The sequence below is a fragment of the Novosphingobium album (ex Hu et al. 2023) genome, assembly GCF_022832385.1.
Classification (GTDB): domain Bacteria; phylum Pseudomonadota; class Alphaproteobacteria; order Sphingomonadales; family Sphingomonadaceae; genus Novosphingobium; species Novosphingobium album.
Genome location: NZ_JALHLE010000042.1, coordinates 1 through 57,671, shown reverse-complemented (window position 1 = coordinate 57,671; position 57,671 = coordinate 1). Strand labels below are relative to the sequence as shown.

General features: G+C 62.4%; 45 protein-coding genes (1 of these 45 running past the window's edge). 33 read left to right on the top strand and 12 right to left on the bottom strand.

The genetic code is table 11. The features are described 5' to 3' along the window. The 3 genes in view from MTR64_RS19490 to MTR64_RS19480 are tightly spaced (at most 25 nt apart) and all read right to left on the bottom strand, a layout consistent with a single transcriptional unit that may run on beyond the window. Window positions 1–473: the 5' portion of a 3-keto-5-aminohexanoate cleavage protein gene (locus MTR64_RS19490; protein WP_243996209.1), read on the bottom strand. It extends 457 nt beyond the left edge of the window; 473 of the gene's 930 nt are visible here — the first part of the coding sequence; its start codon is at window positions 471–473; its stop codon lies beyond the left edge, outside the window. Between the two features lie 25 nt (window positions 474–498). Next, a complete protein-coding gene (locus tag MTR64_RS19485) occupies window positions 499–1,344 on the bottom strand; it encodes a 4Fe-4S dicluster domain-containing protein (RefSeq protein ID WP_243996208.1) in 846 nt (281 codons plus the stop codon). After that, on the bottom strand, window positions 1,341–4,325 hold the full coding sequence (locus MTR64_RS19480; protein ID WP_243996207.1) for a molybdopterin-dependent oxidoreductase: 2,985 nt from the start codon (window positions 4,323–4,325) through the stop codon (window positions 1,341–1,343). The genes MTR64_RS19485 and MTR64_RS19480 overlap by 4 nt, the downstream gene beginning before the upstream one ends. Before the next feature lie 262 nt (window positions 4,326–4,587). Between MTR64_RS19480 and MTR64_RS19475 the strand changes: the two genes are divergently transcribed. The 7 genes from MTR64_RS19475 to MTR64_RS19445 all read left to right on the top strand — a co-directional run bounded on the left by MTR64_RS19475 (window position 4,588) and on the right by MTR64_RS19445 (window position 15,062). Next, window positions 4,588–5,589, top strand: a complete 1,002-nt coding sequence (locus tag MTR64_RS19475) for an NADP-dependent oxidoreductase (protein ID WP_243996206.1) — start codon at window positions 4,588–4,590, stop codon at window positions 5,587–5,589. A 418-nt stretch (window positions 5,590–6,007) separates the two neighbouring features. Next, complete coding sequence (locus MTR64_RS19470; protein WP_243996205.1) at window positions 6,008–8,224, top strand: TonB-dependent receptor; 2,217 nt, start codon at window positions 6,008–6,010, stop codon at window positions 8,222–8,224. 169 nt (window positions 8,225–8,393) lie between these two features. Further along, a complete protein-coding gene (locus MTR64_RS19465; protein ID WP_243996204.1) occupies window positions 8,394–9,170 on the top strand; it encodes an SDR family oxidoreductase in 777 nt (258 codons plus the stop codon). Next, window positions 9,167–9,964, top strand: coding sequence for an SDR family NAD(P)-dependent oxidoreductase (locus tag MTR64_RS19460; RefSeq protein ID WP_243996203.1), 798 nt, complete (start codon window positions 9,167–9,169; stop codon window positions 9,962–9,964). Before MTR64_RS19465 ends, MTR64_RS19460 begins: the two co-directional genes overlap by 4 nt. Before the next feature lie 26 nt (window positions 9,965–9,990). Continuing rightward, entirely contained in the window at window positions 9,991–12,039 is a 2,049-nt protein-coding gene (locus MTR64_RS19455) for a 3-hydroxyacyl-CoA dehydrogenase NAD-binding domain-containing protein (protein WP_243996202.1), read from the top strand. 12 nt (window positions 12,040–12,051) lie between these two features. Next, entirely contained in the window at window positions 12,052–13,785 is a 1,734-nt protein-coding gene (locus MTR64_RS19450; RefSeq protein ID WP_243996201.1) for an acyl-CoA dehydrogenase, read from the top strand. Between the two features lie 104 nt (window positions 13,786–13,889). Further along, window positions 13,890–15,062 (top strand): acetyl-CoA C-acyltransferase, encoded by a 1,173-nt coding sequence (locus MTR64_RS19445; RefSeq protein ID WP_243996200.1) that lies wholly within the window; start codon window positions 13,890–13,892, stop codon window positions 15,060–15,062. 105 nt (window positions 15,063–15,167) lie between these two features. On the opposite strand, the gene MTR64_RS19440 is transcribed toward MTR64_RS19445, so the two are convergent. Further along, complete coding sequence (locus MTR64_RS19440; RefSeq protein WP_243996199.1) at window positions 15,168–15,386, bottom strand: hypothetical protein; 219 nt, start codon at window positions 15,384–15,386, stop codon at window positions 15,168–15,170. 192 nt (window positions 15,387–15,578) lie between these two features. Between MTR64_RS19440 and MTR64_RS19435 the strand changes: the two genes are divergently transcribed. After that, window positions 15,579–16,427, top strand: a complete 849-nt coding sequence (locus MTR64_RS19435; protein ID WP_243996198.1) for a fumarylacetoacetate hydrolase family protein — start codon at window positions 15,579–15,581, stop codon at window positions 16,425–16,427. Between the two features lie 219 nt (window positions 16,428–16,646). On the opposite strand, the gene MTR64_RS19430 is transcribed toward MTR64_RS19435, so the two are convergent. Both MTR64_RS19430 and MTR64_RS19425 read right to left on the bottom strand, forming a co-directional pair. Beyond that, a complete protein-coding gene (locus MTR64_RS19430) occupies window positions 16,647–17,843 on the bottom strand; it encodes a cytochrome P450 (RefSeq protein WP_243996197.1) in 1,197 nt (398 codons plus the stop codon). 40 nt (window positions 17,844–17,883) lie between these two features. Further along, entirely contained in the window at window positions 17,884–18,900 is a 1,017-nt protein-coding gene (locus tag MTR64_RS19425) for an aromatic ring-hydroxylating dioxygenase subunit alpha (protein WP_243996196.1), read from the bottom strand. A gap of 695 nt (window positions 18,901–19,595) precedes the next feature. Between MTR64_RS19425 and MTR64_RS19420 the strand changes: the two genes are divergently transcribed. Further along, the gene (locus MTR64_RS19420; RefSeq protein ID WP_243996195.1) at window positions 19,596–20,378 is read left to right on the top strand and encodes an SDR family oxidoreductase; all 783 of its coding nucleotides are present in this window, start codon (window positions 19,596–19,598) and stop codon (window positions 20,376–20,378) included. A 119-nt stretch (window positions 20,379–20,497) separates the two neighbouring features. Here the strand turns inward: MTR64_RS19420 and MTR64_RS19415 are convergent, their stop codons facing one another. After that, entirely contained in the window at window positions 20,498–21,196 is a 699-nt protein-coding gene (locus tag MTR64_RS19415; RefSeq protein WP_243996216.1) for a GntR family transcriptional regulator, read from the bottom strand. Window positions 21,197–21,471: 275 nt separating this feature from the next. Here MTR64_RS19415 and MTR64_RS19410 point away from each other — a divergent pair, with 275 nt between their 5' ends. The 6 genes from MTR64_RS19410 to MTR64_RS19385 all read left to right on the top strand — a co-directional run bounded on the left by MTR64_RS19410 (window position 21,472) and on the right by MTR64_RS19385 (window position 27,804). Beyond that, window positions 21,472–22,116 (top strand): VOC family protein, encoded by a 645-nt coding sequence (locus MTR64_RS19410; RefSeq protein WP_243996194.1) that lies wholly within the window; start codon window positions 21,472–21,474, stop codon window positions 22,114–22,116. 1 nt (window position 22,117) lies between these two features. Beyond that, window positions 22,118–22,795: a glutathione S-transferase family protein gene (locus MTR64_RS19405; RefSeq protein WP_243996193.1), complete on the top strand. Its 678-nt coding sequence runs from the start codon at window positions 22,118–22,120 to the stop codon at window positions 22,793–22,795. Window positions 22,796–22,836: 41 nt separating this feature from the next. Further along, a complete protein-coding gene (locus tag MTR64_RS19400) occupies window positions 22,837–23,862 on the top strand; it encodes an aromatic ring-hydroxylating dioxygenase subunit alpha (protein WP_243996192.1) in 1,026 nt (341 codons plus the stop codon). Between the two features lie 71 nt (window positions 23,863–23,933). Next, window positions 23,934–25,526 (top strand): bifunctional 3-(3-hydroxy-phenyl)propionate/3-hydroxycinnamic acid hydroxylase, encoded by a 1,593-nt coding sequence (locus MTR64_RS19395; protein ID WP_243996191.1) that lies wholly within the window; start codon window positions 23,934–23,936, stop codon window positions 25,524–25,526. Window positions 25,527–25,648: 122 nt separating this feature from the next. Next, window positions 25,649–26,506, top strand: coding sequence for a fumarylacetoacetate hydrolase family protein (locus MTR64_RS19390; RefSeq protein ID WP_243996190.1), 858 nt, complete (start codon window positions 25,649–25,651; stop codon window positions 26,504–26,506). Window positions 26,507–26,577: 71 nt separating this feature from the next. Next, complete coding sequence (locus tag MTR64_RS19385) at window positions 26,578–27,804, top strand: MFS transporter (protein ID WP_243996189.1); 1,227 nt, start codon at window positions 26,578–26,580, stop codon at window positions 27,802–27,804. 36 nt (window positions 27,805–27,840) lie between these two features. Here MTR64_RS19385 and MTR64_RS19380 read toward each other — a convergent pair whose 3' ends face one another. Next, complete coding sequence (locus tag MTR64_RS19380; RefSeq protein WP_243996188.1) at window positions 27,841–29,247, bottom strand: FAD-binding oxidoreductase; 1,407 nt, start codon at window positions 29,245–29,247, stop codon at window positions 27,841–27,843. 27 nt (window positions 29,248–29,274) lie between these two features. Further along, window positions 29,275–32,766 (bottom strand): indolepyruvate ferredoxin oxidoreductase family protein, encoded by a 3,492-nt coding sequence (locus MTR64_RS19375; protein WP_243996187.1) that lies wholly within the window; start codon window positions 32,764–32,766, stop codon window positions 29,275–29,277. 111 nt (window positions 32,767–32,877) lie between these two features. Between MTR64_RS19375 and MTR64_RS19370 the strand changes: the two genes are divergently transcribed. The 16 genes from MTR64_RS19370 (at window position 32,878) to pobA (ending at window position 52,742) form a co-directional block, all read left to right on the top strand. Next, the gene (locus tag MTR64_RS19370) at window positions 32,878–34,035 is read left to right on the top strand and encodes an alpha-hydroxy acid oxidase (RefSeq protein WP_243996186.1); all 1,158 of its coding nucleotides are present in this window, start codon (window positions 32,878–32,880) and stop codon (window positions 34,033–34,035) included. A gap of 31 nt (window positions 34,036–34,066) precedes the next feature. Further along, complete coding sequence (locus MTR64_RS19365; protein WP_243996185.1) at window positions 34,067–34,771, top strand: Crp/Fnr family transcriptional regulator; 705 nt, start codon at window positions 34,067–34,069, stop codon at window positions 34,769–34,771. Between the two features lie 347 nt (window positions 34,772–35,118). Next, a complete protein-coding gene (locus MTR64_RS19360; protein ID WP_243996184.1) occupies window positions 35,119–36,672 on the top strand; it encodes an ISL3 family transposase in 1,554 nt (517 codons plus the stop codon). Window positions 36,673–36,742: 70 nt separating this feature from the next. Continuing rightward, the gene (locus tag MTR64_RS19355) at window positions 36,743–36,913 is read left to right on the top strand and encodes a hypothetical protein (RefSeq protein ID WP_268741033.1); all 171 of its coding nucleotides are present in this window, start codon (window positions 36,743–36,745) and stop codon (window positions 36,911–36,913) included. 149 nt (window positions 36,914–37,062) lie between these two features. Then, window positions 37,063–37,947, top strand: a complete 885-nt coding sequence (locus tag MTR64_RS19350) for a LysR family transcriptional regulator (RefSeq protein ID WP_243996183.1) — start codon at window positions 37,063–37,065, stop codon at window positions 37,945–37,947. A gap of 94 nt (window positions 37,948–38,041) precedes the next feature. Then, window positions 38,042–39,274, top strand: coding sequence for an amidohydrolase family protein (locus MTR64_RS19345; RefSeq protein ID WP_243996182.1), 1,233 nt, complete (start codon window positions 38,042–38,044; stop codon window positions 39,272–39,274). Window positions 39,275–39,277: 3 nt separating this feature from the next. Next, window positions 39,278–40,801, top strand: coding sequence for a bifunctional 3-(3-hydroxy-phenyl)propionate/3-hydroxycinnamic acid hydroxylase (locus MTR64_RS19340; protein ID WP_243996181.1), 1,524 nt, complete (start codon window positions 39,278–39,280; stop codon window positions 40,799–40,801). Further along, window positions 40,798–41,229, top strand: coding sequence for a GlcG/HbpS family heme-binding protein (locus MTR64_RS19335; RefSeq protein ID WP_243996180.1), 432 nt, complete (start codon window positions 40,798–40,800; stop codon window positions 41,227–41,229). The genes MTR64_RS19340 and MTR64_RS19335 overlap by 4 nt, the downstream gene beginning before the upstream one ends. Continuing rightward, on the top strand, window positions 41,226–42,116 hold the full coding sequence (locus tag MTR64_RS19330; RefSeq protein WP_243996179.1) for a VOC family protein: 891 nt from the start codon (window positions 41,226–41,228) through the stop codon (window positions 42,114–42,116). The genes MTR64_RS19335 and MTR64_RS19330 overlap by 4 nt, the downstream gene beginning before the upstream one ends. A gap of 93 nt (window positions 42,117–42,209) precedes the next feature. Next, window positions 42,210–43,043, top strand: coding sequence for a fumarylacetoacetate hydrolase family protein (locus MTR64_RS19325; protein ID WP_243996178.1), 834 nt, complete (start codon window positions 42,210–42,212; stop codon window positions 43,041–43,043). Window positions 43,044–43,099: 56 nt separating this feature from the next. Continuing rightward, window positions 43,100–45,448: a TonB-dependent receptor gene (locus MTR64_RS19320; RefSeq protein ID WP_243996177.1), complete on the top strand. Its 2,349-nt coding sequence runs from the start codon at window positions 43,100–43,102 to the stop codon at window positions 45,446–45,448. Between the two features lie 77 nt (window positions 45,449–45,525). Beyond that, entirely contained in the window at window positions 45,526–45,666 is a 141-nt protein-coding gene (locus MTR64_RS19315) for a hypothetical protein (RefSeq protein WP_243996176.1), read from the top strand. Beyond that, window positions 45,663–46,529 (top strand): alpha/beta hydrolase, encoded by an 867-nt coding sequence (locus MTR64_RS19310; RefSeq protein ID WP_327194296.1) that lies wholly within the window; start codon window positions 45,663–45,665, stop codon window positions 46,527–46,529. Before MTR64_RS19315 ends, MTR64_RS19310 begins: the two co-directional genes overlap by 4 nt. Before the next feature lie 8 nt (window positions 46,530–46,537). Continuing rightward, a complete protein-coding gene (locus MTR64_RS19305) occupies window positions 46,538–47,860 on the top strand; it encodes a family 1 glycosylhydrolase (protein WP_243996175.1) in 1,323 nt (440 codons plus the stop codon). A gap of 142 nt (window positions 47,861–48,002) precedes the next feature. Then, entirely contained in the window at window positions 48,003–51,374 is a 3,372-nt protein-coding gene (locus MTR64_RS19300; RefSeq protein ID WP_419144970.1) for a glycosyl hydrolase, read from the top strand. 198 nt (window positions 51,375–51,572) lie between these two features. Beyond that, entirely contained in the window at window positions 51,573–52,742 is a 1,170-nt protein-coding gene (gene pobA / locus MTR64_RS19295) for a 4-hydroxybenzoate 3-monooxygenase (RefSeq protein WP_243996173.1), read from the top strand. Window positions 52,743–52,833: 91 nt separating this feature from the next. Here the strand turns inward: pobA and MTR64_RS19290 are convergent, their stop codons facing one another. Genes MTR64_RS19290 through ligK form a run of 3 tightly spaced genes read right to left on the bottom strand, consistent with a single transcriptional unit; the run spans window position 52,834 to window position 55,460 of the window. Further along, on the bottom strand, window positions 52,834–53,739 hold the full coding sequence (locus MTR64_RS19290) for an amidohydrolase family protein (protein ID WP_243996172.1): 906 nt from the start codon (window positions 53,737–53,739) through the stop codon (window positions 52,834–52,836). Further along, window positions 53,732–54,796, bottom strand: coding sequence for a 4-oxalomesaconate tautomerase (locus MTR64_RS19285; RefSeq protein ID WP_243996171.1), 1,065 nt, complete (start codon window positions 54,794–54,796; stop codon window positions 53,732–53,734). The genes MTR64_RS19290 and MTR64_RS19285 overlap by 8 nt, the downstream gene beginning before the upstream one ends. Next, complete coding sequence (gene ligK, locus MTR64_RS19280) at window positions 54,789–55,460, bottom strand: 4-carboxy-4-hydroxy-2-oxoadipate aldolase/oxaloacetate decarboxylase (RefSeq protein ID WP_243996170.1); 672 nt, start codon at window positions 55,458–55,460, stop codon at window positions 54,789–54,791. Before ligK ends, MTR64_RS19285 begins: the two co-directional genes overlap by 8 nt. A gap of 100 nt (window positions 55,461–55,560) precedes the next feature. Here ligK and MTR64_RS19275 point away from each other — a divergent pair, with 100 nt between their 5' ends. Further along, entirely contained in the window at window positions 55,561–56,754 is a 1,194-nt protein-coding gene (locus tag MTR64_RS19275) for a LysR family transcriptional regulator (protein ID WP_243996169.1), read from the top strand. 306 nt (window positions 56,755–57,060) lie between these two features. Then, a complete protein-coding gene (locus MTR64_RS19270; RefSeq protein WP_327194295.1) occupies window positions 57,061–57,660 on the top strand; it encodes an NAD(P)-dependent oxidoreductase in 600 nt (199 codons plus the stop codon). Window positions 57,661–57,671 lie beyond the last annotated feature (11 nt).

Sequence of the window (57,671 nt, the reverse complement as noted above, 5' to 3'; positions counted from 1 at the left end):
CGTTCGATGATTTGCTCTATGTCCTTGAAGGTGTTCTTGAAGACAGCGTCACGGCTGCCTTCGAGAAAGGCTGCTTCCCACGGGTGCTTGAATTCCTTCAGGCGATCGAGAACGGGAAACAGCGCAAAGTTGAGCGACCCCATGTTGAGCGAGGTCATCTCCGGGCTGGCCCATTCCGCAGCGGCAAGGCGTTCGTCCATCGTCATGCCCGGTGCACCGCCGGTGGTGATGTTGACCACCGCATCGGTCGATTGTTTGATGCGCGGCAGAAACTGGCGATAGACCTCTGTGTCGGGTGTCGGTTTGCCCGTTTCGGGATCCCGCGCGTGCATGTGCAGGATGGCCGCCCCGGCTTCGGCTGCCGCAATCGATTCCGCCGCGATCTGGTCCGGCGTGATCGGCAAATAGGGCGACATCGAGGGGGTGTGCAGCGAACCGGTGATCGCGCACGTGATGATCACAGACTTTGACATAGTATTTCCTTGTATGTCGAGCGGGTTACGCGTCGATTTCGATGATGCCGAGGTAGCGGCTTTCCGTGATTTGGAAGTCAAGGGCGGCAAGGAGCCTGCCGTCGTCCGCCAGCACTTGCAGCGAGCCTTCGATGGGGGCGGGAAGCTGGTCGAACCTGAAGTCGCCATAGATGTCGGTGCGGCATGACGCGTGGACTTCGCCGTTCACGGCGAGCCGCACCTCCACACCCTCGACGTTGTCCTCGATCCCGTCCCGGACCCTGACGACCGTGCCGCCGAGGAAGTTTGCAGTAACGCGATCGAAATTGCGGTACCAGATGCGCGGTTTTGTCCCGAGTTCCGGGTTGAGTTGCTGCAGGTCCTGATCGCTGGCCAGCGCTGCCATTTTCGCATCATCCAGCTTGACTGCTTCGATGGCGCGGGTCGGACAGGCGGTTACGCAGCGCGGCTCCTTGCGGCCGGCGTCGATCAGGTGCGCGTCGAAGGACCACTTCTGCGGAACCTGCAGTTCCTCGTTCCAGAAGATCTGGCCGTAGGGGCAGGTCTCCACCAGATCCTTGCGTCCATTGGCTGCCGCCGGATCGATCGTAACAATGCCATCGGCGCGCTTGGTGATAACGCCTTTGCTCCTTTCCGATATGCACGGCGCGTTGTCGCATTGCTGGCATGTCGTGATGTAGTGCGAAACGTCCATCATCGGCGCCTTGCCGCGTTCCTTGCGCTGCAAGGTCAGCCACAGGTCGCCGAGGCGCGGGGCCGGTTCACTGTATCCGTCGAAGCGGTTGAACAGGTATTCGTCCTTGGTCGCCAGCACGCAGTTGTTACAGCTGTTGCAGCGCGCCACGTCGAAAATGAGGTTCCACTTGGTCATTCCGCGGCCTCCTGAATGGCGCCGTCTCCGGACCAGGGTTCAATCTCGACCATGCACAGCGATCCTGCCGAAGCGACGGTTCCGTCCGCCTGCATCCGGTTGGGCGTGAGGATGTTCATGCAACCGCCGATGTCGGGCGATGCGCCGGGCTCGCCGATGGGTTTGTAGCTGGCCGAGGATTCGTAGGAATGGGCGACGCCCTCCACCAGCCGCGGCGTCACTTCTGCAGCACAGATCACTGCGCCCTGGTCATTCCATACCTTGACCAGCTGGCGGTGCCCGATGCCCCGGCTGGCAGCATCGGACGGAGAGATGCGGACGATTTGATAATAGTGCCCGCCGATCGGCATCCGGTGGTCAGCCAGATCGCTGATCGCGCTGCCTTTGCCATCCTGGGAGGTGTGGAAGCTGAACCGCTGGTGCGGCGTCAGCAACTGGATCGGGAAGCGCTTGTAGCGCTCGCCGTCACGCGCGCCCTCGAACGGACGGGTATAGCGCATCAGCGCGGGCCGGTCCGCCTGTTCGGGGTCAAGCCGTTTGAGCGAACTAGGAATGAACTCGAACTTGCTCGATTGCGTCTGCAGGCCGTGCAGCCATTTGTCGCTGTAGCCGCCGGGAAGCGGGAACGGCTCCGGCACGTCTTTGGGCCGCCCCTCGTAAAACCAGCGCATGTCCACCGGCGCGCGGAGGGCCGGCGGTTCCGGGGGCACGATGTAATAGCCCTTCCGGCACAGGTCCTTCCAGCTGATATGCTTGGCCACGTCGGACGATTCATAGACGCGCTTCGCCCAGTCGAGTTCGCTGCAGCCTTCCGAGAAATAATTGCCGAGCCCGATCCTTTTGCAGACGTCCCAGAGTATCTGGTAGTCGGAGCGGGATTCTCCCAGCGGCTCGATGCACTTGTGCTGGAGCGCGATAACCCGGTGGTTGACCGCCGATTGCCAATGGAATCCGAAGCCGCCGGTGTTGTTCCATTCGCCGATGTCGAAGCGCTCGAACTGGGTGCAGGCGGGCAGGATGATGTCGGCAAAGCCGGTTTCGCCCTCCATCCAGATGCTTTGCGAAACGACGCATTCCAGTTCGGGCGAACGGTACATTTTCGCAAAGCGCGAGGAGTCGGCGATCGTCCCCATGGCGGACCCGCCATAGCGGTAGAGCATGTGGATCTTTGAATAGCCCGGTGCGGGGTATTCAAACGGCATGAACTGCGCTTCGATGCTGGTGGGATCGAGCAGGTAGCCTGTGGCTTTCCCGTCGAGAATGGCTTCGGGCAAGCGCTGGCGCGGTACAATCTGGCGCACCGGGTTCATCGAGAGGAGGTGCGGCATCCGCACGTAATTGTTGGTGGCCGAAGCGGTGTTCTGCAGTTCGCCAGACATGCCGCCATCGGCATAACCGGGGAAATAGAACTCAAGATCGACCGGCGTTCCCATGGCAAGATTGCCGAGGTTCACGCCCGGCCGGCCCCAGCCTTGCATGGCCATGAGCATCACCATCGCGCGCGCCCACTGGATGCCGCTGGCATTGCGGCAGGCGCCGCCGAACCCCAGACCGGCCATGCCGACGCCGAGATAGGTCTTCTTGCTGGCCCAGCTTCGCGCGAGTGACCGGCAATCGCGCGCGGCAATTCCGGTTTCGCCCTCCTGCCATTCGGGCGTCTTGGGCACCCCGTCCGTCTTGCCGAGGATATAATCCTTCCACTCCTCGAAGCCCGTGGAGCGATTTTCGACGAAATGATGATCGTACGTGTCTTCGGTGATCCACACGTACATCAGCGCGAGTGCGAGCGCGGTGTCGGTGCCCGGGACGATCGGGAACCACTTGCCGCCCGTGAACGCCGCCGTCGGGCTGTAATGCGGATTGATGTGGATCGCCTCGATGCCCAGTTCCTTCGCCCACAGGCGGCGCTGGCTGGCTTCGGTGCCGGAATAGCCGCCGAACTGCGATTCCGGGTCGGCGGACCAATAGACGATCTGGTCGGCCTCTTTCAGGGCATCCTCAAGCGTGCCGTAACCCGATCCGGTTCCCAGCCGCATGGAGCCGCCGTGGTGGTGCATTGCCCCCCAGTACCAGCCTTCCCAGCTGTCGGGATTGAGCACGACACGGGTGACGCCGACCGTATTGCCGAAGCGCATCATCGCCGACAGATAGTAGCCGACATTGCCCCACTGGTGGTGCGAGGGATGCGCCAGCGCGATCGCGCCGGGGCCATGGACCCTTTTCTGCCGGAGAATTTCCGATCCAACGATGTCGAGCGCTTCGTCCCAGCTGATCCTTTCGTAGCCAGAGATGCCCCTGTTCTGAGGGTTGCGCTCTCCTGACGGATCGAAATCGACGCGCTTCATCGGATAGAGAATGCGGTCTTCCGAATAGACCGTGGACTTGAGAGTCAGCGAATGCGGCGCGACGCAGCCCTTGCGCTGCGGCGAGAAGCGGCGGCCGCGCGCCTCGATCGTCCAGGGCTCCGGATCGTCCGCTCCGAATTCGATCACATCGGTGCGCAGGATGCGGCCGTCGCGCACATAGACGTGGAGCGGGCCGCCGTTCGTCATCTGGGTGTAGCGTGTAGACCCGTCGGGCATCGCTTCGCCAAACTTCCACCCGTCGGACTGCAGCCGGGACGCCAGCTGCGCGAACCAGGCGATGACCTCCTCGTCGCCCATCAGGGCGATGCGGAAATTCTTGCCGGCATGGATCAGCTCGCCATAGTCGATCGGCGGCGTCAGCATCGCGACGGCCGTGGCGCTATCCTTGAACTGCATCACCATGTCTGGTGCGGGGTGCAGCCCCGAAGCAGAGCGGACGCGGCCGCCATCAAATTCAAGATAGCGCCCGATGCTGCCGTCCTTCAGCCGAAGCTGCACAACGCAGTTCCGCTGGCCCAGGAACGCCTTGAAGGCGGCGCTCTGGCGTGCCTTGAAGGTAAACAGCTTTGGCAGAGCCATCAGCGTCGCCTTCAGACGCATCGCATTCAAGTCCAAGATGCTCTCCCAACCAATTCACGCCGGTCGTTTGCGGCCCGGCTTGCGCGGGCGGACTCGGCATCTGATTGGGTGTCATAATATATATTTTATTTCAACCGTCCATTGCTAAAGCGGCATCGCAATGTATGAAGTTGTCCATCATCTGGCATTTTGGTGGAGGGGCAGGTGGCTTGAATATATTTTATGGCCGTAGTGGTCCCGCTCTTGAACATAGCGCACCGGCTCGATTTGCGCCGGGCGAGACATCTGTGGATCCCCAATGACATCAAACAAAGTTGTCCGCGTAACCAGCCGGGCAGACGGTATTCCGTCCGCTGCCAATTTCGCGGTTGCCGATGAAGTCCTGCCGCGCTGTCCCGAAGGCGGCTGCCTTGTTGAAGTGATTTTCGCGGCGGTTGATCCCGGTATGCGCGGCTGGCTAAGCCGCGAGCGCAATTACATGACGGTGGGCGATGGCGAGATCATGCGCGCCAATGGCGTTGGCCGGGTGGTCGAAAGCCGGTCAGCGCAATACAGCGCCGGAGACCTTGTTTACGGCTGGCTTGGCTGGCAACAGTTTGCTGCCGCCAGTGCAGACGACCTTCTGTGGAAGATCGACCTGGCCGATGCCCCGGCCGAATACTGGCTCAGTGCTCTTGGTCTGAACGGGCTGACGGCCTGGGTGGGAATCCGGCATCTGGGGCGCGTGCAGGCGGGCGATACCGTCATGGTCACGACATGCGCTGGCGGGGTCGGCAGCATCGCCGGGCAACTGGCCAAGGCTTCCGGTGCACGCGTGGTGGGCATCACCGGCGGTGACGACAAGGTAAGCATCGCCACCAGCGAATTCGGATATGATGCGGCCTTGAACTACAAGGGCGAAGGCAGTCTGGCGGAGGCTGTCGGGAGGGCATGTCCCCAGGGGATCGATCTGTTCTTTGACAATACAGCAGGATCGATAGCCGATGCCGTGTTTCCGGCGCTCAATACGCGCGCGCGCATAATCCAGTGCGGGACGGCAGCCGTATCGAGCTGGAATCCGGTGCCTCAGGGGCCGCGGCGCGAGCGGGACGTGTTGACGCGCCGTCTTTCCTGGCAAGGGTTCATCGTTTTCGACCACTTTCGCGTCTTTGATCAGGCCTTCGCCGAAATTAAGGGGTTGATCGCCGGGGGTGACCTGCATGTCCGGCATGAAATCCTCGAAGGGCTGGAGCACGCGCTCGGTGCGATCGGCCATCTTTACAGCGGCAAGAATGCCGGGCGGTTGATCATCCGGCCGTGATTGCACACGTCCCGAGTGCCAGTGGAGAAAGGCCGGTGGCAGGCGTTTGGTCATGCCTATGCGACGGCCTTGACAAAAAATATTTTCTAATCCGACCGTTCTGTGGCTTTTTTGCTGCATCAAGGGCTTTGAGCACGCTTGCCGTGCTGCAGGATTTGGTCGCGCGCGTTCCGGCCATGTCTTCCGAGGTCGCGATTATTTAGCGTTTGCGTGCTTGTTAAAAGCGGCCTGAATTGGCGTATTTGCCAAGATTCCGGCCGGGGGCGCCCCGCATTGCCGGTTGCCATCAAGCGCTGCCAGACCTCCGCCTCTTTGCCAATCTCGAAAGAAAGTATATTTTTTTTGCCTATGGCGTCACGTTGTTGTAGAAGCGCCGACAAGTCGAAAACGGCTGATTCAATTTGGGAGACATACCGACATGAGAAAGTTCTTCGCGCCTGGGGCTTCTTTGGTGGTGGTCGCGACACTGCTCGCGTCGCCAGCGTTCGGGCAAGAAGCGAGCGCAGTCCAGCCTTCTTCCGGTGACGAAGCTGCGGCCCGGCAGCGTCCCGAAAATCAGGGCGTTCAAGAGATCGTCGTGACGGCCCAGCGCCGGTCGGAAAGTCTCCAGCGCGTGCCGATCGCCATCAGCGCGGTTACGGCGGACAATCTGGCTGTAAGCGGTGTGACCAGTCTGGCGAATATGCAGGTCGCCGTGCCCAGCCTGTCCGTCCAGAACGTCGCCGGCTATCTTGCCACGCACCTTCGCGGTATCGGCTCGATTGCCAACGGCCCCGGCTTTGAAAACCCCATCGCGCTCTATGTGGACGGCGTCTATTACGCCAACCAGTCCTTCGGTCTGGCCGGGTTCAACAACATCCAGCGGATCGAGGTGCTCAAGGGGCCGCAGGGCACTCTTTTTGGGCGCAATGCGACAGGCGGTCTGATTCAGATCATTACCAAAGACCCCGGTCCAGTCTTTGAGGCGAACGGGTCGGTGGACTATGGCAACTATGACCGGCTTGAGGCCAAGCTGTACGCGGGCGGGCCGGTCAGCGACACGGTGAGTGCCGATTTCGCCGTGCGTTACGCGCGGCAGGGCAAGGGCTGGGGCGTCAACGAATATGACGGCAAGGACGTGTTCACCGTCGCCGATGATATCGGTGTGCGGTCCAAAGTGGTCTGGGAGCCGGGGCAGTTCAAGTTCACCGCTATCGGTGACTATGGCTATCGCAACGGCACCATGAACGCCCTTCGCGGCACGACCGGCAGTTTTACCATTCCGGGCGTGCCGGCGCCCACGTATTCCGATAAATGGAACGTCAATACCAACGCCGATCAGTTCGTGAAGAGCAGGGGCGGCGGCGTGAGCCTGAAGGGCGAGGCCGATCTGGGGTTCGCGACCGTGTCGGACCTCGTCGCCTGGCGGGAAACCCACTTTGACAGTCAGTTCGATTACGACGGTTCGCCGCTCCCGCTGATCCAGGTCTATATCCAGCAGAAGGACGTCCAGTTCAGCAACGAGCTCCAGCTGACATCGAATTCGGGCGGCCCGCTGTCGTGGGTGGCGGGCATCTACTATTTCAACGCGCGCGGCTCGGCTGTGCCGATCACGGTGACGAATGCATCGGATCCTCTGCTCAATCCCAACTATCCGCTGACGTCGGCGATCATCAGCGGCTATCAGGACACGGAATCCCTGTCCGGCTTCGCGCAGGCCACGTACAAGCTTACCGACCGGCTAAGCGTGACCGGCGGTGTGCGCTACTCTCGGGAAAAGCGGAATATCTCCAGTCAGATCAATGGAGTGCTGGATCTGCCGGGCAACCCCGTGATCCCGCTGGTGCCGACGGTGGAAGCAAGCCGCACGTTCAAGCGGCCGAGCTTTCGTGCTGCGGTCAACTATGATGTGACCGACGATATCATGGTCTACGCCTCGTTCAACACGGGCTTCAAGAGCGGCGGCTTCAACGTCACCATTCCGACCGACGGTGCCTATTTGCCCGAGAAGCTCGCTGCCTATGAAATCGGCGAGAAGGCCGACCTGTTCGGTCGCCGGGTGCGCTTGAACACGGCGCTGTTCTATTACGACTACAAGGACTTCCAGGTGCAGATTCCGAGGCCCGTCGGCACCGGCTTCGCAAATGCCGCGAAGTCGGAGATCTATGGTGCCGACATCGACCTGACCGTGGTTCCGGTCGATGCGCTGGAAATCAAGGCTTCGGGAACCTTCCTGAAAAGCAAGTTCAAGGATTTCCCGAACGCGCCGATCAGCTCCGCGACAGCCGGCACCACCGTGGTGCTGGGTGACGTGGCAGGAAACAGGCTGCCCTATACGCCGGATGTCACTTTCAATGTGGCCGCCACCTATACCGTGCCGGTTGGCGACAATGAATTGGTGCTCAATGGCGGCTGGCTGCATAGTTCCAGCTTCTTCTTCGAGCCGGACAATGTCATTCGGGAAGGCGCCTACGATCAGTTCAACGCGTCAGCCACATTCCGGATCGACGATGGACGGTACTACATCACCGTTTATGGCAACAACCTGAGCAACGAACTGGTCCGTTCGCTGGTCCAGAGTACGCCGCTCGGTCCGCGCATGGACGTCCTGCAATCGCCGCGGACATATGGTGTGCGGCTCGGCTTTGATTTCTGATGCGACTGTTGAGCTGGCGCGGCTGAACGGGGCCGTGCCGGCTCACCGGCGTCATTCCGGGCATCAAGTGGCGTGCGGCCGGAGGCAGCGCGTCGAGCGACCGGGCCGATATCACGATTGCCCGGATCAGTCTGGCTGACCAGTTCTTCCAGCTTAACAGGAGAACGAAATGGAATTGTTCGATCTTGCCGGAAAAACGGCGATCATAACCGGTTCCTCGCGCGGGATCGGAAGGGCGATCGCCGAGGCCTATGCCGCCGCCGGGGCCAATGTCGTCATTTCCAGCCGCAAGCAGGCGGCGTGTGACGAGGTTGCGGCGGGGATCAACCAGCGTCATGGACAGGGACGGGCCATCGCCATTGCGGCCAGCATTTCCGACAAGTCTGCGCTCGAAGCCATGGTTGCTCAGACGCGCGACCATTTCGGCCGGATCGACATCCTCGTCTGCAACGCGGCGTCAAATCCCTATTACGGACCGATGGCGGGGATCTCGGACGAACAGTTCCGCAAGATCTTCGATAACAACGTTCTTGCGAACCATTGGCTGATCACGATGGTTTCGCCGGAAATGCGCGCGCGGGGCGACGGCGCCATCATCATCGTTTCCTCCATCGGCGGCATGGTCGGCTCGGATGTGATCGGGGCTTACAACGTGTCCAAGGCGGCGGACTTGCAGCTGGTCCGCAATCTGGCCATCGAATTCGGCCCCGACAATGTACGGGTGAATGCGATCGCGCCCGGCGTTATCCGCACCGATTTCGCACGCGCCTTGTGGGAAGACCCCAAGGCTGAGGCGCGGCTCAAGGAGATCGTTCCGCTAGGCCGCATCGGCGAGCCGGAAAACATTGCAGGGACTGCCGTATTCCTGGCGTCGAAGGCGGGGGAATATGTGACCGGCCAGTCCATCGTCGTCGATGGCGGAACGACGATCACGGGCGGGCTATGACCGGACGCTTCTCCGGAAAGGCCGTGCTCGTCACCGGCGCCGGATCAGGCATCGGTCGGGTGGCGGCGCATCTGTTCGCGCGCGATGGGGCGCGGGTGCTGGCCACCGATGTCACGGACGGCGCCGGTGAAACGGCGGCGGGGCACGATGCCATCGCCGCCATGCGCTGCGATGCCGGAAGCGAGGACGATGTTGCCCATGCCGTGAGCGAGGCGGTTTCCCGCTTTGGCCGGCTGGACATCGTCTTTGCCAATGCCGGCACCATCGGCAGCTTTGACGGACTGTTCGAGCTTGATGCCGCGGTCTGGGCGGATGTCCTGCGCGTGAACCTGATCGGTCCGTTTCTTGCCATCAAATATGGTGCGCGGGCGATGCTCGATCTGGAGATTGCCGGGTCGATCGTTTGCACCGCGTCGGTTGCAGGCCTGCGTTCGGGGGCTGGCGGCAGCCATTATTCGGCATCGAAGGCGGGTGTGATCAACCTTGTCCAGACCAGCGCCCAGCAGCTTGCCGGTTCGGGCATCCGGGTGAACGCCGTGTGTCCCGGTCTGATCGAGACGGGGATGACGCGCACGATCTATGAAAGCGCGCGCGAAAAGGGTGTGGCGGATCAGATCGGCCGGCTCAATCCCATGCAGCGCGGCGGCGAGCCTGCCGAAATCGCATCGGTCGTGGCTTTTCTGGCGTCGGATGCCGCCAGCTACATCAACGGCCAGGCCATCGCCGCCGATGGCGGATTGTCCTCGTCCCTCCCGGTTTCCCGGCCGCCGCGCCTTGGGCGCACCGCGATCTAGTTCCCGCTTCAGACGAGAGACTTTCAATGATTGAAACCGTGCTTCACGACGATGTCCTCGAAATCATCATGGTCAATCCGCCTGTGAATGCACTGGGCGCAGCGGTGCGCCAGGGCCTCTGCAAGGCGATTGAAGAGGGCGAGGCGAACGAGGCTGTAAAGGCCATCGTCATTCGCGGCGGCGGCAAGATGTTTTCGGGCGGCGCCGATATCACGGAGTTCGGCAAGCCGCATGTCGATCCCTGGTTGCCCGAAGTGGTGGACCGGATCGAGGCGTGCACCAAGCCGGTGGTGGCGGCCCTCCACGGCATGGCGCTGGGCGGCGGTCTCGAAGTGGCGCTGGGCTGTCATTACCGCGTGGCGGCGCCCTCGGCAAAGCTGGGCCTGCCCGAAGTGACGCTGGGCCTGATCCCCGGGGCGGGTGGGACGCAGCGCCTGCCGCGCATCGTTGGCGCAGGTGCGGCGCTGGGCATGATCGTCAAGGGAGACCCGATCCCGGCGTACAAGGCCGAATCGCTCGGTCTGGCCGACCTTCTGGCCGAAGAAGGCACGCTGGCGGAAGCGGCCATCGCGTTTGCACGCAGCAAGACGGACGTGCGCCGCACAGGGGACCTGAGCGTTACGGCGGACGCCGATGTGTTCGAGGCTTTCGCGTCGGAAAACAAGCGGGCGATCGGTCGGCTGGATGCACCCAGGGCCTGCATCGAGGCGGTGAAGGCCGCAGCGCAATTGTCGCTGGCGGAAGGCCAGCAGCGCGAGCAGGCGCTTTTTGCCGGGCTGATGGAGGGCAGTCAGTCAAGGGCGCTACGCCATGCCTTCTTCGCCGAGCGCGCTGCCGCCAAGATCGATGGTTTGCCGAGGGATATCCAACCGCGCGCTATCACGCGCATCGGCGTCATCGGGGCCGGAACGATGGGCGGCGGCATCTCGATGAACTTCCTCTCCGCCGGTATTCCGGTAACGATCGTCGAGATGGCGCAGGACGCGCTCGACCGCGGCACCGGCGTGATGCGCAAGAACTATGAAGCTACCGCTGCCAAGGGCCGCATGACGGCGGAGCAGGTGGAAAAGGCAATGGGCCTGCTCACACCCACGCTCGACTTCAAGGCACTGGGCGAATGCGACCTTGTCATCGAGGCGGTGTACGAGAACATGGATGTGAAGAAGGATATCTTCGCCCGGCTCGATGCCATCGCCAAACCGGGCGCGATCCTCGCCTCCAACACCTCCTATCTCGACATCGACGAGATCGCCTTGGTGACCTCTCGCCCGCAGGACGTGGTGGGTATGCACTTCTTCTCGCCCGCCAACGTCATGAAGCTGCTGGAAGTGGTGCGCGGAGCTAGGACCGCGCCCGACGTGCTGGTGACGGCGATGACGCTGGGCCGCAGGGCCGGCAAGGTGCCGGTCGTGGCGGGCGTGTGCCATGGCTTCATTGGCAACCGTATGCTGACCCCGCGACTTGACGGCGCGATCGCGATGCTGGTCGAGGGCGCAACGCCCGAGCAGGTGGACCGGGTATCGACCGAACTGGGTATGCCGATGGGGCCGCTGCAGATGATCGATCTGGCCGGCGTCGATATCGGCTGGCATCGCGATCCGGAACGCATCGAATCCGTGCGCGATGCGCTCAATGCGGCGGGACGCTGGGGCCAGAAAACCGGGGCGGGGTTTTACGGCTATGACGACAGGCGCAAGCCTTCGCCTTCGGCGGCAACACAGAAGATCATAGAGGAATTCCGCGTACAGGCGGGGATCGCACCGCGCGAGATCAGCGACGATGAAATTACCGTCCGCACTCTCTACGCGCTGGTGAACGAGGGCGCGTTGATCCTGGAAGAGGGCATCGCCCAGCGCGCTTCGGACATCGATGTGGTCTGGCTCTACGGCTATGGCTGGCCGCGCTGGACCGGCGGGCCGATGTTCTGGGCAAACGAGATCGGCCTGGCGGCCATCGTCGCTGGCCTCAACACATATGCCGGCAGGATGGGGCCGGATTTCAGGCTCTCGCCGCTGCTTGAAAAATGCGCGGCTGCGGGCAAGCCGCTCGATCGCGCAGACAGCGTGGACGTGTGAAGAAGTCCGCCCATGTCTGATCTTCTGGTCTCGCCCGCCTGTCTCGAATTTCTCCTGTTCGACTGGCTCAGGATCGACGGGAAATCAGGTTTCGACCGCGAAACGGCGGGCGCGATACTGGACATGAGTTCCAGGCTCGCCTCCGGCAGCTTTCTCTCCTGCTACAAGCGCGCCGATGTCCAGGAACCCTATCTGGACGACAGCGGAACGCATATCCTGCCGGAGATTGCCGAAGCTCTGTCGCAGTTCAGGGAATTGGGGCTCTTCGGGGCGAGCTTCCCCGAAGAGTTGGGCGGTATGGGCCTGCCGCAATCGCTCTCGCTGGCGATCTACGGCCTGTTCGCCTCGGCCAATATCAGCGCGGCGGCCTATGCCATGCTGACGGCGGGGAATGCGCGCCTGATCTCGGCCTTCGGCACGCCTGCGCAGATCGACATGTTCGCGCGGCCGGAAATCGAAGGGCGCTGGTTCGGCACCATGTGCCTTTCCGAAGCCCAGGCCGGCTCCAGCCTTGGAGACCTGCGCACGCGCGCGGTCCGGGAAGGCAAGGACGATCTCGGCGAACGCTATCGTCTGACCGGCAACAAGATGTGGATCTCGGGCGCCGACCACGATGCGAGCGAGAACATCATCCACCTGGTGCTGGCGAAAGTGGCGAACGGCGACGGCAGCCTGCCTGAAGGGACGCAGGGCATCTCCTTGTTCATCGTGCCCAAAAAGCTGCCCGATGGCACGGACAACGACGTGAGAGTGGCCGGGCTCAATCACAAGATGGGCAATCGGGGCACCACCAACTGCCTGTTCAACCTGGGCGAAGAGGATGGCGCGATCGGCTGGCTCGTCGGTGCGCCGGGGCAGGGGTTGCCCCAGATGTTCCAGATGATGAACGAGGCGCGGATCTCGGTCGGCATGGGGGGCGCGGCTCTTGCCTGTCGCGGCTATCGGCACGCCGTGCGGTATGCGCGCGAGCGGACGCAGGGACGGCCGGCGGGCCAGCGCGGCGGCGAACCCGTGCCGATCATCGCGCACCCGGATGTGCGGCGCATGTTGCTGCAGCAAAAGGCTTATGCTGAAGCAGCCTTGGCCCTGTGCCTCTATTGCGCGGACCTTGTCGACGACGGAAGCGAGGAAGCGGAGGAGTTGCTGGCGCTGCTCACGCCGGTCGCCAAGTCGTGGCCTTCGGAATTCGGGCTCGTGGCCAACGACTTGGCGATCCAGGTGCATGGCGGATACGGCTACACACGCGATTTCGATGTGGAGCAGATCTGGCGCGATAACCGCCTCAATCCGATCCATGAGGGCACGGCGGGCATTCAGGCCATCGATCTGCTGGGCCGCAAGATCCTGCGCTCGGACGGTCAGGCCATGGCACTATTGCGCAGGCGGATCGCCGCAACTGCCGAGGCGGCAAGGGCGAGCGCGCATTGGCCGGTTCAGGCCGGGGTGCTGGATGCCTATTGGGACCGGGTCGAGGCGGTCGTCGCCGGGCTGCGGACTTGCGACAGCGCCGAAGCGCTCGACGATGCGACGATGTTCCTGCGGGCTTTCGGCCATGGCATCGCTGCTTGGCTGTGGCTGGACATGGCGTTGACGGCGGATGCCGGGGGCACCGGGTTCGCGGTCGGGTTCGCCAGTGCCTGCCGCTACTTTTTCGAGGCTGAATTGCCGCAGGCCCATGCCTGGCTGGCCGTTGTCGATGGCCATGGCCGCAGCGTGCGGACGTGTCCCGATGAGGCGTTCATCTGAGCAGGCGGTGTGACGGTGCGACCGGCAGGGAAGTGCGGCGCGCTGCCGCGGCCTGCCTCCGCCACCAGTTCCTTTTGTAGACAAATGGTGAGGGAAGATATCCGATGCGTGATGCAGTGATAGTTTCGACGGCGCGCACGCCGATCGGGCGGGCCTACAAGGGCGCGTTCAACATGACGCCGGCGCCGACATTGGCGGCCCATTCGATCCGTGAGGCTGTGGCGCGTGCAGGCGTTGATCCGGAAGAGATTGACGATTGCCTGATCGGCGCCGCGATGCAGCAGGGCCATCAGGCACTGATCGGACGCACGGCGGCGATGCGGGCCGGGCTGCCTCATGGCGTTTCCGGCATGTCGATAGACCGGCAGTGCTCGTCCGGCCTGATGACGATCGCAACGGCGGCCAAGCAGGTGATCGTTGACCGGATGGATGTGGTGGTCGCTGGCGGCGTGGAGTCGATCTCGCTCGTGCAGACCGAGGACATGCGCGTCACGCCCGATCCGGAACTGCTGGCCATGGTGCCGGACATGTACATGCCGATGCTGCAGACGGCGGAAACGGTGGCGAAACGCTACAATATCAGCCGCGAGGCCCAGGACGAATATGCCCTTCGTTCCCAGCAGCGCACCGCCGCTGCGCAGGCTGCAGGGGCTTTTGATCTGGAAATGTTCGCCGTCGATGCGACGATGGGCGTGGTGGACAAGGCGACGGGCGAATTGTCGCACAAGCAGGTGCACCTTGCGAAGGACGAGGGCAACCGGCCCGAGACGACGCTGGACGGCCTGCGCTCGCTCAAGCCCGTCGTGGAAGGCGGCGTGATCACTGCCGGCAACGCCAGCCAGCTTTCCGACGGGGCCTCTGCCTGCGTGGTCATGGAGGCCAGGCTCGCCGAGCAGCGCGGCCTCGCGCCGCTCGGCCGCTATGTGGGTATGGCGGTGGCGGGCACCAAGCCCGATGAAATGGGCATTGGACCGGTCTTCGCCGTGCCGAAGCTGCTGAAACGGTTCGGTCTCACGATGGATGACATCGGCCTTTGGGAGCTGAACGAAGCCTTTGCGGTGCAAGTGCTCTATTGCCGGGACAGGCTGGGCATTCCCGACGAACTGCTCAACGTCAACGGCGGCTCCATCTCGATCGGGCACCCCTATGGCATGACCGGCGCCCGCTGCACCGGCCATGCGCTGATCGAAGGCAAGAGGCGGGGCGCAAAATATGTCGTCGTCACCATGTGCGTAGGCGGCGGCATGGGCGCAGCAGGTCTTTTCGAGGTGCTGTGATGGGGCGGATGGCGCCCGCGCTTGCGGCGTGTTCATTGATTAAAAATCTATTTTAGATAGAGAGAACGGCGGGCGGAAGCGGGCCTGTTGTGCTGGCATAAAGCGTCATGAGCCGCATGTCCGGCGGGCGTCAGTCGTCAGGCTGCGCTCGCCGTCCTTGCCTAAAAAATCGCCATTTTGTTGCGTATTTTTGGCGCTGAGCGGCGTTTTGTCTACGTGCATCCGTGATGGCGATTTGAACGCCGGGGCGATGCCCGGATGCCGGGCTTCGATCGCCGCGATTTTCCTGCATTCACCGGTTGTCGGGAGGATGTGGACACACAATTTCTTGCCACCCTCCTTCCATAAAATATATTTACTGCTGTGGGAGCGATGCTATAGCGCCTGGCTGAGATGCAGGCCGCAGATCATGCGCTTTTGCGATCGCAGCGCACCAGCAGGCACAGGGCACCGTACTGGTGGCTGCGCCTGCGCGGGCGGCCATTCAGAATTTGATGTGATGGAAAGGATCAACCCTTGCGACTAATCCGCTTTTCCCATTCAGGCACAACGCGCGTCGGCCGGTTGGACGGCGATGTGGTGGTGGATCTTTCCGTGTTTGCCGATGCGGGCGATTCAATGCGGGCACTGCTTGATGCCGCGGCCGGGGATCTCTCGGTGCTGGCGAGCGTCGATGGCGAACATTTTGCTCTCAGCGACGTGCATCTGGAAGCACCGATCACCGATCCCCAGAAGTTTCTCGCCATCGGTATGAACTATGAGGCGCACGCCGATGAAGCCCGCGCTGCGGGCGTTCCGGTTCCGGACAGTCAGCTGTGGTTCAACAAGCAGGTGAGCTGTATTAGCGGTCCGACCGACCCGATCGTCATGCCGGCGGTCTCCGACATGCTCGATTACGAGGCCGAGTTGGGCTATGTCATTGGCAAGACCTGCCGCCATGTCGCGCGTGCCGACGCGTTTTCGGTTATCGCGGGCTATCTGGTCGTGAATGATGTGTCCGTTCGTGACTGGCAGATGCGTTCGCAGACGATGACGCTTGGCAAGTCGTTCGACACGCATGGGCCGATCGGTCCTTGGATCACCACGCCCGATGAGATCGATGATCCCGAAAAGCTTGAAATTAAGCTGTGGGTCGATGGCGAAATTCGTCAGAATGCCAGGACCGATGACCTGATTTACAAGATTGCCGATCAGATCGCATATCTGAGTACGGTGATGACGCTTTATCCCGGCGATGTCATCGCCACCGGAACGCCCTCCGGCGTGGGGGCGGCGACGCGGACCTGGCTCAAGAAGGGGCAGACCGTGAAGGTGGCGATCGAGGGGCTCGGCGAAATCGAGAACGTGATCGTCGGCGAAGAATAATCCGGGAGTCCGGCACTTGCCGTACCCTCGGGGGCGGCAAGTGCTTTCGCCGTGACAGGCGCTGGATCATGCCCATTCGCGTTGCCTTCGGCATCGCGCGAAACAAAGACGGCGAGGCAATTCCGAGCCTCTGTGAAGCTCCGCGGAATTGCCCCGCCGTTCAGGCTCGTGACGGCGACGGGAGAGAGGGAGTCCCCGCCAGCGAGCCTTCAGTCCGTCTTACTGGTGTACCCGGATCATCAGCTTGGACAGGCCGCGCAGCGTGTTGTGCGGGATCCGGTCTTCTTCGAGGATTTCAAAGCGCCTGATGCGCGACAGCAGGTGGTTGAACATCGTGGTGATTTCCAGCTTCGCCAGGTTCCGTCCGGCACAAAGATGGGTGCCGAATCCGAAGGCCACATGGTCGCGCGCATCACGCTGGATGTCGAACCGTTCTGGGTCCGGATAGCGCCGCTCGTCCCTGTTGGCGCTTGCGTAGAGCATCAACGCGCGATCGCCCTTGCGCATGGCGACGCCTTCCAGTTCGCAGTCACGCATCACGACCCGGGCAAAGCCGCGGATCGGCGATTCCAGGCGCACGGCTTCATCGATGGCATAGGGAAGGCGCTCCGGCGTTTCGCGCAGCATGTCCCATTGGTCCGGATTCCTGCCGAGCAGATAGAGCAGGCTGCTGAAGCCATTGATCGTCGTGTCCAGCGCAGGGCCGAGATAGTCCATCAGCATGATCTGCGCTTCGGCATAGCTCAGGTCGCCGTTGTCGGCGGCCGTGAACAGTTGTGCGCCCCATCCATCGGGATCGAGATCTTCGCGCTTGACCTCCAGCACGTACTTGAGCGCCTCCTGGGTGATTGCCAGGCCGTCCATCGTGCGCCGATAGCCGATGGGGCCCATCCCGTCGAACACGGCGGCGGCCCAGCGCAGCATGTTCTTCTTGCCTTCCTCGCTGAAGCCGACCAGTTCGGTCACGACCGTCAGCGGCAGGAAATAGGCCAATTCGGTCACCGCATCGAATTCGCCCTTGGCCAGGACGGCATCGACCTGCTGCTTGGCAAGACTATTGAGACGCTCACTCAACTGCTTGAGCGCATGGGGCTGCAGCGGTTTCATGAAGGTGCGCCGCAGCCGCTTGTGCTTGGGATCGTCCGATATCAGCATGACCCCTTCGGCGGCCTGGTTCGCCAGGTCGTTGACGGCAACGCCGCCGCTGGAGCTGAAGATTTCGGCGTGCAGCAGGGCCTCACGGATGCTGCTGAAGCGCGGGACCACCCATAGGCCATGTTTGCGCATCCAGACGACGGGGCCCAGATCGCGCAATTCGCGGTAATACGGATAGGGATCCGTCAGAACTTCATCGGACCACAAGTCGATGTCTGTCTGCGGGGCGGACGTGGTGATTGTGCTGTCTGCCGTTGCCATTGTTTATCCTCTTCCCTCAATTTTCCGGTTGTGTTTCAGGTCACGCCATTTCCTTCTTCAGAAGGCGGCGCGCCTGTATCGCGGCGGCATCGGTCTGGAGGATGGCGGGCTTCATGGACATCAAGTCGCTTGTTCCCATCAGCGACTGGCAGGCCTTGATCATGGGCTCGTCCTCCTCGGCGAAGGCCTTGTGAACCTGCGCGGCGAGCATTTCGGTCAGCGTTTCGTTGGTGATGTCGACATTGCGGGCAAGCGCGAAGAAATAATGCGTGGCATTGTCCGATTCAGGCGCAAGGTAATGGACGCTGGGAATATGCGCGTCCGCGCCGCCGCCCGCCGGAGAATACCGCAAGTCGAGATCGAGGATCGAGGCAGGCCGCCACCGCATCCGTGCCTGCAAGCGCCCTGGGATATCGCCGACCAGCGCCATGATCTGCGGCGAGGGTGAGGGCATGTTCTCGACGAAATAGTTTGAATGGAGCACTGGCCCGGGCTGCGTGTCCCATTCGTGCCGCATCCCCACTCCGACCGTGTTCGCCGGATCGCCGCCCAAGGTGTCGGCGTGAAGGTAGGGACCGTGCGTGAGGTCGAGCAGGTTGTCCATGACCAGCTGGTAGTGCGCTTCGACCCGCAGATACCCGGTCGATACCGCGTAGTCACTGGAACCCCACCACTCCAGCATGGGAAGCTTTGATCTGTCGGCGTGTTCGGCGGTTCCCAGCCAGACCCAGATCGCGCCAAGATGCTCGACCGCCGGATATGCCTTCAGGGTTGCGTTCGGGGGGATTGCGCCGCCACCGTGCGGGTTGAGAATGCACGTGCCGTCGCGGTCGAATACCAGTCCATGATAAGGACAGGCGATCGTATCGCCGTTCACCGAACCGAGATTCATCGGGGCAAAGCGGTGAGGGCAGCGGCCATCCATCGCGATGATCGATCCGTCCGCGCCGCGGTACGCAACGATGTACGTGCCGCAAACGGTGATGCCGATTGGCTTTTCTTCGAGCTGGCTGCTCCATCCGATGCAATACCAGCTATCGCGCAAATATTCAGTCATCTCCGCTCCCATTCTATGCCATGCACTTTCTCGGTGTGGCTATCCAAGAAATATATATTTGATTCGGGCGGACCATGCAACACCCGGTAATTCCGGCTGCAGTCCATCTCTTCTCGCCCTATTCTGAAAATCTGTCGAGGCAGGCTGCGGAGCAGAGGTGGCTGCAGCAAGAGTCGAATCAGTCCGGTTTCAGCGCCGCGTCCATCCTGAATCTACAATATATAATATATATCAAGTAGTTAAATTTGACTCCCAACGCGCAGGGGCACATCTTTGATGCGCGTTCCCTGTGTCGCTTTCGCCCCCGGACAGCCAGAAACAGCCGATCCCGGGCAGCGCTTCACACGTTGCCGCGAAGTGCTGGGCAAATTTGCCGGGCAGCATGGCAAAAAGCGATTGCGAGGTTAGGAAAATATATATTATAAGGCGCGAAAGCAAAATCGAGGAGAGGCAGTCCGGGCCAGCCGAAAAGTGAGCGGCGCAGCTGAGCGTCCGGGGCAGTCAGAACCTGTCCAGAGAAAATTCTCTCACTGCGTCAAGGCGGCCGTGCCGGGCAGGGCGTGTCTGCGGTTCAGAGGCGATCCTGACGAAATTACCGCGATTTCAGAAGCGCTGCCGCTCTCACGCCTGCGGTGCCGGGCGGTGGCCGCAACGGTTTTGAAGAGACCCATTTCACGTTCAAGAGCGAGGACAATATGGCTGATACTTTGAATTCCCTTTTCGACCTGACCGGAAAGGTCGCGCTCGTCACCGGCGGCCGCGCCGGTTTGGGGCGTATGATTGCCATGGGGCTGCTTGCTCAGGGCGCGCGCGTCTATATCGCGTCGCGCGGCGCCGAGGGGCTTCAGGCGACGGCCGGGGAACTGTCGCAGTACGGAGAGTGCATCGCCATCCCATGCGACCTGTCGAACATGGAGGGCATCGATGCCCTGTTTGCCGACGTGTCCGCTAAGGAAGATCACCTCGACATTCTCGTCAACAACGCGGGTCTGGCGACCATGAGCAGTCTCGACGAATTTACCGAAGAGATGTGGGACGGGGTAATGGACATCAATGCCAAGGGGGTGTTCTTCACCTGCCAGCGGATGCTTCCCCTCCTGCGGGCCGCCGCCACGCCGCAATCTCCCGCACGCATCATCAACATCGCATCGGCAGCGGGCCTCAACCCGCCTGCGTTCAACGCATTCTCTTACGCGGCGTCCAAGGCGGCCTGCATCATGCTGACCCGCCATCTGGCCCGGGATCTGGCGGAGCAGCACATTCTCGTCAACGCGATCGCGCCGGGGCCGTTCGACACGGACATGATGGCCGACCGGCTTGCCAAGGCCGGGGATATCATTCGCGACCGCAATCCGCTGAAGCGGCTGGGGACGATGGAGGACATCGTGGGTTGCGCGCAATTCCTGGCGGGCCGCGGATCGGCCTGGACGACCGGCGCGGTTATCCCTTGCGACGGCGGCGCAAGCACGGTTCGCTGACCAGCTGCGGCAGTTGTGCCACGCGCCCGGGCTTGCCTGGGCGCGCAAGCGCCTGCCGGTTGGGTGCGCGTGTGTGAGCGGCTATATCCGGAAAATCGATGCGCGCCGTCCCGAAAGGGTCAGACGGCCTTGACGGCCAGGTCTTCCGAGACCCGGTTTTCCAGTCCGCTGGCGAGCAGATCGCGGGTTTGTTCGACGTGGCGCCGCACGAGCAGGCCGGTCAATTCATGGTCGCCTGCAATGGCAGCTTCATAAATCGCAGCGTGTTCGCCCATCACGTTCCGCTGGCCGGCGAGATATTGGTACATGTAGAACCGGTACCGCTCGCTGGCCCGGTACAATGTTTCGTGGAGCCGTTTGAGCCAATGGCTGGGGCAGGCCGCGAGCAATTGCCGATGGTAATCTTCGTGCGCCTCGATCACATCGTTGCTGATGAGCGTATTCGGGCCAAACCGCTGCAACCGTTCATGGCATTCCGTCAGGGCCTTGCGCCATTCCGCCCCGCCCGATTTGACGGACTCCGACGCCATGCGCTGTTCCAGCATGGCGCGCGTCGAATAGAGGTCGAGCATATCGTCAATCGACAGATCACTGACGCGAAATCCGCGCTGTTCGATGGCTATGACGAGGTGTTCGCCGGCCAGACGCGAAAGCGCTTCTCGCACCGCGCCGGGGCTGGCGTCGAAACTGCTCGCAAGTGATGCGATGTGAAGGCGATCGCCGGGGGCGTATTCGCAAGCAACGATCGCCCGCCGCAATTCGTTGACGATCCGGGAGGCCTGGCTGCGGCCTGCTGATGTGACAGCACTGGAACTCATACTCACCCTCTAAAACAGCGCGCGGCGCGCGGGCAGGTCATGCCAGAGCGGCGGCTCGCGCGCCCAGGCCTGGCTGTCGTACACACGCTAACCTTAGGATGCCCATAACATACATTTTGTTGCAATAAAAATCGCTGAAACGATCTGTTTTGCGGCAAATTCACCGGAGGAGACTTCAAAAAATATATTTTATATTTGACACCGGTTCGGGTGGCGAATAGGTCAGAGGCAGGCGGCGACACCACAAGAGTCGCGCCACGAGAGGAGCTTCTGGAATGCCGGACATTGATCCCGAAAGCAGCCGTGCGCTTGAATTCCCCGATGTAACGCCGGCCGCTTTTGCCCATGCCGTTCTGCGCACGAACAAGTACGAGGCGCAGGTTCGCTTCTATAAGACGTTTCTCAATGCTGTCCCGGCATTCGAAAACGAGTTCCTGACGTTCCTTCGCTATGACGATGAGCATCACCGTGTCGTCATCGCCAACATGCCTTTCCTGTCCGACCAGCCCAATCCGCCAACCGTCGGACTGGAGCACATGGCGTACACGTTCGCGACGCTCGGCGAATTGCTGGGCAATTACCGGCGTCTGAAGGCCGAGGGGATCAACCCCGTCTGGTGCATCAATCACGGCATCACGACGTCGATCTACTATGCCGACCATGACGGCACGCTGCTCGAAACCCAGTTCGACAACATGTCGGTCGCGGATGCGGATATCTTCATGAAGGGACCGTATTTCGCCATGAATCCGATCGGCGTGGACTTCGATCCGGATCTGCTGATCGAGCGGTACGAGCGCGGCGATCCGATGTCCGAGCTTGTGAAGCAAGGATCTGCGCTTCCCCCCGAAGACGTTCCGCCGCTTCGCCCGGCATCCATTCCGCCTTACGATGCGCGCGGTGCGCTGCTGGAGGTCTGACATGGGCCAGGAACCTGTTGTCCATGCCTATTTCGCGCCCGGGGCCTGTTCGCGCGTAATGCTTCATGCGCTGGAGGAAGCCGGGCTCGCATTCGAGGGGCATCCGCTGGCACTGATGCGCGGGGAGCAGAAGAGCCCCGAATATCTCGCGATCAACCCGAAGGGCAAGGTCCCCGCGCTGGTGGTCGATGGCGATCTGCTGACCGAAAACGGGGCGATTGCGTGGTATCTTGCCAACCGCTTTCCCGAGGCTGGAATGCTTCCCGGCCTGGACGATCCCGTGACTGCGGCGCAGGCGCTCGGGGACCTTATCTGGTGCGGCGGAACGCTCCATCCGATCGTCCGGCGCATGATGCGCCCGGCTCTGTTCAATGAGAGCGATCCTGACGGCACGCGGGCTCTGGCGGCTGCTGAGCTTGGCGTGACAGCCAGGGACCTTGATGCCCGTCTGGAGGGGCAGGACTGGTGGTACGGCGACACGTGGTCGCTGGTCGACACCTATGTTGCCTGGGCTTTCTCGATCGCGGCGATTTGCGGCTTCCCACTGTCCGAATATCCCAACCTGGCGAGCCACACGAAGCGATTGTCCGAAAAGGAAACGTTCAAGCGGGTTGTCGCGCGGGAAAAGGAGGCCGTTGCGACGCACGACATTCCTCTTCCGCCTGGTGCCAGCCTGTGACCTGAAAATAGGATTCAGACCAAGATCCGGAGGAACCGTTCATGCCGCAATTTCTGAGGAATGCCTGGTACTGCGTGGCCTGGTTGCAGGAACTGGGTGAGGAACCTTTCGGATTACAGGTGCTGGGCGAACATGTCGCCGTTTACCGCGACAGCTGCGGTGAATGGCACGCGCTTGATGGGCGTTGCCCGCATCGTTTCGCGTCGCTCGCTCAAGGGCGGGTAATCGGTGACGCCCTGATGTGCCCCTATCACGGACTGCAGTTCGGTCCGGACGGCCGTTGTGTCCTGAACCCGGTTGATCCCGAAGGGCAGGCGCCGGATGTCGTGATCAGGCACTATCCGGTGCGCATCCGCAACGGCGGCGTCTGGATCTGGATGGGGGATCCGGCGCTTGCCGATGAAGCGAGCCTTCCGCCGGAATCCGCGGCCTTCCAGCCGGGCTACGCCGCAGCGCTGCTCTATTTCAAGGTCAACGCCAATTACCAGCTTGTCATCGACAATCTGTTGGACCTCACGCACGCCGCGTTTCTCCATGGAGAGACGCTGGCGGCCGCGGGAGACGTTCCGAAGCACGACTTTTCGATGCAGGGCAATGTCATTCATTCGGACTATCGCATTGAGCAGGGCGGCGTGATGCCCATCGCGGCGACATTGTTCGACGATGACCTGTGCGAGACTTTGGCGACGATGCGGTGGCGCCCGGCCAGCAACCTCGATCTCGATGTCCGGCTGCATCCGCTCGAAGGGAGCAATGCTCAGCCGCTTCACATGCCGAGCGTCCACTATCTCACGCCGGAAAGCGAAAACGTCACGCACTACTTCGCAGCGATCGCCCGCAACCGGAAACTGGACGATCCCGCCGAACAAAAGCGTATGCACGACATGGCACTGAAGGCGTTCACGCAGGAAGACGAGCCGATGGTGAACACCTGCCAGAGCATGATGGGTACTGCCGATCTGATGGCCATGAAGCCGGTCATCCTGAAAACGGACGTCGCTGCAGTTCAGGCGCGCCGGGTCATCGCCAAGCTGGTTAAAAGGGAACTCCGCGAAGAGGCGGCCTGATAGCCCGCATGTCTTCGCTGACGCGGCGGCTCAACACTGCCGTTTACAAAAAAATGGGATTGGATGCTGAGATGTCGAAACTCTACGACGTTGTGATTGTTGGCTACGGGCCCGTCAGCCAGTTGTTCGCGCTGGCGCTGGGCAGGCAGGGCCGTTCGGTCGCCATCGTCGAACGCTGGAAGGAACGCTATCCGCTCCCCCGGGCTGTCAGTATCGATCATGAACTGTTCCGGGTATTGAGCGCCAATGGGCTCGGTGCGCTGATGCCGCGGTTTTCGCATACTGCCAGCCGCTATGAGTGGTTCAACGCCGACTGGAAGGAACTGCTGGCTCTGGACACGGCGGCTGAGGCTGTCTCGGGGGTGCCGTTGGTGCACTACCTTCATCAGCCCACGCTGGAGGAATCGATCGACAGTGCAGTCGCCAAACTGGACTGCGTCGATTTGCTGTGCGGCAAGGAAGCGCTGGCGATCGGTCAGGATGCCGATAGCGCATGGGTGGACATCGAGGACATCGATACGGGCGTTGCCGAACGCATCACCGGGCGTTTCGTGCTGGGATGCGACGGCGCGAACAGCACCGTGCGCGAAACGATTGGCGGTGGGCGCGACGATCTGGGCTTTCAGGCGAACTGGCTCGTCGTCGATGTGCTGCTCAAGGACGGGGTGACGATCGAGAAGCTGGGCATCCCGCCTTCGGGCCAGTTCTGCGATCCGGCCCGGCCCACGACGATCGTGCCCGGCGGCGTTCGCGACGGGCAGGTCTTCCGCCGCTGGGAATTCATGCTGCTGCCGGGAACCGAACCGGAAGAGATGGAGGACGAGGAAAAGATCTGGGAACTGCTGGCGCCCTGGGCAAACCGCGATCAGGTCGAACTGGTTCGCCACAAGGTCTACAACTTTCGTTCGCTGGTGGCCAATCGCTGGCGTGACCGCCGGGTGCTGATCGCGGGCGATGCCGCCCACGTCATGCCGCCGTTCCTGGGGCAGGGGATGTGTTCGGGCCTGCGCGACGTCTGGAACCTGGCCTGGCGGTTCGATCTCGTTCTGGACGGCAAGGCGGATGCCCGGCTGCTCGATGGTTATCAGACGGAACGCTCACCCCATGTCCGCCAATTCATCGAGATGTCGATCTTCCTCGGAAAGATCATCTGCATTCCCGACGAAATCACTGCAAACGAACGCGACCGGGCCTTTTTCGCCGGCGAGCACCCGCCGTTCCCGCCCTATCCTATCCTGACGCAGGGGCTTCTGCGCCGCGATGGCCAGGGGCAGCCTGTTGCAGGGGCCGGCGAGCTCTCTCCGCACGGCCAGATCGCCTGGCAGGGCAGAACCGGTCCGATGGACGATCTGACGGGCCAGGGCTTCCTGCTGATCTCGCGCGAGGACATCGCGGTTCCCGATGCACTTCGCGGCATCCGGCTGCACAAGCTGGTGTTCGCGGACGCTGCAAACGGGGGCAATGCCGAGGATATCGACGGACGCATTGTGTCCTTCCTCGATGCGCGTGGCTGGTCGGCGATGCTCGTGCGTCCGGATTTCTACATCTACGGCGGGGCCGCGGCAGGCGAGGAGGCAAGTCTGCTGTCCGGCTTTGCCAGCGATCTCGCGGCTGAAGGGGCCGTGCTGGAGAGCGTGGGGTCCGCACACTCCGTTACCGCATAGGGGCAGTCAGTCAGGCCGGTGCACCGGCCATGTATCGAAGCCGCGCCGCATTCGCTGCGCGGCTGCACCAGAGATTTATCACATGCCGGGCGGCTGTGGTTCCTGAACAGGAGTATTTCACGATGAAACTTGCGCGCTTTGATCATGACGGCACGATTTCGGCCGGTGTCGTAGTCGATGGCGGTATTGTCGATCTTTCGCGGACCAATTGCGCGTTTCGCGACATCGAAGCGATCATCGCCGGCGGCGAGGAAGCCCTGGCCGCCGTGCGTGCCGCCACCGCGGGGGTCGCGCCGCATGTCCCGCTTGCGCACGTGCGACTGCTGGCACCGTATCATCCCGCCAACTATCTTGCGATCGGCATGAATTATGGCAAGCACGTGGCGGAAGCCCAGCGCCTTGGCGTGGAAAAGCCCCAGTACCAGTATTGGTTCAACAAGCAGATCACCTGCATCGCCGGACCTTACGACGACGTGGATCCGGGTGTGAGCGAAGCGCTGGATTACGAAGTCGAACTGGGCGTCGTGATCGGGCGTGAAGCCAAGAACGTGAAGGCGGGCGACGCGCTGGGCTATATCTTCGGTTATGTGGTCGCCAACGATTTTTCGGCGCGCGACTGGCAGCGCCACTGCCCGACGTTCACGATCGGCAAGTCCTTCGATACGCACGGCCCGATCGGCCCGTGGATTGTGACCGCCGATGAAATTCCCGATCCGCAGGCCCTCGACTTGCGCTGCCTCGTCAACGGAGAAGTGCGCCAGCAGAGCAATACCGCGAACATGCTGTTCAGCGTGGCGCAGCAGATTGAATATCTGTCGACCGCCTTCACCCTGAAGCCGGGCGATCTGCTGGCGACCGGTACGCCCGAAGGCGTCGGCGTGGCGATGCAGCCGCCCGTGTTCCTTCAGGAAGGCGATGTGGTGCGCTGCGAAGTCGAAGGCATCGGCATGATCGAAAACAAGGTTGCTGCGCGCAAGTGATATGAGGGGGTTCGCCCCGGGGCCGGATCGGTTTTTGCGAATGGTGATCCGGCACCGGGGCGATGCCAATGATGGTCAAGATCGAAGCGATGGACAAGATACCGGCGGTTTCGCCAGCGCTGGTTCCGGCGATCGGGATCACCACGGCGACGCTGGTTGCCAATCTCTATTTCGCGCAGCCCCTTGCCCGGTCCATCGGGCAGGATCTGGCTATCGATCCGGCATGGGCAGGGAGCGTGGTGAGCGCTATCCAGATCGGATACGCGCTCGGGCTGTTCCTGATCGTGCCGCTGGCGGATTTCGTCGAGAACAAGCGGCTGGTGCTCATCTGCATCTGGCTCGTGGTACTGGGAACAATCGGGTTGGCGGCAGCGCCTTCAGCCTGGCCGTTTCTGGCCGCATCGCTGCTGACGGGACTGTGTGCCAGCGTGGCGCAGGTGCTCGTGCCTCTGCTCGCTGATTTCGTCGATGGGAGGCGCCGCGGGAAAGTGATCGGCACGGTCTCGGCAGGTGTTCTGCTGGCCGTCATGCTGGCGCGGCCGGTGGCGCTTTTCTGTGCCGATGCTTTCGGCTGGCGCACGATATTCTGGGTGTCGGGGGCCGCGGTTGCTGCCGTATCCGTTCTGCTTGCCCGGTTCATGCCCACGCGCCATGCAGCCGGGGGCAAGGGCTACCTGAACCTCAGGCAGATGGTCTCGATCTTCGCGAATGAGCGGCTGGTGCGCCGCCGGGCCCTTTATCAGGCGATGCTGTTCGGCAGCTTCACGATGTTCTGGGCCGCTATTCCCCTTATGCTTCACGATGCCTTCGGCTTGTCGCAAGCCGCCGTCGGCCTGTTCGCGCTCGTGGCGGTCGGCGGTGTCATCGCCGCGCCTCTTGCGGGCCGCTGCGCGGATCGCGGCCTGAGCCATAGCGGAACGATCGTTGCCGCCTTGTCGGTAGCGGCGGCCTTCCTCGGCTCGATCTGGGCGGAAAGGGTACTGGTCCCCGCCGTGATGGCGCTTATGGCGATCCTCATCGACGGGGCCATTCAGGCGAGCCAGACGTTTTCTCGCCTGATCGTTCTTGAAGTCGCGCCGGAAGTGCGCGGGCGGGTCAACGCCATGTACATGTCGCTGATCTATTCGTGCGGTGCCGCCGGTTCGGTCGTGGGCGTCTGGACTTACGTGCGTTTCGGATGGAGCGGCACGGCCCTGACGGGAGCCGCGCTTGGCCTGGGCGTCGTGCTGCTCCTGCTGCTTGAGCCGCGCAATGCTGAGGCTGGCGGTGGCGATGCGGGCATTCCGGAACGCGGCTGATCGCACTCACGGCTTGCCGCATGGCAACCGCCCTCATCACGGCATGGCGAATATCTTTCCGGGATTGAACAGATTGCCCGGATCGAGCGCACGCTTGATCAGGCGCATAATGTCCACGCCCGGCCCGTGCTCCTCGATCAGCCATTGCTGCTTGCCCAGTCCGATTCCATGTTCGCCGGTGCAGGTGCCGTCCATCGCCAGCGCACGGGCGACCAGCCGGTCGTTGAGCCGGGCGGCCTCTGCAGCTTCCTCTTCGCTTGCCGGATCGAGTACGAAGAGAACGTGAAAGTTGCCGTCGCCGACATGGCCGACGATGGGCGTGGGGATCTGCGTCGTGTCGAGATCGGCCCGGGTTTCGAGGATGCAGTCGGCGAGGCGGCTGATCGGCACGCAAACGTCCGTGGCCCAGCCCGTCGATCCGGGACGAAGCGAAAGGCCCGCGTAATAGGCTTGATGCCGCGCCTTCCACAGCCGCGAGCGTTCCTCGGAAAGGTTGGACCAGACGAATTCGCCGCCGCCCAGGTCGATGGCGATTTCGCGCACGATTTCCACCTGTTCATCGACGGAAGCCTTGGTGCCGTGAAACTCGAAGAAGAGCGTCGGTTTCTCTTCCAGATCGAGCTTGGCGTAGCTGTTGATCGCGCCGATCCCCACTTCGTCCACCAGTTCGATGCGGGCAACCGGAACGCCCAGTTGAATGGCGGTTATCACGGTATCGACCGCCCCCTGCAGGGTATCGAAGGCACAGACCGCGGACGAAATCGCATCGGGAATGCCGTGCAGGCGCAACGTGACCTCTGTGATGATGCCGAGCGTGCCTTCCGACCCGATCAGCAGGCGGGTCAGGTCGTATCCGGCCGACGATTTGCGCGCGCGGCGTGCGGTGCGCACGATACGCCCGTCCGGCATCACTGCCGTCAGCGACAGCACGGCGTCGCGCATCGTACCATAACGCACGGCGTTGGTGCCGGACGCGCGCGTGGCGGCCATGCCGCCGATCGTCGCATTGGCGCCGGGGTCTATGGGAAAGAACAGGCCCTGATCGCGCAGGTATTCATTGAGCTGTTCCCGCGTCACCCCGGCCTGAACGGTGCAGTCGAGGTCGGCGGCATGAACTGCGACGATCCGGTTCATCTCGGAAAGGTCGATGCACAAGCCGCCGGTTGTCGCCACGACCTGCCCTTCCAGGGAACTGCCCGCGCCATAGGGTATGACCGGAATGGCGTGCCGCGCACAGATCTGGACGAGCCTCGCGGTTTCCTCGGTCGAATGGGGAAAGGCGACGGCATCGGGCGGCATCGTCTCGAAATGCGCTTCGCACGAGCCATGCTGCTGGCGAATGGCTTCGCTCAATTGCAGCCGGCCGCCCAGCACTTCGCGCAGCTCCGACACGACGGCCGGGGCGAGCGGTCTGGCAAAAGCGCTGCCTTGCGGTTGGTCCATCTTCGATCCTCACCCGGTCTGTTTTTATCAGTCTGTTTCAACCGTCACCGGCATCATGCGGTCTGCCGGTGACGCGGGGCGGACGGCATTGAGCCTGTGTTCGGCCGCTTCGATCTTGCGGTGGTAAGCTGCCAATGCCGCTTCCTTCACGGGGCCGAAGCCGCGAACTGCCGCAACTTCGTCCAGCAGGGCAACGGTATCGGCAAAGTTCGCGCGGGTCAGCCTGGCGAGAACACGCTCCGTCAAAGCCTCGTAGTGGGCCAGAAGCGCGCGTTCGGAGCGGCGCTCGGCAGTATGGCCGAAGATATCCAGAGCGCTGCCACGCAGCCCGTTAAGCGACTTCAGCAGGCGCAGCACGGGCATCGCGAGCCAGCCCGGAAATTCGCGCTTGCGGGGGCGTCCGTTCGGCATCCTGCCCGGCAGGAGCGGGGGAGCCATGTTGAAGGCGATGCGGGCGCCATTGTCGAAAGTCTCGCCGATCCGGGCATGAAGCGCCGGGTCGGTCAGCATCCGCGCGACTTCGTATTCATCCTTGATCGCCAGCAGCTTGGCATAGTTGCGCGCAAAGACCCGCGTGAGCACTTCGGAGCCGGGGATGATGCCGTTTTCGATATCCCGCACTTCGCCGGTCCGCTTGCGGTACCGGGCGGCGAGCGCCTCGTTCTGGTAGGCGGCAAGATGTGCGCTGCGATGGGCGATCAGTTCGTCCACCGTCTCGGGCAAAGGCGCCTGATTGCCGCTTTCGGGGACCATGGCGCGAACGGCGTCGGGATCGGCGGCGAACAGCCGGCCCAGGCGGAAGGCATTGGTGTTGAACTTCACCGCCACGCCGTTGAGCGCGATGGCCTGTTCCAGCGCGCTCGTGCTGACCGGCAGCAGCCCTTGCTGGGCTGCCATGCCCACGACCATCAGATTGGCGCCGATCGTATCGCCCAGCAGTTTGAGCGCCAGGTTCGAGGCATCCATGACGGTCATTGCATCAGGGCCGATGCGTTCATTCAGCCGTGCCAGCAGGACTTCGGGTTCGGGTACTGCTTCACGGTCCATCTGGAAGGACGCCGTGGGGACGACGGCCTCGTTCGCGATCGCGCGGGTGCGGCCGCGGGTCATGGTCGTATCCGATTCCGGTTGCAGCGCGGCAACGAGGTCGAACGCCAGAACAAGGTCCGCCTCACCCCGCCCCAGCCGCTGGGCATGAATATCCGCAGGGGTCTCGGCGATGCGGATGTGGCTGAACACGGCGCCGTTCTTCTGCGCCAGTCCGGTCATGTCATAGAGCGACGCGGCGCGCCCCTCGATATGCGCGGCCATGCCGATCAGGGCGCCGACCGTGATAACCCCGGTGCCGCCTATGCCCGCCACCATGATGTTGCAGGCGCCCGATGCGACCGCAGGCTGCGGCAGGCCGGCAAACAGCCTGTCATCAAGCGAGACCCCCCGGGGCTTGCGCGGCTCCGCGCCATGCACCGTAATGAACGAAGGGCAGAAACCGTCGTTGCAGCTGTAGTCCTTGTTGCAGCTGGACTGGTCGATCGCCCGCTTGCGGCCAAAGGCGGTGTCCTTGGGCACGATGCTGACACAGGTGGACTGCACCGAGCAATCACCGCAACCCTCGCAGACATCCTCGGCGATGAACATCCGCTTTGCCGGGTTCGGGAACTTGCCGCGCTTGCGCCGCCGCCGCTTTTCCGCGGCACAGGTCTGCTCGTAGATCAGGACGGTGCAGCCGCTGGTTTCCCGCAGTTCGCGCTGGATATTGTCCAGCTCTTCGCGGTGGGCAATTGTGACATCGGGCGGAAAGTTGCTGTCCTTGCGGTGGTGGCCGGGATTATCGCTCAGCACCACAATGCGCTTCACGCCCTCGTGGCGGACTTGCTGCGCGATTTCGGAAACGGACAAGGGGCCATCCACCGGCTGTCCGCCCGTCATGGCCACGGCATCGTTGTACAAAATCTTGTAGGTGATGTTCACGCCTGAAGCGACCGCCGCCCGGATCGCGAGCAGTCCGGAATGATAGTACGTCCCGTCGCCCATGTTCTGGAATATGTGCGGGGTGTCGGTGAAGGGTGCCAAGCCCATCCAGTTCGCCCCCTCCGCGCCCATCTGCAGGCCAAGCATGGCCTCCTTGGGGCGAATGAAATGCACCATTGTGTGGCAACCGATGCCGGTCATCGACAGGCTGCCCTCCGGCACGCGGGTGGAGCGGTTGTGGGGGCAGCCCGAGCAGAAGAACGGGCTGCGCCTTGGCATCTGCGCCTGGGGCGCGGCCATGGGCAGGCATCCCATCGGCGCATTCGCGAAAGCCGGTCCATCGGCGATGACGCCCAGACGTTCCAGCCGTCCGGCGATGACGCTTGCGATATCAGCGGGCTCCAGCTGCAGCACCGAGGACAGCAGCGTGCCGCCGTCCTCGCCGGTCTTGCCGATCAGGCGCGGCGCGCCGCTGCGGCCGACCAGCGTGCGTGCGATCTGCGCTTCGATGAAGCTCTTCTTTTCCTCCACGATCAGAAGCGTTTCGTGCCCTTCGGCAAAATCCGCCAGCGTTTCGCCGTCGAGAGGCCAGATGCAGCCGACCTTGTAGAGCGAAATGCCCAGTGACCGGGCCCGCTCCTTGCCGATGCCGAGCAGGTCAAGCGCCTGCAGCACATCGCCGTGGCTCTTGCCCGTGCTGACAATGGCAAGGCGCGGCGCATCCGACCGGAAGATCACGCGGTCCAGCCCATTGGCGCGGACGAAGGGAATGACCTGGGGCAGCCGGTGCTCGATGACGATCTGTTCCGCGCGCAGGGGGTTGAACGGGCGCGACCCGGCATGGAGTCCTTCCGGCGGGGCATTGACGATGTCCGGCAGCCGGGGAGAAAACCCGTCCAGGTCGATATCGACCGTTGCGGTCTGCTCGACCACCTCGTTCACGCACTTGACCGAGGTCCACAGGCCGCTGTGGCGGGACAGGGCAAGCGCCAGCAGGCCGTAGTGCAGGATCTCGCCGGCGTCGGCCGGATAGAATGACGGGATGAGATTGGCGGCGAGCGCCTGCTCGCTTTGATAGGATACCGTCGAGGACTTTCCGGCATGATCCTCGCCGTAGAACAGGACGACGCCGCCCCTGGCGCTCGTTCCGGCGTAGTGCCCGTGCTTGAAGGCATCGCCTGCCCGGTCGACGCCGGGGCCCTTGCCGTACCAGGCGGAAAAAACGCCGTCATACCTTGCGCCCGGCACTTGTTCGATCTGCTGCGTTCCGGCGACTGCCGTTGCCGCGAGGTCCTCGTTCACGCCGGGCTGAAAGCGAATGCCGGCATCATCAAGCCGCTTGCCGATCGACCATAGGGTCGAATCGACATTGCCAAGCGGTGAGCCGCGATAGCCGGTGATATAGCCAGCGGTGTTCAGCTCGGCACGGCGATCCAGCCAGGCCTGGGCAAGCAGCACGCGGGCCAGTGCTTGCGTGCCGTTCAGCATGATGCGGCCGCGCGTTACGGTCCACTTGTCGTCCAGCGAAACGGGGGATGCTTGTGTCATGATTTGTCTCTCCACCCTCCTGGCATAGGCCGGGCTGCGCCGTTGCGCTGTCATCCAGGTGACAGCGCCAGCCGCGGATCGCGGTTAACTCCCGGAGCGGGAGAAAAGGCGATGACGATGAAGAAATGGCACAATATTTCGGGGCTGCGCGGTTCGGCAAAGGCGGCCTTGCCGCTGCCGGTGTTCGATTACATCGATGGCGGGGCGGAGGACGAACTGTCCCTTCATGATGCGACGCGGGCGTTCGATCGCTATGATATTATCCCGCGTATGCTGATGGATGTATCGCAGGTCAGCAGCCAGACGGAAATATTCGGCCGCCGCATCGAATTTCCGGTCATGCTGGCACCGACAGGGCTGACCCGGCTGTTTCACAAAGAGGCGGAGCTGGGGGTTGCCCGCGCGGCCACGGCGGCCGGCCTGCCCTATTGCCTGTCGACCCTGGGTACCACGACGATCGAGGATTTCGCCGATGCGGTGCCGGGCTCGAAACTGTTCCAGATCTACATCTTCAAGGATCGCGGTCTTACCGAGGAATTCGTGGAGCGCGCGCGCGCCTGCAAATACGACGGTCTGGTGTTGACCGCCGATACGCTTGTCGGCGGCAAGCGCGAGCGGGATCTGGCCAATGGCCTCAGCCTGCCGCCGCGGCTTACCATGCGCGGGTTCCTCGGCTTCGCTGCAAAGCCGCGCTGGTCTCTGCCCGCGCTGTTCGGGAGCAAGTTCGATTTCGTAAATGTCGCGCACCGGGTTGCCGCCATGTCGGCAGGCCCCACGACGCTGCAGGATTACGTTGCCGGTCAGTTCGACCGTACCGTGACCTGGAAGGACGTCGAATGGCTTGCGGGCAAGTGGGGTGGCCCGCTGGCAGTGAAGGGCATCCTTCATCCCGGTGACGCCGTCACGGCCCTGGAATCCGGAGCCGACACGGTAATGGTGTCCAACCATGGCGGGCGCCAGATCGATACCGCCGCCGCGCCGATCGACCAGATCGCCCCGATCGCCGACGCCGTTGGCGGGCGGATGAAGATCATTTGCGATGGCGGCATCCGGCGGGGATCGCACATCCTGAAGGCACTGGCCCTGGGCGCCGACGCCGTCTCGATCGGGCGTCCCTATCTCTACGGGCTGGCGGCGGCGGGCAGCACGGGCGTCTCACGTGCCATCGACATCCTGCGCGACGAATTTGATCGCTGCATGGTCCTTTCGGGTGCGACATGTCCTGACGATCTCAATCGTGAACTGGTGCGTCCACATATCGGAGCTTGATAAGACCGGGCGCCTGTTCGAAAGTCGCCCGATGACAGAGCGCTATGCCCTCTTTGACCTGATGCAGTGGCTGTCGGAGGACTGCCGGAAGGCTTTCGAGGCTGCGGCACGGATCGTAAGGATGCCGGCGGGCCGCATCATATACGCGCAATCCGATCCCGGCGACGAGATGTACCGGCTGCTTGCCGGTTCGGTTCGCCTGTCCGTCATCGGACCGGACGGTCGCGACTTGCTTTTCACGTTCTTTGGGCCCGGCGCGTGCTTTGGCACCAGCAGCCTCGTCGATGGCGAGTTGCGGCCACAAACCGCAGAAGCATTCGATTCGGTTGAATTGCAGGTGATCAGTCGTAGCGCGATCAGTGCCATTCGGCGGGATTATCCGGAAATGAACGATGCCTTACTAAGGCTCCTGTCGCGTCACATGCGGTTACTCAGTGACTATTTCGCAGGCGCTGCGCTGGATGACGTGGCCTTTCGGTTGGCACAGAGATTGGTGGACATCGGTGACACTTTCGGGGTGCCCCAATCCGGAAGAATCCCCCTTTCGCGCAAGATATCACAATCAGAGCTCGCATCGATGGTGGGCGCTGCGCGCCAGACCGTGAACAGGATACTGCAGGAATTTCAGCGAAAGGGCTGGGTTTCAATGGAGGCAGGTGGAATCGTGCTGACAAATTTTCCAGCACTGCGCGACGTCGCCCAAAAAGGAGCCCACTTGCGAGAATTTGGTTATTAAGGCTGTCTACAGTTTGCCGTGCTGGTGAATGTTTGCATAGCGCCCAGAGGGGGTGAAGATCAGCGTTCGACCCGTCAATTGTAAATCTCGGCCTTCGGGACGCCAAATTCAGAAATTGCGCATGCGTCCGGCCGTTGAGTACATCTCCTTACATGGTCATAGATTTCTCACAAAAAAGATCTTGAAGATGAAATTAGATGTAGTGAAGGCCTTGATTGATCTGATCCAGAGCTATGAGTGTTGATTTCCACTGAGAGTTGACCCGGGATTTCCATCGAGAAGTGGCTCTGACTCACATTTGCTGCTTTTGGGGGTAAGTTCCTCCGGCATCATTGGGAGGATCTGCCATGCATGGTCGATTTCAACGTGCGCGTCTGGCTCCGGAAGGCTTTGCGGTTGTATCAGTGCAAAGCGTCGGAGATGATTTCCAGATCATGCTCCGCTCACAGCGTAGTTCAGGTGATTGCCCGGATTGCGGGCGTCCAAGCCGACGGGTTCAGAGCCGGTATGTACGCCGGCCGTCGGATCTCCCACTTGCTGGGCGCCGCGTCGTTCTCACGATCCTGGCGCGCCGCTTTTGGTGTGACACCGTTATTTGCGGCCGCCGCATTTTCTGTGAGCAGTTCGATGCGGGCGTCCTGGCCCGATATGGCCGACGTACTCAGCGTCTTGAGACGATTGTGCACCACCTTGGGTTGGCGCTCGGTGGCAGACCTGGAGCCGAATTTGCCAGTCGCCTGATGATGCCCGTGAGCAAGGACACCCTGCTGCGGGTGGTACGGCGGCGCGCCGCCAATCGGCATGACGAGCTCCATGTCATTGGCATTGATGACTTCGCTTTCCGGCGTGGCCAGACCTACGGAACGATTGTTTGCGATCTGGAGCGGCGGAAGCCGGTCACCTTGTTGCCGGATCGGGCACTGGAGACGACGCGAGCCTGGCTTGCCAAACGTCCGTCGATATCGATTGTCGCCCGAGACCGGGGCGGAGGCTATGGTGAAGCGATCGCAAGAGGACTGCCTGCTGCCGAGCAAGTTGCCGATCGTTGGCATCTCATGGAAAACTCCAGCCGAGCGTTTCTGGACGCAGTCAGCAAATCCATGCGCCAGATCAGGCAGGCAGTCGGCAGCAATGTGGTCGACCCCAAACTTCTCACCTATGCCGAGAAACTGCAGTACGAAGGCTACGTCCGGCGGCAGGAAACCAACGAGGCAATCCAGCAATTGGCCAAGAGTGGCACGTCCATCCGGCAAATTGTCCGGCAGACAGGTCATAGCCGAAAGCTCGTTCGTGATGTTCTGCGCGGACAGCGACTGGACGTTTTCCGTACCCGGCCAAGCTCCTTGGACAGCTGGTTGCCGTGGTTGAACGAGCAATGGGTGGCCGGTGCCCGCAACGCTCTGGCACTTTGGCGTGAGATGCGTGCGGAAGGCTTTGTGGGCCAGAGTGGCGTTGTATCGCAGTGGGCGCAACGCCGTCGTCTCGCCGAGAAAGCCAATCAAAGCGGCCTTATGCGCACGCCTTCGGCGCGGGTTCTAGCACGTCTCATGACCTCAGCCCAGGAAGGACTGGCCAAATCCGAAGCAGTCCTGGTGGCGGTGATCGAAAACAACGTCCCTGAATTGGTCGCAGCGCGCAAAGCGATCGGTGACTTCCAATCCATGATCCGATCAAAGTCGGCCGCGAAGCTGGATGGCTGGGTCAAGAGTGCCAAGGGCAGCCTCGTCGCGTCCTTCGTCAATGGTGTTGAGAAGGACCTGGTTGCGGTCCGAAACGCAATCGTCTCACCATGGTCGAACGGCCAGACCGAAGGGCAGATTACGCGCCTCAAACTGATCAAGCGACAGATGTATGGGCGCGCGAAACTTGATCTGCTGCAGGCAAGAATGGTCGGCGCATGAGTATCGCCATCAGCAAATGTGAGTCAGAGCCCAGAGTTAACCCGCTCGGCTGCGTGCCAGCGGGACGGGCATGGTTATTGGGTTCGGCCGGGGAGGAGCGGCACTAGGCCCGATCGTCGCAGGCTTCCTTCTGGCAAATGGCGTGAGCCTGCCGTGGCTCGCAGGCATCATGGCATGTGGCTCACTCGCCGCTGCGGGAGCGCTGGCCGCGCTGCCCTATCGTGAGCAGATTGCTGACTAGGCGGCGTGGACGCCAGGTCAAAATACATCGGCCCAGGCCGGAAGGCGTGCGCTTCCGCCTGAATGTCCCGGGCGCTCCCGTACTTGCGCAGCCTGCCGGCAAGGCTCTAGTCGTCTTGGAGCAGGATGTCCCTGCCGGGTAGGAGTGCCATGATCGATCCTCGCGGCCTGCGGGTCTTCCTCGCCGTTTGTCGGGCCAACTCGATCACGGGCGGCGCCCGCCTTCTCAACATTTCGCAGCCATCGGTGTCCAATGCCATCGCGCAACTGGAACGAGCGGCGGGAGCCGTGCTTTTCGAGCGCTCGCGCAATGGGATTACGCTGACCCCCGCTGGCGAAGCGCTGCAGGTGCGGGCCGAGGCCATGGAGAACCTGCTGATCGACGCGGAGGCCCAGATGCGTCTGGCCGGTGCCCGGATCAGCGGTCCCTTGCGCATTGGCGGCACGCCTGGAGCGCTGGTCAGTCTGCTGCCGGCTTCCGTGGCGAAACTGGAAGATCGTATCGGGCAATTCGATCTGCGGGTTGTCGAAAGGCCCGATGCGGACCTGGGCGAGATGCTGCGCCGGGGTGAGATCGAACTGGCCTTCGTGACGACAGGGCTTGAAGCGCCACCCGACGATATGGAGGAACTGACTGCGTCACAGGACCCCTTTGCGCTTATTGTCGGCCCGGCAAACCATGATCTGCCGGGCGAGGTTTCGCTCAGGGATGTGGCCGGTATGCCCTGGGTTCTGCCCGAAGCGCGGGGGGCGTTTCGCCGTCAGGTGGATGCGCTGTTCATGGCCGCCGAAGTCGCCGTGCCGCAAGGCGCGATCCGGTGCGATTCGCTGCTGAGCACCAAGGCGATCGTCCGGGGCAGCAGGCGCATCACAGTGCTTCCGGTGCAGGTCGCATCAGCCGAATTGTCGATCGGTGTCCTGCGCGCTGTCGAAATCCGCGAAGCCAGATTTCAGCGCAGCATCGGCATTCGCAAGCTCAAGTCCGCGCGCCTCTCGGTGGTGGCAAAAGCGCTGCTGGAGGTGATTTTTGCATAGCCTATGGCTATGAACATAGAAAAATTCATTATTTTTCTTTGCCTGTGAATTGGCTCATACCCGGTTCAACAACGTAATGTCTGGGAGAGGCAAGATGAGCACCCTTATCCGGGATGTCCGGATATTTGACGGAACCGGGACGGCGGCCTTCGCGGGATCCGTTCTGGTCGATGGTGAGCGCATCGCCTCCATTTTCCCCGGCAGCGAAGATGATCTGCCAGCCGCGGATATAGTGATCGAAGGCATGGGCATGACGCTCATGCCAGGCATGGTCGATGCCCACACCCATCTGACGTGGGCCTCTTCGCTTGAGAAGATCTACCACCAGTTCATTTTGCCGCCCGAGGAACTGGAAGCCGCCGCCTGGCGCAATGCCCGGGTGCTGCTCGACCACGGTTTTACCAGTCTCTATTCAGCCGGCGCGCTGGGTGACCGGATAGAGCCTGATCTGACGGCGGCGATCGAGGCAGGGCAGACTCCCGGCCCTCGGCTTGTCCCGTCCACGCTGGAGCGCAGCCCGGAAGGGGCGGAGGGCGTGGAAACGGGCGATGTATTCAATGGGCGGGGCCCCGATGCAATGAAGGCCTTTGTCGCCTACTGCAAGGACGAGGGCGTCAAGTCGATCAAGCTCGTCGTTTCCGGCGAGGACGCCCTCAAGCCCGGCTCGGCAAAGGATGTTCTCTATACCCGTGATGAAATGATGGCAGCGGGTGAGGCGGCACGCGAAGCGGGTCTGTGGATCGCCTGTCACGTCTATTCGCCGGAAGCGATCGGTATGGCGCTCGATGCCGGCGCGCGAATTCTCTATCACGGCTCGTTCGCCGATGAGGCTGCCATCGAGCGCATGGCGGCCGAAAAGGACCACTTCTTCTACGCGCCGGGTCCGGGCGTTTCGGTCGCCGCTCTTGAAGCCAGCCCGCCGCCGCATGTCGACATGGCACACATGAAGGCGAGTGCGGCCGAACGCATGGAACGGGAAGGCAAGCTTGTTCCAGAGCTGAAGAAACGGGGCGTGCGTGTCCTGATCGGCGGCGACTATGGCTTTCCGTTCAATCCCCACGGCCGCAATTCGCGCGATCTGGAGCACTTCGTGAAGCATTTCGGTTTCACGCCGGCGGAGGCCTTGCAGGCCGCTACCCAGTATGGCGGCGAACTCATGGGCCTGGATGTCGGGCTGGTGCGCGAAGGCTATCTGGCCGACCTGCTGCTGGTTGATGGCGATCCGGCGCAGGATGTCTCGATCCTGCAGGACAAGGACCGCCTGAAGATGATCATGAAAGGCGGCGCGCTCTACAAGGCCCCGGCCGAAGCCGAGACGGCGGGCTGAGCCATGGATAGCGATGTCATCGTCATCGGTTGCGGCCCGGTGGGGGCACTGGCCGCCAACATGCTGGGGCGGGCGGGTCTTTCCGTGCTCGTTCTGGAAAAGGAACTGGAGCACTATCCGCTGCCGCGTGCGGTGCATCTCGACCACGAGATGATGCGGCTGTTCCAGACTGCCGGTGTGATTGACCGCGTGGAACCGGACATGATCGCCACCGACGGGCACCTGCACGTCGGGGCCGATCATGGCGTGATCCGCTACATGGGGACCGTGGGCAAGCCCCGCCCGTTTGGCTGGGCCAACGACTACTTCTTCTACCAGCCGGAACTCGAAGAGCACTTGCGCGAAGGCTTTGCCGGGCTGGACAGCGTCGAGCTCAAGACCGGTGCAACATTTACCGGCCTCGAACAGCACGGCGACAGGGTAGCGGTAACGTTCGAGGAAGGCGGAGAGGCAAGGACTCTCTGCGCACGCTGGGTTATCGCCTGTGACGGTTCGCGCAGCACGGTGCGCAAGGCACTGGCTGTTGCTCTCGACGACCTGCAGTTCGAAGAGCCGTGGCTCGTCGTCGATGCCGAAGTCGAGGGACCAGTCGCTTTCCCGCCGATCACCGGCGTGCCTGCGGATGCGGATCTGCAGCGGCTTTCGGTGATGATGTGCGATCCCGCACGCCCGGCCACGATCGTGCCGGGGCGCCGCGATCATCGCCGCTGGGAATTCATGCTTCTTCCGGGCGAGGACGATACCGAAATGATGCGGCCGGAACGGGTCGCTGAGCTGGTCGGTGCTTGGATGGCGGACGTGCCGCATCGCATTGTGCGGGCGGCCACCTACCGCTTCCATGGCCTTGTCGCCGAACAGTGGAAGGTCGGCAACGTGTTCCTTGCAGGCGATGCGGCGCACCAGACGCCGCCGTTTTTTGGGCAGGGGATGTGTCACGGTCTGCGCGACATCGCCAATCTGGCGTGGAAGATGGATGCGATCCAGAATGACGGGGCGGACCCGGCCATTCTGGAGACCTACCAGCCAGAACGTGATCCGCATGTACGCGCCGTGATCGGCGCGGCCGTCGATGCCGGACGCTACATTTGCGAACTGGACCCGGCAAAGGCAGCGGCACGCGATGCCGATATCCGCTCCAGGGCGAAGGACAAGGCCGGTGAAACCGCGCATGACCTGATCCCTGCCATTGCCACGGGAATAATCGCTGCGGGCACGAGCGGAGCGGGCGAACGCTTCGTGCAACCCGTCATGGAAGATGGCCGGAAGCTGGACGACGTTACCGGCCAGGGATGGCGGTTGTTCGTCCGGGATGACACTGTGGCAGGCGAAGCCGAAGGCGTGACGCGTGTAGTCGCGGCAACTCTGCCCGACCATGGCGCTGTTATGGGCTGGCTGAATGCGAACCGCGCCGATGCGGTTCTGGTGCGGCCCGATCATTATGTGTTCGGCACGGCAGCGGACAGCGCGGAGCATCTGCTTGCATCGCGGCTAACGATGCTGCGCGCCAATGCGGAGCAACCGGCATGAGCCTGACCCTAGAGCAGGCGCAGGCCATTGTGGCCGGTGCACTGGCCGAAGGCCGCAGCCGGGCCGCAAAGCCGCTGGCCGTGATCGTGCTCGATGCCGGTGCCCACCCCGTCGCCTTTGCACGGGAGGATGGCGCCAGCCTGTTCCGTTTCGACATCGCTCGCGCCAAGGCAGCCGGGGCACTTGGCATGGGCATGGATACGGCGGTGCTCGCCGAAAGAGCCAAAGGCAATCCCGTTTTCTTTCAAAGCGTGAGCGGTGCCGTCGGCGGCCAGATCGCCTTTTCGCCCGGCGGCGTGATCGTTCGTGATGCGGCAGGCTGCGTCACCGGTGCCGTAGGCATCAGCGGCGATACAGGCGAGTGCGACGCAGACTGCGCGCGCGCTGGCATCGTCTCGGCCGGTCTGGATCAGGAGAATGCAAAGTGAAGCTGCGCAGCATCGAACTGGCGCTGCCCGATCCGGCAGCAGCCGCCGCGTTCATGACCGAAGTCTGGGGCATGGCACCGTCCGAAGTGCGCGGCGATACGCATTACCTGCGGGGTTCGGGGCCGTTTCCCTATCTCGTTGCGTTCGAAAAATCGGACGAGGAATTCGTGCGCTCGACCACTTTCGTGTGCTCGGCCGGGGACCTTGCGGCGCTCAAGGAACGCGTCGGCCAGGCAGGTTGGCCCTGCTGTCCGGCGGCCAGCGAAGATCCGGGCGCTGGCGAGGGCATTCTGGTAGAGCTGCCGGAAGGCGTGATCCTGCGCTTTCTTGCCGGCAGCACCGAGGTGGCGCCCATCGAAGGGCGGGATCTGCCAGTCAGGCTGACGCATGTCGTGTTCAATGCCGCCGATGCCGAAGCTTGCGGCCATGCAGTCGAGGACGTGCTCGGCTTTAAGGTGTCGGACCGGACCAAGGGCATGGTCTTCGTGCGCTGCAATGACAGCCACCATTCGACCGCCTTTGCCCGTGCGGGGTTCACCAGTCTCAACCACATTGCCTTCGAGATGGAGGATATCGACGCCGTGATGCGCGGCATCGGGCGTCTGCGCGATCATGCCCATGCACCGGCCTGGGGACCGGGACGCCATGGGCCGGGGGCCAATGTCTATGCCTACTTTATCGCGCCCTATGGCCCGGTGATCGAATTCTCGACCGCCGTCGAGAAGGTGCCCGAGGACTACAAGGCCGGTGCTCCGGAGGACTGGACCTGGCCGCCCAACCGCATCGACCAGTGGGGCATATCGGACAAGGATTTCGACGGGTTACGGGTTGCGGAGGAACGCTTCCGCTTCCGCCGGCAATGGGCGCCGGCACCGCTTGAGGATTGACCGCCGGTCTCTGGTTCTGGCGCGGCCGCTTCGGCTCTTGCAAGCCGGACAGCATTCGCCGGGATCAGGCCGGGCAGGGGAGAAGACAGAAAAATGAGCAGATACATCAGTTTTGTAAGGCCTGACGGAACGTCGAGTTTCGGGCGTCTCGAAGGGGGAACGGTTCTCGATCTGGGCAAGCCGGGCACTTCGGCATGGCTCAAGGATTCATTGGACCGGGATCTCGGCGCTCTTGTCGTGACAGGCGAATTCGCCCGTGATGCCGTTACGCTCCTGCCGGTGGTGCCGAATGCAGGCAAGATCCTGTGCGTGGGGCTCAACTATGCCACGCATGTGGCCGAAACCGGCCGGGAGCAAAAGGAACACCCGGCGATCTTCACTCGCTGGGCCGACAGCCTTGTCGCAGACGGCGAACCCATGGTGCGGCCTCCGGAAAGCGAACGCTTCGACTACGAAGGCGAACTGGCCGTTATCATCGGCAAGGGCGGCCGCCGCATCGCGCCCGAGAAAGCCATGGAACACGTGGCAGGGTTCGCTCCGTTCAACGACGGGTCGATCCGTGACTGGCAGCGCCACAACATCCAGTTCACGCCGGGCAAGACCTGGCCCGGCACCGGTGGTTTTGGCCCGGCCATGATCCCGGCAAGCCTAGTCGCCGACCTGGCATCGCAGCGTGTCCAGACCCGTCTCAATGGGGAACTGGTGCAGGACCAGCCGGTCTCGGACATGATCTGGGATATCCCCACGGTGATTGCCTATTGTTCGACGTTCACGGAACTGCATCCGGGAGACGTGATCGCCTCGGGCACGCCGGGCGGCGTCGGCGACAAGCGCAAGCCGCCGCTTTACATGAAATCAGGCGATATCGTGGAAGTGTCGATCGGCGTCATCGGCACCCTCACCAACCCCATTACAGACGAAGAATAAGGAAGGCCTCGCGGGCTCACCCGCGGGAATAACAAGAATAATAGGGAGTTATAGGAATGAACGCGACCAAGTTCGTGCTCCTTGCGGGCATAGCGATCGGCACTCTCAGCACGCCTGCCCTGGCGCAGGATTCCGCTGCGGATGATGTGGCTTCGACGAGCGGCGACATCATTGTCACCGCCTCACGCCGGGCCGAGCGTTTGCAGGAGGTTCCCATCGCCGTTTCGGCGGTAACCGGGGACCAGCTTGCCAAGAGCGGCTTCCAGAAGCTGAACGACATTCAGTATCAGTTCTCGGGCGTGCAGTTCGGTTCCTCGCCCAACGATTCCGGATTCCGCCTGCGCGGCGTGGGTTCGGCTGGCGGTTTTTCCAGTTCTTCCGAACAGAATGTCGGCACCGTTGTCGACAACGTTGTCATCCCGTTCGGGAATCCGGTCAACTCGCTGGGTGACCTTGAACGCGTTGAGGTTCTCAAGGGGCCGCAGGGAACCCAGTTCGGCAAGAACGCATCTTCCGGTGTGATCAACATCACCACCAGGCGGCCTGATCCCACCATGCTGTCCGGCAAGGGCTTCGTCAGCTATGGCTCGCTCAACGAATGGAATGCCAATGGCAGCATCAACCTGCCGGTATCCGAAAACTCGGCGCTGGCCGTCTTCGGATTTTACCGGAAGATCGATGGCTTTCTCAAGAACGTCTATCGCGGCGAAAAGTGGGGCGGCGAGGAAAGCTATGGGGCCCGTGCCAAGTTCCTGCTGGAAGGCAGCGATGATTTCTCGATCTACCTGATCGGTGACTATTCGAAGATCGACCGCAAGGGGCCGGGGCAGTTGTGGACGCTCAACCGCCTGCCGGACTCGATTGCCTACAACCCGCTGATGCAGGCGCGCTTTGCCAATCTCAGCGCGTTGGGCGTTACACCGGGGTTTGCCAACGACAAGTCGGTCGAGGACTACGAGGGCTACACTTCGGAGCAGAACTACGGCGCGTCGGTCGAGATCAATCTCGGCCTTGGCGATTACAACCTGACCTCGGTCACGGCCTGGCGCCGCCTTGATGAAGGGCCGCAGCGTTTTGCCATCGATGCCACGAGTATGCCGGTCTTTACGGCACAACCGACGGGCGTCGATCAGACTTTCCTGTCTCAGGAACTGCGGATCAGCTCGCCTGCAGGAAGTGCTCTGGAATTCACCGGCGGTGTCTATGCTTCACGGCGCAAGGTTGGCGACGGCAACGATTTCAACCGCGCGCAACTCCGCCCGGCCTATCCGTTCGCCACGATTGACCTCGGCGGCCTGATGGCAACCCCGGTGATCGCTATCTCGGGTGGTCAGGGCAACACCCAGACCCGTTCGGATTCGCTGGCTGCATTCTTTGACGGCAAGTATCATCTGAATGACCGGCTCGCTGTCATTGGCGGGCTCCGTTACCAGTATGACTGGGTCAAGGCACAGTACTTCTCGATTATCGATCCGAACTATGCGCCCGCAACCGTGGAATTCGCATACGCCGTACCGGGCTTCGTCGTTCCCTATACCGCGGCGGATGAGTTGAAGGGCAGCACCAAGAAGGGATCTTGGTCAGGCCGTTTCGGCGGCGAGTTCAAGATCACGCCCGATGTCATGCTGTTCGGAACGATCGCTCGTGGCTATCTTGGGCCGACGGTCACATTCTCGGGCCTCACCGGGACCCGGACCAACGTGAAGCCGCAGACCGTTCGCGACATCACGGTCGGCATCAAGTCGCAGCTGTTCGATCGTGCTGTTACCTTCAACGCGAACGTCTTCTTCGACAAGTACAAGAACCTTCAGACCTCGGTGTTCAACGGTGTGGAATTCCTCACCGAAAACGCTGGGGGGTTCGATGCGAAAGGCTTCGAGATTGACGCTTCCTGGCGCGTTTCTCCGGAATTCTCGCTCAACGGCGGCTTCACTTATTCTGACACCAAGTTCACGAATTATGTGACGGCCTGTCCTGGTGTCGTGAAGAGCGGCTACACCTGCTACCTCGCCGATGACGGTGTTACTTCGCTGGTCCAGGCCAAGGGTGAACCGCTTTCCGGTGCTCCCAAGTACAGCGCCACTTTCGGCGCCGACTTGCGCCTGCCGGTTACCGATACCCTGCAGTTCGACTGGTCTGCGAATTTCTACTACCGCAGCCGTGTGCAGTATGCCGTTGCCGACGCCTATGCATACCAGAAGGGATACGGGACGATCGGGCTCAACGCCGGTATCGGCCACCCGGACGGCAACTGGAGGGTGGGTGTGTTCGCACGCAACCTTCTCGATCAGCGTTTCCATGCGGCGGTCATTTCGTTGCCCTTCGCGGATGCCGGCGGCTACGTGAACTGGATGACGCGCGAAGGCCGCCGCACGATCGGCGTTTCGGCCCAGATGCAGTTCTGACCGCAACCGGCCGGACTGTTACAGAACCGGTCCGGCCGGTACACGGGAATGCCTCATAGCGCATCGGGAGAGGTGGATTGACAGAGTCAGGCCGGCTGGCAGCGCTGGGCATCAAGCTCATCTACGGCGCAGTGTTGGGCTGCACGGTGACAACAGTCTCGCTGACCCGGCTTTTCGCTGTGCCGGGCGCTCGCGAGAGGATGGAGGCACAGTCGTGACACCTGAGGAATACAGGGCCGCAATCGCCGGGATGGGCCGCTCGCTAGGCCCGCAGGCCGTCGCGCAATGCCGTGCGCTGCTCGCCGGGGAACAGGAGCCTGTGGCCAACACCCTCGCGCCCGCTGCCTCTGATTGCGCCTATGGTAGCGACCCGCGCCATCGCCTCGATCTCTACTGGCAAGGGGCGGGCGGTCAGGGTGCGCGTCCTGTCGTCCTGTTCGTGCATGGCGGTGGTTTCGTGCTGGGAGACAAGGGCGGGGCGGGGGAGCACTGGCCCAATGCTCACATCGGGCGCTGGGCTGCCCGGTCCGGATGGCTTGGCGCGGTCATGAACTATCGCCTCGCGCCGGGCCATGTCTGGCCTGCGGGAAGCGAGGACGTGGCCCTGGCCGTCGCGTGGCTGCGGGCAAATGTGGCAGCCTATGGGGGTGATCCCGAGCGCATCGTGCTGCTGGGAACATCCGCGGGATCTGTGCATATCGCTGGCTATCTGCGCCTTTGCCCGGATCACGCCGCGCAGGTGCGGGCTGCGGCGATGCTGTCCGGCATCTACGGTTTTACTCCGCTCGCGGATCGCGATGAGCTTTATTACGGTTCGCAGGAATTCTACGCGGATCGTATGCCCCGTGAGGCGGTGGTGGAGACCGATCTGCCCTTGTTCCTGGCCTGCGCACGCTTCGATCCGCAGCGATTCCAGACTGAATGGGTGGAACTGATGCAGGCGCGTCTTGAGCGGCACGGCACCTTGCCCTGGGCGCATTACGCGAACTGGCACAATCATTATACGCTGGCGATGCACATCGGCACCAGGGATACGGCCCTTGCCGGCGCATTGCTCTCCTTTTTCGCTGAACACACCTGAGGTTTGCCATGGCCAGCTTTCCCTCTCTCGATCGCCGTACCCTGCTTGCCGCGAGCGCGATGCTGGGGGCTGCCCCGGCGATTGCACGGGACGGTAATAAGCCTTCCCGCGCCTTTCCGGAAGAGTTCCTTTGGGGAGCGGCGGCGGCTCCGCATCAGATCGAGGGCAACAATACCGCGTCCGACTTGTGGTTCATCGAGAACCAGCAGCCAACCATCTTCGCCGAGCCTTCGGGTGATGCCTGCAACAGCTTCGAGTTGTGGCGCACCGACCTTGCCCTTGCAAAGGGGCTTGGGCTGACAAGTTATCGTTTCGGCGTGGAGTGGGCCCGGGTCGAACCGGAAAAGGGCCTGTTTTCGCAGGCCATGCTCGATCACTACAAGGCAATTGTCTCGGCCTGCAACGAACTGGGCCTGAAACCGCTGGTCACGTTCAACCACTTTACCGCACCGCGCTGGTTCAGCGCGCAGGGCGGCTGGACCAACGCGGAAGCCCCGGCGCTTTTTGCGCGCTATTGCGACAAGGTGGCCCGCGCGATCGGTTCTGACATCGCGATGGCCATGACGCTCAATGAGCCGAATATTCTCCAGATCCTCAAGCCTATGTTGCCGCCGCAGGTGTGGGATTTGCAGCGCGCCACGCTTGATGCGGCGGCACGCCGTCTGGGCGTCGAAAAGTTCGTCTGTGCCAATGTGGCGGCCCGCGAGGATGTCGATGCGATCGCGGCAGGGCTGCTTGCCGGCCACAAGGCGGCGCGCGCGGCGATCAAGTCTGTCTGCCCGGATCTGCCCGTCGGTTTCACGCTCTCGGTCATCGATGATCAGGCCGCTGGCCCTCATTCCATGCGCGATGCCGTGCGAAGCGAAACATACGCCGCCTGGCTTGATCTCGCCAAGGCGGACGACTTCATCGGTGTGCAGAATTACGAACGCGCCGTTTGGGGCCCCGAAGGCCGCCTGCCCGCGCCCGCAGATGCCGAACGCAACTGGTCGGGGACCGAGGTCTGGGCGCCTTCGCTTGCGGGCGCTGTACGCTACGTGCACGCAGCCACCGGGGTGCCCATCCTTGTCTCCGAACATGGGGTGGGGACGGATGACGATGCCTTGCGGGCGCGTTTCATTCCCGCCGCCCTCGCCGGGCTCAAGAAGGCTATGGACGATGCCGTGCCCGTGCTTGGCTATGTGCACTGGTCGCTGCTCGACAATTTCGAGTGGATCTTTGGCTTCAAGCCCAAGTTCGGCCTGTGCAGTGTGGATCGCTCCACATTCGTCCGGACGCCCAAGCCCAGTGCGCGAGTCCTCGAAAGCATTGCGCGGCGCAACGCGTTGTAACGGGTGAGTGCAGCCGCGAGCGTGTCGAGGCAAATGCCCATATCACCGCCTTGACGGACAATACCCCCAGACGTTGGAAAGAGTGGCAAATATGAGAGGTCGAAATCACGGCATTTACAAGGCCATGCTGCTCGGGGCCGCAATGACTGCAATGCCTCTTCGCGCGGAGCCGCAGCCTTCCGCTGCCGGAGCAACCGCGTCCGCAGGCGCAGTGCCCCTTGAGCAGGAATTTCGCGATCCCCCCAATTCGGCGCGGCCCCGGGTCTGGTGGCACTGGATGAACGGCAATATCTCGAAGGACGGGATCGCCAAGGATATTGCCTGGATGAAGCGCGTCGGGATTGGCGGGCTGCAAACCTTCGATGCCAACCTGCAGACGCCGCAAGTGGTGGATCACCGGCTGGTCTACATGACGCCGGAATGGAAGGACGCGTTCCGCTTCGCCGTCCACGAGGCAGACAAGGCGGGTCTCGAAATGGCCATAGCCTCGTCTCCAGGCTGGTCGGAAACCGGCGGTCCCTGGGTGAAGCCGAAAGATGGTCTCAAGAAGCTGGTCTGGTCGGAAACGGCAGTTCCGGCCGGAAAACGCTTCAAGGCAAAGCTCGCGCCGCCGCCTGCAGTGACGGGTCCGTATCAGACTTTGGGGCCGCCGCTGTCGATCGAGGAAATGATCTCGGGTCATCCGGCGGCTGCCGGGCCTTCATATTTCGGGGATGCCGGGGTTTTTGCCTTTCCCGAAGCGGTCGAAACTGCTCATCCTTTGCCGCGTGCAAGCGATGGTCTTGGCAACGGGCTTGCGGCCGCATCGCTTTTCGATGCCGATCTTGAAAAGGGCGTGACGCTGGCGCGTCAGGACGGGAAAGCGCCGGAACTGAGACTGGACTATCGGCGGCCGGTGACTATTCGCTCGGCCACCGTGTTCGTTCCTGAAGTGATAGTGCCATTTGCGGGCGCCGCCTTCACGGGGGCGCTGGAATCGAGTGTGGACGGAACCAACTGGGCGCCGGTCGCATCGGTGGCGCTCGGTGCAGTGCCGACAACCGTCAGCTTTCCCGCAGTCACTGCATCCCACTTCCGGCTGATCCTCGCCCCGCGCAAACCTGACGGCGGCCTGGGGTCTCCCGCGCCGGGTGTGGCAATGGGCGGCCTGTTCGATGGCATTGGTGCCATGATGGCAAAAAAGCCGCTCGTCGTGGGCACTTTCGCGCTGGGCGAGGATGCGCGGATTGACCGTTTCGAGACCAAGTCCGGCTTCGCGATGAGCCGCGACTATTACGCCCTGCAGGAACCTTCTGATGGTGCAAAGGGCATAGCGCCGGGGGCGGTTGTCGATCTTACCGGGAAGTTGCAGGCCGACGGTACGCTTGACTGGCAGGCTCCGCCCCTGCCGAAGGGGCAGCGCTGGCGTGTATTGCGGATGGGCTATTCACTGCTCGGTACGACCAACCATCCGGCCCCCGCAGAGGCAACCGGACTTGAAGTCGACAAGTTCGACGGCGATGCCGTGCGGCGCTACCTCGATCATTATCTTGCCATGTACAAGGAGGCCGCAGGGCCAGGCATGATCGGCAAGCGCGGCGTCCAGGCGTTGCTTACGGATTCCATTGAGGTTGGCGAAGCGAACTGGACGCCCAGAATGCTGGAGCAGTTCCAGCGCTTGCGCGGGTACGACCCACGGCCCTGGCTTCCTGCCTTGACCGGGGTGCTGGTCGGGACCAGGACTCAGTCTGACAGGTTCCTTTACGACTATCGCCGCACTCTGGCCGATCTGCTCGCCAGTGAGCACTACGGGACAATTGCGCGAGTGGCGCATGAGAACGGTCTCAAGGTCTATGGCGAAGCGCTGGAAGACAAGCGCCCGATGCTGGGCGACGACATGGCGATGCGCAGCCATACCGACGTTCCGATGGCGGCGATGTGGACGTTCGGCGACGAAGGTCCGCGCCAGACGCTGATCGCGGACATGAAGGGCGCGGCTTCGGTTGCGCATCTCTATGGTCAGAACCTCGTCGCGGCTGAATCGATGACCTCTGCGATGGCGCCCTGGGCTTTTGCGCCGAAGGACCTGAAGCACGTTATCGACATGGAGTTCGTGAACGGGATCAACCGCCCGGTTATTCATACCTCGGTCCACGTTCCGGTTGACGACAAGAAGCCCGGCCTCTCGCTGTTCATCTTTGGCCAGTATTTCAATCGCATGGAGAGCTGGGCGGAAATGGCCCGCCCCTGGGTGGACTACATGGCGCGCAGCTCGCTCCTCCTGCAATCGGGGCGGAATGTTGCCGACGTCGCCTATTTCTATGGCGAGGAGGCGCCGCTGACCGGGCTCTATGGAGACAAGGCAGTGGCCGGCGCGCCGGTGACACATGCCTATGACTTCCTCAACTACGATGCCCTGACAGGTCTGCTTGCAAATGACGGGCGCGATGTCGTTTCGCCAGGCGGGGCGCGTTATAGCGCGATCTACCTGGGAGGTTCGAGCCATTACATGACGCTTGGCGCGCTCAGGAAGCTCGCCGGTCTTGTTGAAGGCGGCGCAACGGTGATCGGCAAGGCGCCGGTTTCCACGCCCAGCCAGATGGCTGCAGAGGCAGGCGAAAGCGGCGAATGGCTGGCGCTGGTTGCCAGGCTGTGGCCCGGCGGACCTGAAGCGCAAGTGGGGAAGGGGCGCGTGATCGCCAGCGGCGATATCGAAGCTGCGCTTGAAAAGGCTGGTGTCCGGCCGGACTTCCGCTTTACCGGGGGCAGTGAGGGGGCGAACATTCCGTTCGTTCATCGCCGCGGCGCCAAGGGCGATATCTATTACCTCGTGAACCAGCAGAACACGCCCCAGACGATTGAGGCGCATTTCCGTGTTGCAGGCCAGAAACCTGAACTGTGGCACGCCGAAACGGGCGCAACCGAACCGGTCAGCTATCAGATGGGCAACGGCGAGACAGTGGTGCCTCTCGCCCTGCAGCCGGGCGAGGCGGTATTCGTCGTTTTCCGCGAGAAGACCGATACGACGCGTCTGGTCTTGCCGGCAAAAGCCGAAAAGGCGCTTGCTCACCTGGATGCCAACTGGACGGTCCAGTTCCAGAAAGGACGCGGCGCGCCTGAAGCGATCCACCTCGATCACCTGACACCGCTTGAGAAGAACGGTCTGGACGGCGTGAAGTACTTCTCCGGCATTGCAACCTATTCCAGGACGTTCGCGCTGCCGAAGGGTACGAAGCCGGGTTCGGCACTGTGGCTTGATCTTGGCGTGGTGGGAGATTTGGCGCAGGTTTCGGTCAATGGCCGGGACGTCGGCACGGTCTGGCACGCCCCCTACCGGCTCAACATCGGCGGCGCCTTGCGCAAAGGTACCAATTCAGTCGAAATCCGCGTCGCCAATACATGGGTCAATCGCCTGATCGGCGATGCGCAGGAAGGCGCCGAGAAGGTGACCTGGACAGCAATGCCGACTTACCGGGCTGATGCGCCATTGCGGCCGTCAGGCCTTATCGGCCCTGTAACGATGGTCGGTGAATAACTGAAAGAAACATCAAGGTTATAGCCGAGGGTGTCTTTCACCTCGGCTATAACCAAAGAATTTTTGGCGTGTTTTGCCCTTGGGAGGCCCATTCAGACAAAGAATTTTATCCTAAACTTATAGGGGGTGGTTGCTTTCGATTGGCGGCTCGCCGAACGCTGATCCATCTCCTGATGACTTCCGCTGGAGAGAATGCACATGAAAGTTCAGGCCGCCATTATTGGTGCCGGACCAGCAGGCCTGATGCTCGGGCATTTGCTTCGCGCCGAAGGGATCGACTGCGTCGTTCTTGAGCGCCAGACCGGTGACTATGTCCTTTCACGAATTCGCGCCGGGGTACTGGAGCAGGTTACGGTCGGACTGATGGAACGGCTGGGCCTTGATGCGCGAATGAAGGCGGAAGGGCTTCCGCATGACGGTTTCAACCTGGCCGATGGCGAACGCCTGATCCACATCGACATCAAGGCGCTGACCGGCACGGAAGTCATGGTCTACGGCCAGACCGAACTGACCCGTGACCTGATGGAGGCGAGCGCCGGTCGCGGACTGGAAGTGATCTACGAGGCGGCCGATGTCGCGCTGCACGACATTGAGAGCGACGCGCCCTTTGTCACCTATCGCAAGGGCGGCACGCAGCACCGGATCGACGCCCGTATCATCGTGGGCTGCGACGGCTTCCATGGTCCTTCGCGCCAGGCGATCCCGGCTTCGGCCGGCCAGGGGTATGAGCGGGTCTATCCGTTCGGCTGGCTTGGCATCCTCGCCGATGTGCCGCCCTGCAACCATGAGCTGATCTATGCCAATCACGAGCGGGGCTTTGCATTGGCCTCCATGCGCTCGCACACGCGCAGCCGTTACTACATCGACGTTCCATTGACCGAGAAGGTCGAGGACTGGTCTGACGAGCGGATATGGGACGAATTGGCGATGCGTCTTGGTCCCGATGCCGCGGCGCATATTGTGCGCGGGCCTTCGATCGAAAAGTCGATCGCACCGCTGCGTTCGTTCGTGTTCGAGCCAATGCGCCATGGCAGCCTGCTGCTTTGCGGTGATGCTGCGCATATCGTGCCGCCCACCGGTGCCAAGGGGCTGAACCTGGCGGCAAGCGACGTGTACTATGCCGCGGAAGCCTTGATTGGCCTATTCAGGGCGGGCGACGGCGATGCCGTGCCGGCCTATTCGGGCAAGGCGCTTTCACGCGTGTGGAAGTCCGAGCGCTTCAGCTGGTCGCTAACCAAGCTCATGCACCGTTTCCCCGGGCACGGGCCGTTTGAGCGGCGGATGCAGGTGGCTGAACTCGACTATATCGCCACCAGTGAGGCTGCGCAGCGCAGCATTGCTGAAAATTATGTTGGCCTGCCGGTCTGAACCCACCCTCCCAAGACTGGACCGGCCAAACAGGAAGGGGTGGTTGCCTAGAGGCAATCACCCCTTTTTCCCGCACTGAACTGCCGGAAAATCAGAGCTCTTCAGGCCAGTAAAGCCGCATTGGGTTGGTCACCAGCATCTTTTCCTGCAAGGCCGCGCTTGGCGCAATGCGGGGGATCATGTCGACTATGTGGCCATCGTCGGCGATCTCGTCCTGCATGTTGGGATGAGGCCAGTCGGTGCCCCAGATCACCCGGTCCTGGTAGTCGGCCACAAGCGGTGCGACAGCCGCCGCGAAATTGTCCCAGGGGGCACCCATGCCGCCTTCCTTGACGGCGTCCAGACGCTCGGGGCAGGTGGCCTTGAACCAGATATCCTCGCGGGAATCGAGCAGGCGCCGGAACGCCATCATGTCTTTGCCGTCCGGTCCCTGACGCACGTCGGGGCGGCCCATGTGGTCGATGACGAGCGGGACAGGAATGGCGTCCATGAAGGGGCGCAATTCCTCAAGGATGTCGGCCTCGAAGTAGATCACGACGTGCCAGCTTTCAGGCAAGCGCGCCGTGACATCGAGGAACTTGTCCTTCGGGGCGTCATCGACGAGCCGTTTGAGAAAGTTGAAGCGAATGCCGCGGATGCCGGCGTCATGGAGTGCGGCCAGTCCGGCTTCGTCGACAGCAGGATCGACCACGGCCACACCGCGGGCCCGCTTAAATCCATCAGGGCCTTCGGACTTCGCAATGGCATCGAGCGTGGCTGCATTGTCGGTGCCGTGGCAGCTGGCCTGCACGATCACATTGCGGGAAAAGCCCAGGTGATCGCGCAGTGCAAACAGCTGGTCCGGCCCGGCGTCTTCGGGGAGATACTTGGCCTTGGCGCTGAACGGGAACCGAGCCATTGGCCCGAACACGTGGCAATGCGCGTCCACCGCGCCCGCAGGCGGCGTGTAAGCAGGCTTGCTGGGGGCACTATGCCAGGAAATGATACGGTCAGACATAGACGGTTCCGTCCATAATCTTGCGCGCGGTGCGCAGCAGGGCCGCGCTGGCCACTGCGCCACTGTCGTCAATTTCAAGCACGCACCTCATTTCCCCGGTCGGGTGCTCGACGGAGAGAGTCTTGCGCTCACCGGCCGGGATCGTCGCAACTTCGGCGGCGGGCGTTCCCTCGATCAGTGCGGCAGTGGCTACCGTCACGACGGCCAGAACGCCGACCGTCGCGTGGGCGCGATGCGGGATGAAGCTGCGGGTGTTGATCGCGCCGCCGTTTGCCGGAGGCGAAACAAGGAACATCTTGGGGACCGATTTTTCGGTGACGTCGCCCAGGTTCATCCGTTCGCCCACGGCCAGGCGGATGGCCTCGATCTTTTCCTTGAGCACGGTGTCCGCATCGAGTTCCTCGCGGCTCTCGTAGCCGGTGATGCCCAGGTCCGAGGCCTTCATCACGGCACAGGGCATACCATTGTCGATCAGCGTGACCTTGATGCCATTCACCTCGTCCACCGCGTTGCCGGTTGGCAGCAGCGAGCCGCACATCGAACCTGCGGTATCGCGAAACGCGATGGGGACGGGGGCGTGGGCTCCGGGGACACCGTCGATCGCGGCATCACCCTCGTAAGTGACCCTGCCGCCCGGCGTCTGCACCGTGGCTACCGAGACTTGGCCCGTGTTGACCATGTAAATCATCACTTTGGTCTCGCCGTCCGCCGGCTCTACCAGCCCGCGCTCAATGGCAAAGGGGGCGACGCCAGCCAGGATGTTGCCGCAATTCTGGGCGTCCGAGACAAGCGCCTGATCCACGAAGACCTGGAAGAAGTGATATTCGACATCCACGCCCGCGCGGTCGGAATGGCTGATCACGGCAACTTTGCTGGTCAACGGATCCGCCCCGCCCATGCCGTCGATCTGGCGCGGATCGGGCGAGCCCATGACCCGCAGCAGGAAGGCGTCGCGCGCGGCCGGATCTGCAGGCAGGTCTTCCTTGAGGAAATAGGCCCCCTTGGATGTTCCCCCGCGCATCCACATGACCGGCGCGCTGGAGAGCACGTCAGACATATTTGAGGCCTTCCTTTTCGAGGCGCTCGCGCATCTTGTACATATCGAGGCCAAGGACGCCGGCGGCGAGCTTTTCGCGCTTCTCCCCTTCGTTGGCTTCCCGTGCACGCGCCTTTTCGAGCACCTCGGCCGCCTTTTCACGCGGCACACAGACGACGCCGTCGTCATCGGCGACAATCACGTCCCCCGGATTTACGGCGCAGTTTGCGCAAACGACCGGCACGTTGACCGATCCGAGCGTGTTCTTGACCGTGCCCTGCGCATAGATCGCCTTGGACCAGACGGGAAAGCCCATCTCGGTGAGGTCGCGGACATCGCGCACACCGGCGTCGATAACCAGACCGCGGCAGCCGCGCGCCATGGCGCTGGTGGCCAGCAAGTCACCGAAATAGCCGTCCTCGCAAGGGGAGGTGGGAGCGAGCAGGAGAATGTCGCCTTCCTTGAGCTGTTCGATGGCGACATGGACCATCCAGTTGTCGCCGGGGGGCGAACTGATCGTCACGGCCGAACCGGCAATCCGGGCACCGGAATAGATCGGCCGCATGTAGCTGGCGAGAAGACCGGTTCGTCCCTGAGCCTCATGCACGGTAGCAACACCGCAGGCACCGAGCCCGTCGATGACGGCTGGATCAGCCCGTTCGATGTTCTGTACGACGATACCCATGTTTCGTGCTCCAACTTCTCTTCCCTCACATGGTCAACCTTGCCGGTGAGCGGAAAGAGAAACTTTGGCGATGCTATAGGTTTTCGCTAAGAGTGATTGAATGGAGATATGGCAGTTCAATTTACGCCACCTCAAGGCTGCGGCGAAAATCGTGGAGCTGGGGACGGTAAATGCAGCAGCAGATGCCGTGAATCTCAGTCAGCCAGCGATAACGCAGGCACTGGGAAGGCTGGAGAAGCAACTGGGGGTAATCCTGTTTGAACGCCGTTTTGACGGGATGGTGCCGACAGAGGCCGCCATATTGCTGGCCCCGCGCATTGATGCGGCGATGGGTCAGCTGAACGGTTCACACGTCACCATGTCACGCCTCCGCGCGCTCCTGACGCTTGCGGATCAGGGCAGCTACGCGGGGGCCAGTCAGATGTCAGGCCTTTCGCTTCCGTCGATCCACCGTGCTGTTGCGGACCTGTCGACGGCGATGCGGCGCAAGCTGGTGGAACGGCGCGGGAAGATCGTTGCACTGACCGAGGCCGGTTACGCCGTTGTCCGTGCCTTCCGTTTGGCGCGGGTCGAATTGGAAATGGGCCTGTCAGAGGTCGAGGCTCTCAAAGGGCGCGAAACGCGCAGCATCGCCGTTGGTGCCATGCCGCTGTCACGGGCGCGGGTTCTGCCGGGGGCCGTGGCGCGTTTTATCCGCAATCATCCGAAGGTTCGCTTGCGGATTGCCGAAGGCTCCCGCGCGGAATTGCTGGAGCCATTGCGGCAGGGGGTGCTCGATCTCATGATAGGCGCCTTGCGGGACCCCTTGATGGAAGAGGACCTGATTCAGACCGCGCTGTTTGAAGACCTTCCCGCCATCTACGGGCGTGCCGGCCATCCGCTGGCCGGAAAGGCTCCGTCTGCGGAAGACCTGGCCCGGTATGACTGGGTTGTGCCCCAGCGCGGCGCGCCCCTGCGCGACAGCTTCGAGCGCTTCTTCGAGCGGGCCGGTTCCGCTCTGCCATTGGTGCCAATTGAATCCGGCTCGGTCATGATGGTACGTCAGTTGTTGATGGACAGCGACTTTCTGACGCTGCTCTCGCCCGATCAGGTTGCCGTGGAAATGGAAGCTGGCTGGCTGGTCCAGTTGGCGCGGTTGCCGCCAGGACTGGGGCGAACCATCGGCATGACGTGGCGCGCCTCATGGCGGCCAACCGCGGTGCAGCGGGATTTCATTGATGATTTGTGCGCTGCTAGCGAAGTTGTGCCGGGCTTCAAGCACGCAAACTTATCGCACATTCGCTCTATGAACTAAGCAATTTGCGGGCCTGGCGGGTTTAAGAGATTAACCTGATCTTATGCCCCTCGGGCAGTTCCGATTGGCGGTTGAGCCTGTGGGGGTGCACCTCGCTGGCCATGATGGAATTGGCGCAGATCGGTTTTGGTGAGGCGGGCTCCACATTCGCATCTGCGGGTGACTGGAAATCTGCCGCGCGGGCGTTCGACATCAATCCTGCCCGTGGCAGAGTCATGGCGGAACTCGGCGTGACGGTCTGCAGCAGCGCTGGACGTTGCCGAGCAGGCTGCATCCTGCATCGCGAAGGGGGCGCTATTCTGCGACATGAATTCGGTCGCTCCGGGCACCAAGCGTGCTGCTGCAGAGGTAATAGATGCGGCTGGCGGGCGCTATGTCGATGTTGCGGTGATGGCGCCCGTGCGGCCCAAATGCATGGATGTTCCGCTGCTGATTTCAGGTCCGCACGCTGAAGCCGGGCGCGAGGCGCTGGCCGGTCTGGGCTTCACGGCATCGCGCGCCGTGGGCGATGAGGTGGGGCGTGCTTCGACCATCAAGATGCTGCGTTCGGTGATGTACAAGGGAGTCGAAGCGCTGACCGCCGAATGCCTGATTGCCTGCGAGCGGGCGGGTGTGACCGAAGAGGTCCTTTCGAGCTTCGGCAACGACTGGGCGACCGGTGCGGACTACCGGTTCGACCGGATGCTCGTCCACGGCCTGCGGCGCGCGGCTGAGCTGCGCGAGGCCGGCAAGACGCTGGAAGGACTTGGGCTGCCGCCTGCCATGAGCAGCGGCACTGCCGACTGGCAGCAGCGTCTAGGAAGTCTGGAGATTTCACCCGTGCCCGAGGGACTGCCCGCAAAGCTTACCGCCATTGCCGCTTCGGATGCTTTCTGTTCCCCGTCAGCGCCAATGGCACAGATTTGAGGTTGTGATTT

Excerpts from the sequence above, each read along its gene's own strand:
- MTR64_RS19465 (WP_243996204.1), top strand. The coding sequence starts at position 8,394 with ATGGAATTGTTCGATCTTGCCGGAAAAACGGCGATCATAACCGGTTCC.
- MTR64_RS19390 (WP_243996190.1), top strand. The coding sequence starts at position 25,649 with ATGAAACTTGCGCGCTTTGATCATGACGGCACGATTTCGGCCGGTGTC.
- MTR64_RS19375 (WP_243996187.1), bottom strand. The coding sequence starts at position 32,766 with ATGACACAAGCATCCCCCGTTTCGCTGGACGACAAGTGGACCGTAACG.
- ligK (WP_243996170.1), bottom strand. The coding sequence starts at position 55,460 with ATGGGTATCGTCGTACAGAACATCGAACGGGCTGATCCAGCCGTCATC.
- MTR64_RS19425 (WP_243996196.1), bottom strand. The coding sequence starts at position 18,900 with ATGACTGAATATTTGCGCGATAGCTGGTATTGCATCGGATGGAGCAGC.
- MTR64_RS19350 (WP_243996183.1), top strand. The coding sequence starts at position 37,063 with ATGATCGATCCTCGCGGCCTGCGGGTCTTCCTCGCCGTTTGTCGGGCC.
- MTR64_RS19370 (WP_243996186.1), top strand. The coding sequence starts at position 32,878 with ATGACGATGAAGAAATGGCACAATATTTCGGGGCTGCGCGGTTCGGCA.
- MTR64_RS19395 (WP_243996191.1), top strand. The coding sequence starts at position 23,934 with ATGTCGAAACTCTACGACGTTGTGATTGTTGGCTACGGGCCCGTCAGC.
- MTR64_RS19485 (WP_243996208.1), bottom strand. The coding sequence starts at position 1,344 with ATGACCAAGTGGAACCTCATTTTCGACGTGGCGCGCTGCAACAGCTGT.
- MTR64_RS19445 (WP_243996200.1), top strand. The coding sequence starts at position 13,890 with ATGCGTGATGCAGTGATAGTTTCGACGGCGCGCACGCCGATCGGGCGG.
- MTR64_RS19335 (WP_243996180.1), top strand. The coding sequence starts at position 40,798 with ATGAGCCTGACCCTAGAGCAGGCGCAGGCCATTGTGGCCGGTGCACTG.
- MTR64_RS19415 (WP_243996216.1), bottom strand. The coding sequence starts at position 21,196 with ATGAGTTCCAGTGCTGTCACATCAGCAGGCCGCAGCCAGGCCTCCCGG.
- MTR64_RS19275 (WP_243996169.1), top strand. The coding sequence starts at position 55,561 with ATGGAGATATGGCAGTTCAATTTACGCCACCTCAAGGCTGCGGCGAAA.
- MTR64_RS19400 (WP_243996192.1), top strand. The coding sequence starts at position 22,837 with ATGCCGCAATTTCTGAGGAATGCCTGGTACTGCGTGGCCTGGTTGCAG.
- MTR64_RS19360 (WP_243996184.1), top strand. The coding sequence starts at position 35,119 with ATGCATGGTCGATTTCAACGTGCGCGTCTGGCTCCGGAAGGCTTTGCG.
- MTR64_RS19340 (WP_243996181.1), top strand. The coding sequence starts at position 39,278 with ATGGATAGCGATGTCATCGTCATCGGTTGCGGCCCGGTGGGGGCACTG.
- MTR64_RS19470 (WP_243996205.1), top strand. The coding sequence starts at position 6,008 with ATGAGAAAGTTCTTCGCGCCTGGGGCTTCTTTGGTGGTGGTCGCGACA.
- MTR64_RS19455 (WP_243996202.1), top strand. The coding sequence starts at position 9,991 with ATGATTGAAACCGTGCTTCACGACGATGTCCTCGAAATCATCATGGTC.
- MTR64_RS19355 (WP_268741033.1), top strand. The coding sequence starts at position 36,743 with ATGGTTATTGGGTTCGGCCGGGGAGGAGCGGCACTAGGCCCGATCGTC.
- MTR64_RS19270 (WP_327194295.1), top strand. The coding sequence starts at position 57,061 with ATGAATTCGGTCGCTCCGGGCACCAAGCGTGCTGCTGCAGAGGTAATA.
- pobA (WP_243996173.1), top strand. The coding sequence starts at position 51,573 with ATGAAAGTTCAGGCCGCCATTATTGGTGCCGGACCAGCAGGCCTGATG.
- MTR64_RS19460 (WP_243996203.1), top strand. The coding sequence starts at position 9,167 with ATGACCGGACGCTTCTCCGGAAAGGCCGTGCTCGTCACCGGCGCCGGA.
- MTR64_RS19365 (WP_243996185.1), top strand. The coding sequence starts at position 34,067 with ATGACAGAGCGCTATGCCCTCTTTGACCTGATGCAGTGGCTGTCGGAG.
- MTR64_RS19420 (WP_243996195.1), top strand. The coding sequence starts at position 19,596 with ATGGCTGATACTTTGAATTCCCTTTTCGACCTGACCGGAAAGGTCGCG.
- MTR64_RS19410 (WP_243996194.1), top strand. The coding sequence starts at position 21,472 with ATGCCGGACATTGATCCCGAAAGCAGCCGTGCGCTTGAATTCCCCGAT.
- MTR64_RS19405 (WP_243996193.1), top strand. The coding sequence starts at position 22,118 with ATGGGCCAGGAACCTGTTGTCCATGCCTATTTCGCGCCCGGGGCCTGT.
- MTR64_RS19300 (WP_419144970.1), top strand. The coding sequence starts at position 48,003 with ATGACTGCAATGCCTCTTCGCGCGGAGCCGCAGCCTTCCGCTGCCGGA.
- MTR64_RS19450 (WP_243996201.1), top strand. The coding sequence starts at position 12,052 with ATGTCTGATCTTCTGGTCTCGCCCGCCTGTCTCGAATTTCTCCTGTTC.
- MTR64_RS19285 (WP_243996171.1), bottom strand. The coding sequence starts at position 54,796 with ATGTCTGACGTGCTCTCCAGCGCGCCGGTCATGTGGATGCGCGGGGGA.
- MTR64_RS19290 (WP_243996172.1), bottom strand. The coding sequence starts at position 53,739 with ATGTCTGACCGTATCATTTCCTGGCATAGTGCCCCCAGCAAGCCTGCT.
- MTR64_RS19380 (WP_243996188.1), bottom strand. The coding sequence starts at position 29,247 with ATGGACCAACCGCAAGGCAGCGCTTTTGCCAGACCGCTCGCCCCGGCC.
- MTR64_RS19345 (WP_243996182.1), top strand. The coding sequence starts at position 38,042 with ATGAGCACCCTTATCCGGGATGTCCGGATATTTGACGGAACCGGGACG.
- MTR64_RS19475 (WP_243996206.1), top strand. The coding sequence starts at position 4,588 with ATGACATCAAACAAAGTTGTCCGCGTAACCAGCCGGGCAGACGGTATT.
- MTR64_RS19385 (WP_243996189.1), top strand. The coding sequence starts at position 26,578 with ATGGTCAAGATCGAAGCGATGGACAAGATACCGGCGGTTTCGCCAGCG.
- MTR64_RS19325 (WP_243996178.1), top strand. The coding sequence starts at position 42,210 with ATGAGCAGATACATCAGTTTTGTAAGGCCTGACGGAACGTCGAGTTTC.
- MTR64_RS19430 (WP_243996197.1), bottom strand. The coding sequence starts at position 17,843 with ATGGCAACGGCAGACAGCACAATCACCACGTCCGCCCCGCAGACAGAC.
- MTR64_RS19320 (WP_243996177.1), top strand. The coding sequence starts at position 43,100 with ATGAACGCGACCAAGTTCGTGCTCCTTGCGGGCATAGCGATCGGCACT.
- MTR64_RS19305 (WP_243996175.1), top strand. The coding sequence starts at position 46,538 with ATGGCCAGCTTTCCCTCTCTCGATCGCCGTACCCTGCTTGCCGCGAGC.